Annotated in this window: 40 protein-coding genes; 16 read left to right on the forward strand and 24 right to left on the reverse strand. The window is 57.7% G+C overall.

Features of this window, described 5'->3' with window-relative positions:
* Positions 1 to 306 precede the first annotated feature (306 nt).
* The 5 genes from RMS95_RS11615 to hsdR are packed head-to-tail and all read right to left on the reverse strand — an operon-like array spanning position 307 to position 7,460.
* Positions 307 to 1,320, reverse strand: coding sequence for an Abi family protein (locus tag RMS95_RS11615; protein WP_310646339.1), 1,014 nt, complete (start codon positions 1,318 to 1,320; stop codon positions 307 to 309).
* A gap of 16 nt (positions 1,321 to 1,336) precedes the next feature.
* Positions 1,337 to 2,995, reverse strand: coding sequence for a restriction endonuclease subunit S (locus RMS95_RS11620; protein WP_310646341.1), 1,659 nt, complete (start codon positions 2,993 to 2,995; stop codon positions 1,337 to 1,339).
* On the reverse strand, positions 2,992 to 4,461 hold the full coding sequence (locus RMS95_RS11625; RefSeq protein ID WP_310646343.1) for a class I SAM-dependent DNA methyltransferase: 1,470 nt from the start codon (positions 4,459 to 4,461) through the stop codon (positions 2,992 to 2,994). Before RMS95_RS11625 ends, RMS95_RS11620 begins: the two co-directional genes overlap by 4 nt.
* Positions 4,462 to 4,489: 28 nt before the next feature.
* Complete coding sequence (locus tag RMS95_RS11630) at positions 4,490 to 5,071, reverse strand: SHOCT domain-containing protein (protein ID WP_310646345.1); 582 nt, start codon at positions 5,069 to 5,071, stop codon at positions 4,490 to 4,492.
* Positions 5,001 to 7,460, reverse strand: a complete 2,460-nt coding sequence (gene hsdR / locus RMS95_RS11635; RefSeq protein ID WP_310646347.1) for an EcoAI/FtnUII family type I restriction enzme subunit R — start codon at positions 7,458 to 7,460, stop codon at positions 5,001 to 5,003. Before hsdR ends, RMS95_RS11630 begins: the two co-directional genes overlap by 71 nt.
* A 144-nt stretch (positions 7,461 to 7,604) precedes the next feature.
* Between hsdR and RMS95_RS11640 the strand changes: the two genes are divergently transcribed.
* Entirely contained in the window at positions 7,605 to 8,039 is a 435-nt protein-coding gene (locus tag RMS95_RS11640) for a DUF4377 domain-containing protein (RefSeq protein WP_310646349.1), read from the forward strand.
* 3 nt (positions 8,040 to 8,042) lie between these two features.
* Here the strand turns inward: RMS95_RS11640 and RMS95_RS11645 are convergent, their stop codons facing one another.
* Positions 8,043 to 9,086, reverse strand: coding sequence for a homocysteine S-methyltransferase family protein (locus RMS95_RS11645; protein WP_310646350.1), 1,044 nt, complete (start codon positions 9,084 to 9,086; stop codon positions 8,043 to 8,045).
* 110 nt (positions 9,087 to 9,196) lie between these two features.
* On the opposite strand from RMS95_RS11645, the gene recQ reads away from it, so the two are divergent.
* Positions 9,197 to 11,086 carry a DNA helicase RecQ gene (recQ, locus tag RMS95_RS11650; protein WP_310646351.1) on the forward strand — a complete coding sequence of 630 codons (1,890 nt, stop codon included), beginning with the start codon at positions 9,197 to 9,199 and terminating at the stop codon, positions 11,084 to 11,086.
* A 19-nt stretch (positions 11,087 to 11,105) separates the two neighbouring features.
* On the opposite strand, the gene RMS95_RS11655 is transcribed toward recQ, so the two are convergent.
* From RMS95_RS11655 to RMS95_RS11700, 10 genes are all read right to left on the reverse strand, one after another.
* Positions 11,106 to 13,037, reverse strand: coding sequence for a helicase HerA domain-containing protein (locus RMS95_RS11655; RefSeq protein ID WP_310646352.1), 1,932 nt, complete (start codon positions 13,035 to 13,037; stop codon positions 11,106 to 11,108).
* A complete protein-coding gene (locus RMS95_RS11660) occupies positions 13,034 to 14,506 on the reverse strand; it encodes a hypothetical protein (protein WP_310646353.1) in 1,473 nt (490 codons plus the stop codon). Before RMS95_RS11660 ends, RMS95_RS11655 begins: the two co-directional genes overlap by 4 nt.
* Positions 14,503 to 15,573, reverse strand: a complete 1,071-nt coding sequence (locus RMS95_RS11665; RefSeq protein WP_310646355.1) for a hypothetical protein — start codon at positions 15,571 to 15,573, stop codon at positions 14,503 to 14,505. The genes RMS95_RS11660 and RMS95_RS11665 overlap by 4 nt, the downstream gene beginning before the upstream one ends.
* A 6-nt stretch (positions 15,574 to 15,579) precedes the next feature.
* Positions 15,580 to 17,268: an ATPase, T2SS/T4P/T4SS family gene (locus tag RMS95_RS11670; RefSeq protein ID WP_310646357.1), complete on the reverse strand. Its 1,689-nt coding sequence runs from the start codon at positions 17,266 to 17,268 to the stop codon at positions 15,580 to 15,582.
* Entirely contained in the window at positions 17,265 to 17,825 is a 561-nt protein-coding gene (locus RMS95_RS11675) for a hypothetical protein (RefSeq protein WP_310646359.1), read from the reverse strand. The genes RMS95_RS11670 and RMS95_RS11675 overlap by 4 nt, the downstream gene beginning before the upstream one ends.
* Complete coding sequence (locus RMS95_RS11680) at positions 17,809 to 19,194, reverse strand: type 4b pilus protein PilO2 (RefSeq protein WP_310646361.1); 1,386 nt, start codon at positions 19,192 to 19,194, stop codon at positions 17,809 to 17,811. The genes RMS95_RS11675 and RMS95_RS11680 overlap by 17 nt, the downstream gene beginning before the upstream one ends.
* Positions 19,195 to 19,207: 13 nt before the next feature.
* Positions 19,208 to 20,884: a hypothetical protein gene (locus RMS95_RS11685; protein ID WP_310646363.1), complete on the reverse strand. Its 1,677-nt coding sequence runs from the start codon at positions 20,882 to 20,884 to the stop codon at positions 19,208 to 19,210.
* Positions 20,868 to 21,374, reverse strand: a complete 507-nt coding sequence (locus RMS95_RS11690; RefSeq protein ID WP_310646365.1) for a toxin co-regulated pilus biosynthesis Q family protein — start codon at positions 21,372 to 21,374, stop codon at positions 20,868 to 20,870. Before RMS95_RS11690 ends, RMS95_RS11685 begins: the two co-directional genes overlap by 17 nt.
* A gap of 114 nt (positions 21,375 to 21,488) precedes the next feature.
* The gene (locus tag RMS95_RS11695; protein ID WP_310646367.1) at positions 21,489 to 22,103 is read right to left on the reverse strand and encodes a type II secretion system protein; all 615 of its coding nucleotides are present in this window, start codon (positions 22,101 to 22,103) and stop codon (positions 21,489 to 21,491) included.
* 138 nt (positions 22,104 to 22,241) lie between these two features.
* Positions 22,242 to 23,087: an A24 family peptidase gene (locus RMS95_RS11700; RefSeq protein ID WP_310646369.1), complete on the reverse strand. Its 846-nt coding sequence runs from the start codon at positions 23,085 to 23,087 to the stop codon at positions 22,242 to 22,244.
* Between the two features lie 99 nt (positions 23,088 to 23,186).
* On the opposite strand from RMS95_RS11700, the gene RMS95_RS11705 reads away from it, so the two are divergent.
* The 8 genes from RMS95_RS11705 to purT all read left to right on the forward strand — a co-directional run bounded on the left by RMS95_RS11705 (position 23,187) and on the right by purT (position 32,055).
* The gene (locus RMS95_RS11705) at positions 23,187 to 23,672 is read left to right on the forward strand and encodes a lytic transglycosylase domain-containing protein (protein WP_310646371.1); all 486 of its coding nucleotides are present in this window, start codon (positions 23,187 to 23,189) and stop codon (positions 23,670 to 23,672) included.
* Positions 23,673 to 23,709: 37 nt separating this feature from the next.
* Complete coding sequence (locus RMS95_RS11710; RefSeq protein ID WP_310646372.1) at positions 23,710 to 23,850, forward strand: hypothetical protein; 141 nt, start codon at positions 23,710 to 23,712, stop codon at positions 23,848 to 23,850.
* A 239-nt stretch (positions 23,851 to 24,089) separates the two neighbouring features.
* On the forward strand, positions 24,090 to 25,952 hold the full coding sequence (locus tag RMS95_RS11715) for a phosphoenolpyruvate carboxykinase (GTP) (RefSeq protein WP_310646374.1): 1,863 nt from the start codon (positions 24,090 to 24,092) through the stop codon (positions 25,950 to 25,952).
* A 153-nt stretch (positions 25,953 to 26,105) separates the two neighbouring features.
* Complete coding sequence (locus RMS95_RS11720) at positions 26,106 to 27,335, forward strand: ABC transporter substrate-binding protein (RefSeq protein ID WP_405023387.1); 1,230 nt, start codon at positions 26,106 to 26,108, stop codon at positions 27,333 to 27,335.
* A 69-nt stretch (positions 27,336 to 27,404) separates the two neighbouring features.
* Positions 27,405 to 29,363, forward strand: coding sequence for an ABC transporter permease (locus tag RMS95_RS11725; protein ID WP_310646376.1), 1,959 nt, complete (start codon positions 27,405 to 27,407; stop codon positions 29,361 to 29,363).
* A complete protein-coding gene (locus tag RMS95_RS11730; protein WP_310646378.1) occupies positions 29,360 to 30,145 on the forward strand; it encodes an ABC transporter ATP-binding protein in 786 nt (261 codons plus the stop codon). The genes RMS95_RS11725 and RMS95_RS11730 overlap by 4 nt, the downstream gene beginning before the upstream one ends.
* Positions 30,142 to 30,849 (forward strand): ABC transporter ATP-binding protein, encoded by a 708-nt coding sequence (locus RMS95_RS11735; protein WP_310646380.1) that lies wholly within the window; start codon positions 30,142 to 30,144, stop codon positions 30,847 to 30,849. Before RMS95_RS11730 ends, RMS95_RS11735 begins: the two co-directional genes overlap by 4 nt.
* 69 nt (positions 30,850 to 30,918) lie before the next feature.
* Complete coding sequence (gene purT / locus RMS95_RS11740; RefSeq protein ID WP_310646382.1) at positions 30,919 to 32,055, forward strand: formate-dependent phosphoribosylglycinamide formyltransferase; 1,137 nt, start codon at positions 30,919 to 30,921, stop codon at positions 32,053 to 32,055.
* Here the strand turns inward: purT and RMS95_RS11745 are convergent.
* Positions 32,052 to 33,617 (reverse strand): alkaline phosphatase D family protein, encoded by a 1,566-nt coding sequence (locus RMS95_RS11745; RefSeq protein WP_310646384.1) that lies wholly within the window; start codon positions 33,615 to 33,617, stop codon positions 32,052 to 32,054. The two genes, purT and RMS95_RS11745, sit on opposite strands and share 4 nt — an antisense overlap.
* A 72-nt stretch (positions 33,618 to 33,689) precedes the next feature.
* On the opposite strand from RMS95_RS11745, the gene RMS95_RS11750 reads away from it, so the two are divergent.
* Entirely contained in the window at positions 33,690 to 34,586 is an 897-nt protein-coding gene (locus RMS95_RS11750) for a DMT family transporter (protein ID WP_310646386.1), read from the forward strand.
* On the opposite strand, the gene RMS95_RS11755 is transcribed toward RMS95_RS11750, so the two are convergent.
* From RMS95_RS11755 to RMS95_RS11770, 4 genes are all read right to left on the reverse strand, one after another.
* Positions 34,583 to 35,983, reverse strand: coding sequence for a coniferyl aldehyde dehydrogenase (locus RMS95_RS11755; protein ID WP_310646388.1), 1,401 nt, complete (start codon positions 35,981 to 35,983; stop codon positions 34,583 to 34,585). The two genes, RMS95_RS11750 and RMS95_RS11755, sit on opposite strands and share 4 nt — an antisense overlap.
* Positions 35,983 to 37,002, reverse strand: coding sequence for a tripartite tricarboxylate transporter substrate binding protein (locus tag RMS95_RS11760; protein ID WP_310646390.1), 1,020 nt, complete (start codon positions 37,000 to 37,002; stop codon positions 35,983 to 35,985). The genes RMS95_RS11755 and RMS95_RS11760 overlap by 1 nt, the downstream gene beginning before the upstream one ends.
* Positions 37,003 to 37,125: 123 nt before the next feature.
* A complete protein-coding gene (locus tag RMS95_RS11765) occupies positions 37,126 to 38,322 on the reverse strand; it encodes an acyl-CoA dehydrogenase (RefSeq protein ID WP_104797906.1) in 1,197 nt (398 codons plus the stop codon).
* Positions 38,323 to 38,418: 96 nt separating this feature from the next.
* Positions 38,419 to 39,399 (reverse strand): LysR substrate-binding domain-containing protein, encoded by a 981-nt coding sequence (locus RMS95_RS11770; protein ID WP_310646393.1) that lies wholly within the window; start codon positions 39,397 to 39,399, stop codon positions 38,419 to 38,421.
* Positions 39,400 to 39,483: 84 nt separating this feature from the next.
* Between RMS95_RS11770 and RMS95_RS11775 the strand changes: the two genes are divergently transcribed.
* From RMS95_RS11775 to RMS95_RS11795, 5 genes are all read left to right on the forward strand, one after another.
* A complete protein-coding gene (locus RMS95_RS11775; RefSeq protein ID WP_310646395.1) occupies positions 39,484 to 41,643 on the forward strand; it encodes an indolepyruvate ferredoxin oxidoreductase subunit alpha in 2,160 nt (719 codons plus the stop codon).
* Between the two features lie 18 nt (positions 41,644 to 41,661).
* The gene (locus tag RMS95_RS11780) at positions 41,662 to 43,257 is read left to right on the forward strand and encodes an indolepyruvate oxidoreductase subunit beta family protein (RefSeq protein ID WP_310646397.1); all 1,596 of its coding nucleotides are present in this window, start codon (positions 41,662 to 41,664) and stop codon (positions 43,255 to 43,257) included.
* A gap of 118 nt (positions 43,258 to 43,375) precedes the next feature.
* A complete protein-coding gene (locus RMS95_RS11785) occupies positions 43,376 to 44,401 on the forward strand; it encodes a TRAP transporter substrate-binding protein (RefSeq protein ID WP_310646399.1) in 1,026 nt (341 codons plus the stop codon).
* A 7-nt stretch (positions 44,402 to 44,408) separates the two neighbouring features.
* Positions 44,409 to 44,939 carry a TRAP transporter small permease gene (locus tag RMS95_RS11790; protein ID WP_104797910.1) on the forward strand — a complete coding sequence of 177 codons (531 nt, stop codon included), beginning with the start codon at positions 44,409 to 44,411 and terminating at the stop codon, positions 44,937 to 44,939.
* Positions 44,940 to 44,942: 3 nt separating this feature from the next.
* Positions 44,943 to 46,247 (forward strand): TRAP transporter permease, encoded by a 1,305-nt coding sequence (locus tag RMS95_RS11795; protein WP_310646401.1) that lies wholly within the window; start codon positions 44,943 to 44,945, stop codon positions 46,245 to 46,247.
* A gap of 88 nt (positions 46,248 to 46,335) precedes the next feature.
* On the opposite strand, the gene RMS95_RS11800 is transcribed toward RMS95_RS11795, so the two are convergent.
* Genes RMS95_RS11800 through RMS95_RS11810 form a run of 3 tightly spaced genes read right to left on the reverse strand, consistent with a single transcriptional unit; the run spans position 46,336 to position 48,298 of the window.
* A complete protein-coding gene (locus RMS95_RS11800; protein ID WP_310646403.1) occupies positions 46,336 to 46,803 on the reverse strand; it encodes a DUF3237 domain-containing protein in 468 nt (155 codons plus the stop codon).
* Positions 46,804 to 46,826: 23 nt separating this feature from the next.
* On the reverse strand, positions 46,827 to 48,029 hold the full coding sequence (locus RMS95_RS11805; RefSeq protein WP_310646405.1) for an HlyD family type I secretion periplasmic adaptor subunit: 1,203 nt from the start codon (positions 48,027 to 48,029) through the stop codon (positions 46,827 to 46,829).
* Between the two features lie 11 nt (positions 48,030 to 48,040).
* Positions 48,041 to 48,298, reverse strand: a complete 258-nt coding sequence (locus RMS95_RS11810) for a hypothetical protein (protein ID WP_310646406.1) — start codon at positions 48,296 to 48,298, stop codon at positions 48,041 to 48,043.
* Positions 48,299 to 48,578: the final 280 nt, after the last annotated feature.

Below are 48,578 nucleotides of genomic sequence, written 5' to 3' on the forward strand. Positions count from 1 at the left end.
CCGTGACGGATGAGGAATTGACTATGATTGAAAACCGATTGAATCATCGCCCCAGAAAGCGACTAGGATTCAAGACACCTCACGAGGTATTCCATGCCTCGTTAAAGCGTGTTGCACTTCGTCCTTGAATCCGCCTGTATTTAACCCATGCGCGAGTTGTTATCCAGCGACACAGATAACAAATTTAAAGGTTTTAGAGAACCGGTTTCAAAAAATCTTGGGGGAGTTTGGTAGACTGTTCCCAACACGGCCCCCTTCGGCAAAACGCTTCGGCGTCAAGCTGCTTGGGGGTTTTTCTTTGGCCGCTCACCAAGCTCGCTGTTCCCACGAAGCATCGACACCCATGCCATGCAGCGTCAGGCCTACGTGGCGCAAGTCTGGAAAATCGCTTTGCAGCAAGGTCACCAAGCGCTGCCCCCAGCCTGACGATGGGTTGATCACCGTCATCAAATGCTGGCAAATGCACAGCAACACAAACGGGCGGGCACGCAAGCTTGCGTTTGGGTCACCCTGAAAACCATCCAGTGCTGGCACCTCACCCACAGCAGGCAATTTGGGCTGATCCACCACGTTACGGTTCCACAGGCGGCTGTGATGCGCACACACATTGCGCAAATAGTTCAAGCTGCGCAACCAACTGTCAAACACCCGGCCATCGCTCACGCCATAGGCGGCTGCAATGTTATCTTGCATCTCGGTGGTCAAGCCAGCAAACAAGGTCGACATGCAGCCGAAGTCCCACACCTCGCAAGCCACCCAAATAGGCAATGGCAAGCCGTATTTTTCTTTGTTGTGTTTGATGAACTCTTCGCGAGACCGGTTGATCAACTTCGCGTGCTTGACCAACCATTCGTGATGCTTGGTCAAACCCGAGTCGAGGCTGACGTCACTTGCAAAAGTGTTGTGAAAAATCGCTGGATTCATGTACGCGAAGCGATCTACCTTGCCTAAGCAATGTGACAAATCTACGCGCAAAGCAATCTCAATGCGCTCCAGCGCATCCATCGTGAGTAAGCGCAGTTTCTTGTCGAACACGTACAAGTCCACCGCATCTTGAAAGCGCGTGCCAGGTTTGAACTCATCCAAAACGGGACGCTCAATCACCACCTTTTTGGGCTTGCGCCTTGTCTTAGGGTCCAGAGGGGAAAACGGAACATCGCGCACCCGCATGTCATACCAATAACCACTGAGGCGGTAATAGCCAATGCGCTCCAGATAGTCGCGGGCTTTGGCAAGGTCGCTGATCGCCATGCCCCGTTCGACCAACTGCGCGAGTTGATCGTCCACACTCAACCAAGGTTTTTCGTTGCGTGAAGCCATGGTTGGGTTGCGCGCCTTAACCCGTCACCAAGGCATCGGCCAAATGCGACTGCATCGCTTGAGCAGCCTCTAGGCGTTGGCGCAAATCATCGCAAAGGCTGCGGAGTTCGTTGACGCGGGTGACGATGCGAGATTGTTCTACGCGAGGCGGTAGCGGTAAAAGCAATAAATCCCACTTGCCTTTGCTAATGATCGGCGTTGCCGATCCTGTCGCAGCGCTAAGAACAGCCTGTGTGAAATCAATTGAAGACATGGCATTCAGAACGTACTCACTGGACAACAACAGCGGATGAATGCTATTAATTTGTTGGTTGAATGCCGTTGGAAATGTAGCTGCAGCACATTTCCCAATAGAGCCACCTATGCAAACCATCAAGATGTCACCTGGTTCAACAACGGCTGACTCCAAAGTACCAAGTTCAGATATGAATTTTTCTGCCGACAGAATCTGACCATTTGGGGTAATTTGTCCAGGCCCGATAAATGGAAAATTTCCATCGAAATACTCTGGCTTGCTAGACGCGGGCGTTCCACCTGTTTGTGTAACCCCAAGGCTACCCAGCCTTACCCACTCCCACCCCTGCGGCAACTCAAACGGTTTTTCTTTGTCAGTGATGGGCGGCAGGGGTTTGTCGCGTTTGATCTTGCCTTGGGCGATGAGGTGGTCTTTTTCGGTGCGGATTTTTTGCAGGAGGACGTTGGCGGGTTCGTCGGTGGGGTCTTGGGGGACGAGGAGGCCGCGCACTGCCAGTTGAAGGATGGTTTGTTCAAGGGCATCCACGGCTTCGGGGCGGTCGAGCAGCACGTCGAAGTGGGTGGCGATGCGTTGCCAGTTGTTGACCAGTGCCTCGGGGGTGTCGCTTTGCAGCAGGCTGCTGAACAGGGTGCTGACGAGACGGGCGTGTTGTTCGGCTTCGAGCTGGCCTTGTGCTTCGAGGGCGTCGCAGAGTTGCATGAGCTCTTCGACGCGGGTGACGATGCGGGATTGTTCTGACTCAGGCGGTAATGCAACGACTTCTTTATAAACATCATTTCTATTTATGCCCGGTATGGCTGTGGCCTTGTCATGCTTACCTAGCTTCAACGATACAAATAAAAAATAACTGAACCGAAGATCAATACCGCTAGGTGGCGTTACGAAGTAACTTGTGTCAATTGGCCAGAATGCACTCAATGACATGTTGACCGCGCCAACCGAACCTTTTCTTCCAACAATCAATGATGGTGATTGAATAAGACTCTCGTTGTGGAAACCGACAATCCCATTGGAGCCATATACAGGTATGTCGCCATGAAGACGAGACTTCTCCGGCATTGCTGAACCATACTCAAGCTTAAAAACAGAGCCAAGTCGCACCCATTGCCAGCCATGTGGCAACTCAAACGGCTTTTCCTCGTCATCAATTTCAGCCAAGGCTTTGTCCCGCTTGATCTTGCCTTCGGCGATCAACCGGTCTTTCTCTGCCCTGATCTTCTTGAGCAGTTCACTCGCAGGCTCATCGCGCGGGTCTTGCGGCACCAGCTTGCCTTGCACGGCCAGCGTCAAGATGAGTTCGCGCAGGCGGGCCACGCCACCGGGAGCTTGGGCGATCAAGTCGAAATGCCGCACCAGTGGTGGCTGCAAATTCACCAGGTATTTGGCGCTGGGCTCTTGCGCCGTCAGCACTGCGCTCACGCTGGGGCTCCCAGCGATTGGGCGAGAATGCTTTTGAGTTGGTCGCGCAGGCTTTGCGCCTCGGTTTGCAGACGGGCGTATTCGGTCAACAGTTGCTCGGGGTCGTGGCTCACCACTTCGGCGGCGTGGGGGTTCTTTTGGTCGAGGTTGTAGTTGGCGGCCTTGATTTGATCAATGCTCACCTTCCACGCGCGTTCGTTTTCCACGCGGGCGGCAAAGCCATCGGCCTCGGTGCCCCACCAGGCTTTTTCGGCATCGAACTCTTCGATGCGGATGGGCTTGGTTTTGTTGTAGTTCTTCACCCCCGCTGGGTAGGGGTGCTCGTAGTACCAAACGTGTTCGGTGGGCTTGCCTTTGGTGAAAAACAGCAGGTTGGTTTTGATGCCAGTGTAGGGCGCAAACACGCCGTTGGGCAGGCGCACGATGGTGTGCAGGTTGCATTCGGCCAGCAGTTGTTCTTTGATGCGCGTCTTCACGCCTTCGCCAAACAGCGTACCGTCGGGCAGCACCAGTGCGGCGCGGCCGTTGGTTTTGAGAATGTGTTTGATGAGCACCAAAAACAAGTCCGCCGTTTCTTTGGTGCGCACATCGGCCGGAAAGCCTTGTTCGATGCCCGGCTCTTCAATGCCGCCAAAGGGCGGGTTGGTCAGGATGACATCCACGCGCTCGGCGGGGGTGTAGTCGCGCAGCGGGCGGGCCAGTGTGTTGCCGTGGGCAATGAGGCTGGGCATTTCGATGCCGTGCAGCATGAGGTTGGTCACGCACAGCATGTGGGGCATTTGTTTTTTCTCAACACCGCCAATGCTGTTTTGCAAAACGGCTTCGTCTGCCGTGTTGTGCACTTGCTTGCGCAGGTGCTCGATGGCGCACACCAAAAAGCCGCCCGTGCCGGTAGCCGGGTCCATCACGCGCTCGCCCAGCTGGGGGTTGACCATGTCGACCATGAACTGCGTCACGGCGCGGGGTGTGTAGAACTCGCCCGCGTTGCCCGCGCTTTGCAGGTCTTTGAGGATTTTTTCGTAGAGGTCGTTGAACTGGTGGCGCTCGGCTTGGCGGTTGAAGTCGATCGCGTTGAGTTTGTTGATAACCTGGCGCAGCAGCTGGCCGCTTTTCATGTAGTTGTAGGCGTCTTCAAACACGCCGCGCACCACATAGCCACGGGGGTTGCGCTGGGCGTCACCGCTCAGGCTTTTGAGGGTGGCAAAGAGTTGGTTGTTCACAAAGTCCAGCAGCGCGTCGCCGGTGATGCCTTCGGCATCAGCGGCCCAGTTGCGCCAGCGCATGGCTTCGGGGATGGGGCTTTTGTAGTCGTCGCGGGTCAGTTCCAGCTCTTCTTCGAGCGCGTCAAACACTTTGAGGAACAAGAGCCAGGTGAGCTGCGAGATGCGCTGCGCGTCGCCATCCACGCCGCTGTCTTGGCGCATGATGTCTTGGATGGATTTGATGACGGAGGAGAGGTTGGACATTCGGATTCTTTATTGACTCAAAACCGGCTTAGCGGTCCAAGACTTTTTTCTTTTCAGCAGCGAACTCGTCTTCGGTCAAGACACCTTTGACTTTCAAATCGTGCAGCTTGCTTAGCTCTTCGAATTTATCGACCGATGGAACAATTTTGCTTTCCGCTTCAATGACCGTTGGAGAAGTGTCGTCCGGCAAAGCCACCGGGCGTTCGGTCTTCGGTCCTTGCTTGATATTTTTGTAAACACCCAAGCCTGCTCCAACTACTGCACCAGCGACAGGTCCAACCAAGGGAATGGGTACGGCCACAGCCGCACCAATCGCTGCACCTGCCGCCGCGTCTTTGGCCATATCGGTCTTGAGTGCATCTTTTCCAAGACGACCTACCTCTGTTGCTGTCTTGCTTGCAGCATCGACCAAAAAGTCAGATGCACGTTTGATGTCTCCCGCATCAGGCCGCATATCTTTGGCAGATGTCACCAAGTCACCCGCTTTGGATTTGGCTTTATTGAAAAGATCTTTCATGGTCTTTGTGTACCCGTATTCGTTATGTTGATGTGTTGTACAGCTCGCGCTCCAGCGTTTGCAATGCACCCAGGTATTGAGGGCGGCCGCCAAAGCTTTTAATGAGTTCAACTGGGCTGCCAAAGTCTGTAAAGGGTTGCACCTTCAAAACTTCGTTGCTCTCGATTGTCGCAATACCTTCATCGGCATATTTGTCGATGAGGGCGTCCATCACTTTGCGAGCCACTGTGCCGTATTGGGTGAACACGTTGCGCTTTTTCACGCGGTTGGCGCGCTCGCGGCGAGTGAGGGTCGGCTGGTTGTAGGCGACGTGCAGCAGCAAATCAAATGGGTCTAAGTCTTGGCCCACCTCAGCAGCCAAGGCGTCGATGAATACGCCTTGTCGTTCTAGCTCTTCCATCAACACAGCTTTGCGTTCGGCGTGGTTCCACGCTTGCAAGAACTTGTCGAGCGAGTCGTATTGCTTCACTAGGTTGATGCGGGTGTAGTCGCGCAGGCTCTCGGTGATGAGCTTGCCGTCGGCGTTGAGGTATTGCACACGCTCGCGCGCGACAGAGACAGACACATTGCCGAGCACGTATTTTTTGGGCTCGCCTGTTTCTGTGCCGCCATTGCCACTGCCTGGGGCAAAAATGCCACCTTCTTCGTTTACGGGCGTACCGCTAGGAGGATTGCTAGGGAAAGGTGTGTCGCCCGGTTGCTCGGGCGGTGCGACGGGCTGGTCGGGCGTAGGCTCGTAAATTTGCACGGGCTCGCCGTCAAACTTGGGGTCAGCAAAGTTGTCAGTGGCGCGCTTGAAGTCGATGATGGTGAACCACGTTTTGCCCAAGTCTTCGCGCAAGCGCGTACCGCGACCAATGATTTGCTTGAACAAGGTCATGGACTTGATGTTTTGGTCCAGCACGATGAGCTTGCAAGTTTGCGCGTCTACCCCGGTGCTCATGAGCTTTGAGGTGGTGGCAATGACGGGGTAGGTTTTTTCGGGGTCGATGAAGTTGTCTAGCTCTAGCTTGCCTTCGGCGTTGTCGCCGGTAATTTGCACCACGTATTTGGGGTTGTCTTTGCAAATGTCGGCGTTGGCATTGCTCAGGGCTTGGCGCATGCGCGAGGCGTGGTCGATGTCTTCACAAAACACAATGGTTTTGGCGTAGCGGTCGGTCGCCTTGAGGTATTCAGTAATTTTGGCGGCCACAACTTCGTCGCGCTTTTCGAGCACGAGTTTGCGGTTCATGTCGCTGGCGTTGTAAACGCGGTCTTCCACCACATGGCCAAATTTGTCAGTCATGCCTTGGGTGGGGCGCCAGCCAAAGGTGTCTTTGTCTAAATCTACGCGCACCACTTTGTAGGGCGCGAGGTAACCGTCTTCTATGCCTTGCTTGAGGCTGTAGGTGTAAATGGGTTCGCCAAAGTAGTCGCTGTTTGAAACGTCTTTGGTTTCTTTGGGTGTGGCGGTCAGGCCCACATGGGCAGCGCTACCAAAGTAGCGCAAGATTTCGCGCCAAGCCGAGTCGTCGTCGGCGCTGCCGCGATGGCACTCGTCAATGACGATGAGGTCAAAGAAATCGGGCGAGAACTGTTTGTAAATGTTTCGCTCTTCTTCTGTGCCTGTGACAGCTTGGTAGAGCGACAAATAAATTTCGTAGCTTTTATCAACGAGTTTGGTGGTTTTGTTGACCGCTAGGTCTACGTCATCCACCGTCACTTTGCCTTGTGCATCCACGCGCTCCACGCCTTTGGCGTTGGGGCTGAGTTTGGCCATTGCGCCTTTGAACGGGCGGAAGTCATTGACCATGGTTTGGTCAATCAAGATGTTGCGGTCGGCCAAAAACAAAATGCGTTTTTTAGCGCCGCTTTTCCACAAGCGCCAAATGATTTGAAACGCGGTGTATGTCTTGCCCGTGCCAGTGGCCATGACGAGCATGGCGCGTTTTTGCCCTTGGGCAATGGCTTCAACCGTGCGGTTGATGGCGTTCATTTGGTAGTAGCGCGGGGTTTTGCTGGGCGCGTAGTCAAACTCGGTGACTTGGCGAACTTCGGGCGTCCAGCCTTTCCAAGCGCAATAGCGCTCCCATAAGTCTTGGGGTGAGGGAAACTCCTCAAGCGTGAGGTTTTTCTCCAGCACGCCATCGGCCAAGGTGGCGTCACGAAACACAAAGCCATCGCCGTTGCTGGCAAAGCTAAACGGCACGCCCAGCAAATCGGCATAGTTGATGGCTTGGGCCATGCCCGCACCCATGGCTTTGTTGTTGTCTTTGGCTTCAACTACCGCGATTGGAATGTTGGACTTGTAAAACAACGCATAGTCGGCGCGCAAAACCGTGCTTTGGTCGCGGTGTGATTTATTGCCCCGCACCGTGACGCGGCCTACACGCAGCGGATATTCGCGATAAATCTGGTCGTGAATGTTCCAGCCCGCACGCGCTATGGCGGGGCTAATGAACTTTTCGCAGATGTCGATTTCGGAGAGTTGTTTCTTATCCAAAAGGGTTCTCGCTAACTTATAGGCGGGAATAAGTAATGTTTGTATTTTTAATCATTTTGTCCACTTTTCGAACGAGTGTGACGTTAATCAAGCTAGCTTCGCTTTCAAACCCAATTTATGTTCACTCGTCTACTTTTGACATCTTTGCTTTTGATTTCCGCCCAAACCCAAGCCGGCATCTGCACCCGCGAATACGCCCCCGTGTGCGGCCAGTTACCGCAGCACACCCAAACGTTTTCAAACCGCTGCATGATGAAAGATGCGGGGGCCACTTGGCTGTCAGATGGTGAATGCCCGTCAAGCCGGGCTCAAGCAAAAGCCAAAAACATCACGCTCACCGTAGCGGGTCACGACGTGGCGTGCGTCGCTGCTGCACCCATGCGCTGCTTGCAAGTGAAAGAGGGCGGCGCAGAAAAATGGTCTGACTTTTACGGCCACATTGAGGGCTTCACCTTCACGCCAGGCATGCAATACAAATTATTGGTACGCGTGACGCCGATTGAAAACCCGCCAGCGGATAGCGCCGACAAACGCTATGTAATGGTGCGCATGTTGTCACGCGTTTTAATGCCGAATTAAAACTTACGTCGCTTCGCGGTAAAAAGGCCCTGCACTCAAAGCGCGTGCCATTTGGTCAGCCACCGCATTGCCAATGGCCGCGATGTGCTCAGGCGTGGTACCGCAGCAGCCACCCACGATGTTGACCAAGCCTTCCGCCGCAAACTCGTGCAGCAAGCGGCTTGTCACATCAGGCGTTTCGTCAAAGCCGGTGTCACTCATGGGGTTGGGCAAGCCAGCGTTGGGGTAGCAGCTGATGAACGTGTCGCCTGCGACCTTGTTAAGTTCTTGGATGTAAGGACGCATCAGCGTCGCGCCCAGGGCGCAGTTCAGGCCAATGGCCAGCGGCTGCGCGTGGCGCACGCTGTGCCAAAACGCCGTCACAGTTTGGCCGCTCAAGATACGGCCCGAGGCGTCGGTCACGGTACCGCTGATGATGAGCGGCAAGCGCTCACCCGAGGCTTCAAAGAATTCTTCAATCGCAAACAACGCCGCTTTGGCGTTGAGCGTGTCAAAAATGGTTTCGACCAACAACACGTCGGAACCACCTTCAACCAAAGCTTTGACTTGGTCGTAATACGCGGCGCGCAGTTCTTCAAAGTTGACATTGCGTGCGCCCGCGTCATTCACATCAGGGCTGATGCTGGCGGTTTTAGGCGTGGGGCCGACAGCGCCAGCCACAAAACGGGGTTTGTCGGGCGTGCTGTATTTGTCGCAGGCTTCGCGGGCAATGCGCGCTGAGGCCAGGTTCATCTCATAGGCCAAGTCGGCCATGTCATAGTCGGCCTGGGCGATGGTGGTGGCACCAAAGGTGTTGGTTTCAATCAGGTCAGCGCCAGCAGCGAGGTAACGCTCGTGAATGTCACGAATGACATCGGGGCGGGTGAGGCTGAGCAACTCGTTGTTGCCCTTCACGTCTTTGTGAAAGTCTTTGAAACGCTCGCCGCGGTATTGCGCCTCGGTCAACTTGAAACGCTGAATCATGGTGCCCATCGCACCGTCAAGGATGGCAATGCGTTTGGCCAAAATGGCGGGTAATTCTTTTGCGCGTGTGTAGGCTTGGGTCATGGGTCCATTGTAAGAAGCAGGGACAATAGCTGGCTCATGCCTTCGTTCGTCCCCACTTGCCCCCCCTCTCCACGTCTTGTCAGCTTAGTCTGCGCAAGCCGAAAGCTGCCGTGTCCACCCCTGTGAACCCCCAAGACATCCTGCGCGAGGTCTTCGGGTACGGCGCTTTTCGTGGTCCCCAAGAAGCCATCGTCAACCACGTGTGTGGCGGCGGCGATGCCTTGGTGCTCATGCCCACGGGCGGCGGCAAATCACTCTGCTATCAAATTCCGGCCATTGCGCGCCAGCGGGCGGGGCACGGCATCACCATCGTGGTGTCACCGCTTATTGCGCTCATGCACGACCAAGTGGGGGCGCTGCACGAAGCGGGGGTTGAAGCCGCCTTTTTAAATTCCAGCCTCAGTGGCGAAGAAGCCAATGCGGTGGAGCAACGCCTGCGACGCGGCGACATCACCCTGCTTTACGCCGCGCCCGAGCGCATCACCACGCCGCGCTTTTTGGCGCAGCTGGACATGCTGCACGAGCAAGGCCAGCTCAGTCTTTTTGCCATCGACGAAGCACACTGCGTGAGCCAATGGGGCCACGACTTCCGTCCCGAATACCGCGCGCTCACCGTGCTGCACGAGCGCTACGCAGGCGTGCCACGCATGGCACTCACGGCCACGGCCGATGCGCTCACGCGTGCCGACATCGTCGAACGCTTGCAGCTCGAAGACGCACAACAATTCGTCAGCAGCTTTGACCGCCCCAACATCCGCTACACCATCGTTGAAAAGAAAGACGCGTCCACCCAACTGCTGCGCTTCATCCAGCGTGAGCACACGGGGCCGGACTGGCAAGACAGCGGCATCGTCTATTGCCAATCGCGCAAGCGCGTGGAAGAAGTGGCCAACAACTTGTGCGAGGCGGGCATTGCCGCGCTGCCGTACCACGCGGGCTTGGATGGCGCGATTCGCCAAAAGCACCAAAACCGTTTCTTGCGTGAAGACGGTTTGGTGATGGTCGCCACCGTGGCGTTTGGCATGGGCATCGACAAACCCGATGTGCGCTTCGTGGCGCACTTGGACATGCCTAAAAACATCGAAGGCTATTACCAAGAAACCGGCCGTGGCGGCCGCGATGGCCAAGCTGCCCACGCCTGGATGGCCTACGGCTTGAACGATGTGGTGAACCAACGCCGCATGATCGACGAAAGCCCCGCAGGCGAAGAGTTCAAACAAGTCATGCGCGGCAAGCTCGATGCGTTGCTGGCCTTGGCCGAAGCCACGGATTGCAGACGTGTGCGCCTGCTCGGCTACTTTGACGAAACCTACAAAACTGCAGAAAGCGGGGCGCCCAAGTACACCTGTGGCAACTGCGACAACTGCCTCAACCCACCTGATATTTGGGATGGCACTGAGGCCGCACGCATGCTGTTGTCCACCATTTATCGGGTGAAGCAACAAAGCGGCATGTCATTCGGGGCTGGCCACATGATGGACATCTTGCGCGGCAAAGCCACCGAAAAAGTCAGCCAATACGGCCACCAAAGTCTGAGCACATTCGGCATCGGTGCGCATTTCAGCGAAGTGCAATTGCGCGGCGTGTTGCGCCAACTCATTGCCATCGGCGCTTTGGGCGTGGACGCGCAAGCCTTCAACACCTTGTATTTGACCGAGGCCTCACGCGGCGTGCTCAAAGGCGAAGTCACCGTGCGTTTGCGTGCCTCGGTGTCCACCCCCGCCGACCGCAAAGCCAAGCGAACCGCCAGCGGCGCGACCAAGGCGGCACCGATTGCACTCGATGACGAAGGCCAGAAACGCTACGAAGCGCTCAAGACCTGGCGCGGCGAAGTGGCGCGCTCGCACAACCTGCCCGCCTATGTGATTTTTCACGACGCCACCTTGGCGGCCATTGCACAAGCCGCACCGCACGATTTGGAAAGCCTGCAAGGCATTGCAGGCATTGGCGCTAAAAAGCTTGAAGCCTACGGCGAAGAAGTGTTGCGCGTGGTGGCTTAAAGCGAAGGCCTGACGTCACTCAAGGCGCATCCACAAACCGCGTCTGCCCGTTGTAGCGCCCCGCTTGCACAGGGATCAAATATCGGTTCGAGTACGCCAGCATGCGCATCAAACCCGGCGTGCGCATGCGCATGATGTCTTCCTCGCAACCTTTGAACGCCAGTTGCACAGAAGCCAATCTGGCCGCCTCGCGATCGCTGGACAAGTGACCAATGAAGAAGTTTTCAGTCTGCGCCAACAAGTCCTCATTCACTGTAGATGGCGACTGCGTGGAGTAAACGATGCCAATGTGAAACTTCGCCCCCTCTTTGGCAAAACGCGAATACACGTCGATCACGTTTGACGCGCTGGATGGAAAAATCATGTGCGCTTCTTCGAAATAAATTTGCACATACCGGTCGTTCAACGCGTTGTTCACAAATTTTTGCTCTTGGGCGTGAAACACCGCCACCGACAACGTTTTGGCAAAGTAACGAATGATCTTTTCATTCGCGCCCCCCAAATCCACGATCACCGTCTTGCCCACATGCAGCGCCTGCAAGATTTCGTCAATGAACCCATCGGCAATCGGCGCATGAAACGGCATGCAAGGACGCAACACGAACGGGCCATCTGACGTGTTGGGCGTCAAGAACCTGGCCATGATCATTTCGTCCAACTCAAACAAGAACACGCCATTGCGCGTCAAGCTTGGGTCGTTGCCGTAAGACAGCGCAAACTTCGCAATCACACGCATTTCGGCGCACATTTCTAAGAACGACTTTGGCGCCGCGGGTGCTGGCTGGGCGTTGATCGCTTGGTAGGCCGCCAACCGCAACGCTTGCGAAAAGCAAGGGTTAAACAGCGTTTTGAAGCCCATGTGATTCAAGATCTGAACCAAGCGCACCTCGTCGTGGTCAAACCCTGCCTCATGCAAGATCGTCCAGAACAACATGACTTTGCGCAGTACACGCAGCGCCATGTCTTCGCTCATGCGTGGGTCGCGTACCAACTCGGGCAAACGACAGTTCAGCAAGGTGCGCACATAGTCGGTGGCCACCGTCGACTCCGGCAACAACTCGCGCATGATCTCGAACGCTTTGTCCGTTTGCTCAAAGAAGTTAAAGCGCAGCAGCTTGCCGTCGGCATTGCCGCCTCGGTCCGTCAAGAAGTACACCAAACAACGGTCTCGGTAGGACGACGCAATGGAGCCACCGTCTTGTGGGTTGTCGTTGGCGTATTCGCCGTTCACATCAAAAATCAGCTGTCCAACCGAAGAGTCATGCGCAGTGATGTCCAGCATGCCCTGCACCAACAACTTCACCACGTTACTTTTACCCAGGCGGGTTTTACCAAACATGGCGGTGCGCTTGCCGCGCACATCGCCCATCGACAGGTAAATCGGCTGCGGCTGTTGCGTGTACGCATTGGTCTCGCTCTCTCGCAACACACCCAGGTTGATGCGCTGCCCGCGTGGCACCGTGCCATTGAGGATGATGGCCAACATCAGTTGACAAGGCATGAACGCGCAGTAGCGACTGGCATGCCCAAGACGCCCAGCATCGCCCGAAAAACGAAAGCCATTGGCGCCCGCAGCGTCCAGCAACAAGGTGCCCAACACCTCGAACGACAACACGCTCAGACTGAGTGCATCGCAACCCGGCGTCGCGGCCACCAAGCGGTTGCAATGGCGTAAGTGGTGCTCGCTCAATTCGAGCAGCGACTTCACATCCCGCAAGCGCAACACGATGAACTCAGCGCGACTGATGTCTTCCTCGCGAGGCGCTTGTAGCGCCTCCTGAAACGGCGTGCCTGGATTCGTGTGACGCACCATCACCACAAAACTACCGCGCGTCAACCCTTGCGTATCGGGCTGTGCATGCAGATTCGCTAACACCTCGACGTGGTCGTAGTGCGCGCTGATGACGGGGCCCAAATAATTCGTGGGCGCGAATGAAACGTGGTTAATCATGGGTTGATGCGGTAAAACCGGATAACAAAGTAGGCATATTCGGCATTAAATAATTGTGAGAAAAGACCAGCGCCCGTGTAGAACATGAATTTGTAATATCCAAAACCGTCCACCTCAAACCCGTAATTCGTCTGCACCACGCCATTCAAGCCGTTCGGTTGATCGACAGCACGAACCACCACAGGCTGCCATTCATCATTCTTCAGCGAGGTGATGAGCTCGACTGGGCCACCATTGCTGAATGAATACCCCACAGAGCACCCCGACTTCGGACAATGGGTGACGCTAAGCGCCATCCCTTGACCGCTGTTTTTATTCAACACAAACTCATAGTACTCAAGGCCATTCACCGTGCCCTTTGCGGATAAGGCGGCCCACTTGCCGGATTTGCACATCAAAATTGTGTCGCTGCCAAACGACACGTTTTCTTTGCTCGCGTCACATGCATCGCCTTCCACTCGGCTACCCAGTTTCAGGGCCTCGGCATTGACCATCTTGGCGCTCACAGTTTGCGCATTGACCGACTCCGCGGTCAGCTTACCCACGTCCGAAATGCTGTTGTTGGCAAAGCTCCAATCTGCAGTCGGCGGATTGCTGCCATCCACACGTGCGTGGTTGTTGGCGTAGGACGCACCGTAGCCATTGCGCACGGCCACAATGCCGGCCATCCCTATGTTGGTGGCGCTGCGCACAGGGTTGGGAATTTCAAAGTTCGCGCCCTTCAACTCGCCACCTTTGGTGATGTTGGACATGGCGGCATCGGCACCAATCTGGGTCCACGCTGCGCTGATGCGGTTGGCGTAGCCAAAATTAGTCGCGCTGCTGAAGGTATAGGGCTGGGTGTTGAAGACCAAGCTGGTCAAACTGGTGGTGGTCTGTGGGCCGCAAAGACCGGTTACCGCATCAGGCGCTTGCGGCGCACTCACCGAGGCCGGGTTAGCCGCGTGCGTTGCCAAGCACACACGGTCGATGTTGATGAATAAGCGCCCCTTCGCCTTGGTGTTCGATGCGACACCCGTACTTGCATTGGCCTCAGCCACCACAGAGTCCATGGGCAATGATGGCACGCCTGCAACCACGCCTGCTTTTTCAGGAGGCAAGTACCCCGCAGCAATCAATTCAGCCACGGTGGGTTGCATGCCATTGACCATGCTCACCGTGCTTGAAATTTGCAATCCACAAGCCATTGGCGTGAACGCTCCCGACGTACCCACCTTGAATGTCGTGGTGCTACAGCCCACATGCAGCTTCTCTAGCGCCGCATAGTGAGTGACCATGTAGTTCCCCACAGCGGTGTTGATGGCTGCATACTGCTGACCCACGACGCGGCCTTGTTCAGCTTTTGCGGTCAAGTTTTGAAGATACAGCCCATAGGCCACCATGGCCGTAAAAACTGCCATGGCGATCATGACCTCCATCAAGATGAAGCCTTGTACGCGGCGAATTGGGGTGGTGCGTCTCATACTCATGTGGGCTTGATTGCGCTTTGAATTTCCATGGTGGTTTGCATGAAGCCGAGCATCATGCCGCCCAAAATAAGACCGCCAACCACCAACATGATGGTGTTCACCTTGCCAGACGCGTCCTCCACCGTGCGCACAATTTTGTCAATCGATCCCACACCAATCTTCACAAAAGCAGTCACAGGATCGCGCCGCTTGGCAGCGTCTTCAATGCGGTCTTCGATCATTTGGGTCAACAGACCTGTGCGAAAAGCCGTGCCAAATTTGGCGGCACTCTGGTCTGACAAGCTGCGCAAAATTTCTCTCAAATGCCAGCGGAGCCAGGGACTGCTGTATTTCATGGCGCGCTCAATGGCTGAGCGCAGCGAGACGCCCGACTTGAGCAGCACGGACAGCGACACGATCAGCATTGAGCCCGTATACACGCGGTACATGCCGTAAGGCATGAAGCGGTCTAAGCGGCGGCGCACGGGCCCCTGCCAGCGCGGCAGCGAATAGGTAAAGGCCCCCACCAAAGCCACAAATCCCAACAAGGTGTGAAGGCCAAAGTGCAAGATGTACTCAGACACACTGTATAAAACACGACCCATATATGGCCACAACGCAGGGTCAAACAACTGGGCCACAATGGGTACGGCAAACAGGGCAAAGCCCGCCAACATCGCCGAAAAAACAGCCAACAACACCACGGGGTACACCACGGCCTTGCGAGCAGAGGCTTGCATCATGTCAATCTTCTCGACGGTCTCCGCCAAGAAAAACAAGCCCTTGGCCAACTCGGCATCACCGCCGCGTTGAATCGCATCCAACAAAATCAACTCAGTGGGCGACACGATGGGAATTAAAGCATCCGACAGCGAACCCACTTCGGTGGCCTGCAGCATCTCCAAGTACATCAAGGCGTCGCCACGGTTGCGTCGGCGTGCACGAGCTTCGTAGTCTTTCAGCGTAGAAAACAACGGCACTTTGTCGGCCAGCGACGACGCCAAGTCGTAATAAAACTCCGCACGACGCGCGCGCAAAGCATTGCGTGCACTGCGCAACAAGATCGCATCTATCCACGAATTCAGCATGCTGGTTTAGACCTTAGGCGCAAACAACTTGGGCAAGCCAAAGTTCATCTCAAAATAATACGGGTCAATCAATCCCCTCGACATGTCGTACAGCGCGTGGCCCCACGCCTCTTTGCCTGTCATATCAGCCTCGTTGAATTTGGCCGTGCGCTTGGCGCGCCACGCTTTACGGGCTTCGATGTCTTTGCCGTCCTTGAGCAGCAAGAACATGTCTTCGTCCGGCAAGATCACTTCCGCGCTCACCTTCACGCCCTTCACGCCCGCGTGTTTGCTATTGGAGTAATCAATGTTGGGCTTCAGGCATTCGTCGCAACCGCAATCGCTCGCACAATAAATGTCACGCACATCCAGACCAAAAATCGTTTGATACGGAATCAGCGCAGCGGGTGACATCACGTCCATCGCACGCACCTTGCAGGAAGGACAGTTGATGGGCGTCAACACTTGGTACACCAAGGCCGACAAAAACTCGGGGTTACACACGTTGTCGCGCAACAGCCCTAACGCCTTCGACGTCAAACGGTCCACCACGCCCAAGGCCGACGTGGCGTGAACGGTGGTCAAAATTTTGTGTCCCGTTTGAATCGCGCCCAAGGCCATCTCGGCCGAGAACTCATCGCGAATCTCGCCAAACATGCCCACGTCGGGGTCCATCCGCAAGAACGCCATCATGGCGCCTTTGAAGGGGTTCGCCGACTCATCGCCATTTACGCTGCGCTGAATCGACAAGTGCGATACGCCGTTGACGTGGTACTCCACCGGGTCTTCGATGGACACAATTTTTCGGTTGCCCTCTTGCGCCAGTTGCGTGAGCAAGGTGTTCAAAGTGGTGGTCTTTCCCGAGCCCGTGATGCCCGCAATGAAGATGCCGCCCCATGAGCTGCCCACCGCCGTTTGCAAGGCATCAATTTGTGACGGGGTGTAACCCAAGGTATCCAAGCTCAGCTTCTTTTTGTTGTCTTTGTTGGTGCGCAAAATCCGCATGATCACATCCATGCCTGACACGGCTGGATGGCTCTGAAAGCGCAGGTTCACCGTTTCTGACCCCAACGCAAAAGGAATCATGGCTTGCTGCGCCAGCGATTGGTTGAACACGCCTTCCGAACGCGAGCGCTCTTCGGCAATGATGTTGTAGACCGCCGAAATGCCGTCGAGCGCAATTTGGTAAGGCACGGCCGTCAGCTCGCGCATCAAACCATCCAAACGCACGCGCACCATGGCGCGGTTGCCGCGCAACTCAAAGTGCAAATCGGTGGCACCTAAGTTGATGCAACTGGCCAACACATCGCGAAACCAACCAATGGGTTGTGACTCGTTGACGATGTCACTGACCACTTCAGCGTCTTCTTCGATTTGACGCGCCGTTTCTTTGCTCACACGTCCCACGTCCCGCAGCAACACGTTCATCACCTCTTCGCTGCATGTGGCGTGGCCGCGTGGCAGGTAACCACGGGCTTTCAAACGCTCGCGTAGCGCAAACCACGCCACCTTGTTTTGCTCTTCTGGCATGCACAACAAAAAGTAACCTTTGTCTTGCAAACCCAACGCCACCAAGGTGCGCTCTTTTTCTTTGGGGACGGTGGTAACGGCCTCGTGTCCGTGCGTCAGCAAATTGCTGAAGGTCGGCACATCTTTGAAGTTGCTAATGAATTGCCCTGTCACAGTGCCTGGGGCGATGATGCTGGCGACACTCATGGCTGCATCGCAGGGCGCATCAATTCGGGGGGCAGTGGTGGGCGAGCACCCAAAACACCTGTAGCCGATCCGACAACTGGCGCGCCCATTAACAGGGGAGCCTCAAAATAGCCCTGTAATTGCGCGTGCGACGCAGGCGGGAAGACTTCCACCATGTGGACCTTTTTACTCATCTGCTGCCCCTTGGGTAGATACGCAAAATCGGCCGAGTTAGCACTCAAACGCACCAACATCCAAGGCCCCACGCGACGGTGGTTTCTCACCAAAGAAAGGGGGTACACCTTACCTTCGTAGACCACCTCGGCGGTCAGGTCACGGTCTAGGCCGGTGATGCTCCAAATTTTGGGCTGCACCACCTCGGTACGCGCAGGTTTGGGCAAAGGCACAGATTCACTGCTCGCACGCACGCCGGGGCGCAAGCCCAATTCGCCGGACTTGCTGGCACGGGCCAACTCAATCGCTTGCTCTAGGGTGGTACCTGTGCTTTGCGCGTAAGCGGCGCTCGCACAGAAGGTACAAAGCAGCCAAGTGGCCACGCATTTATTTAGCTTTTGCATAGTAGCTTCCTTCAATCTTGTATCGGAACTCGCGCGCGCCACTGAGCGCAATCTTCAAGTTCTCGGGCACGACGTAGTCGGGCATAGGCAGCTCGGGCAAGCTCCAAATGTCATGTTCAATGCTCCACGCGCCCTTGACGATGGGGCGCATCAATTCAGCCACGTTGCCCTGCCCGCCAAATAAACTTGTCTTGCCCAAACTCACATTCAAATTTTTCAGCAGCGAAAGATCTTGCAACTGGCTGCCCCACAGCTTTTGGACCTCTTGTTCAACGGGGAGGGTTTTAAGGTCAAGGCCTTTTTTGCTGTTGACCGCGACCGTATCGTTGAGTTTGTGTTGTGTGACCACTTCGGCCTTGACCAACTCGTTGTCGATCTTCAGGCCTGTTGTCGCCTTCAGGGCAGGTGGCAATTGGGTTTCAAAACTTTTGAACGTGCCCGATGAACGGACCCACACGATGTCGCACACCAACTGCTTGCATTCGAGGGTTTTGAAATTCCAGCCCCCGACGTTCAAAGGAACTTTGGCAAAAAATTGACGCCAAACCTGCACATTGCGGCTTCCAGGCTCGCCTGCGGTCTTGAGTGCAAAGGCCAAACTTTGCTCGTACATCAAGTTCGGATTTTGCGACGTGGCATTCAACGCATCTTGCTCCGCTTGACGCATGTCGAGGTACTGCTGAAAGCCGTACAAACATGTCGCGACAAACACCATCCCCACCAAGCCCATCAGCACGCGCAACTTGATGTTTGGAATACGCTTGAGCTTGGACTTCACGTCGGCTTTGTAGGCCACCTTGTTCAGCTCCAGCGGCTGAATGTCATCCACCCAGCTCACATTGCCGTAGCTGTGCACCAACTGCGAGGTGTTGATGTCGTTGAACTCGTGAATGATTTGCTGAATTTCCTCTTGAGTTCCCATAACGTCGTAGCCGGGAATGGGGGCGTACTCCATCAAGCCCACCAAGCCGCACTGCTCGCCGCTTTGAAAAACAAACAACTCGACCCCGCCTGCCGAAAAATGCTGCGCAAACACCAGCGCTGCGGCATGGGCATTTTTCACGTTCTTAGGCAACGCACCAAACAGGCCGACCGTGCTCTCGTACTCGTTGAGAACGTGGTGCGCATAGCCTTCGTTGAAGGCGATGTTTAGAATTTTTTTCCAACCCGTTTCTTCAGTCACAGGTGTCCACGCACCGCCAAACACCAAGTGCTTGCCATTCACCACCAGCGCTTGGCAAAGCGCTTGAGCGCCCGTCTCGTCAGAGGCTTGGTCATACCCGCTGGGCAAAGCCTCAGCCTTGCCACTGAGCTCTGCTGACACAGGCGCTTTCACCTGCCCTTTGAGCTTTTTCCATAAATTCAACATCACAACACCAAGCTCATTGCAGGCGCGGCGTGATCAAAATCACGGTGCTTTGCTTGCTGGTTTTGCCACGGCGGCTGCCGGGCACCACCCCGCGCACCATGTCGTTTTCGTCACGCAGATTGGTTTCGCGCTCAAAGCCCGACATCACCATCGTGTCGCCCGAGGCCACATTGATGCGCTGCATGGTGCTGTAGCTGTCCACGCTGGGTAACTGAATTCGGTTCAACGTTGCGCCCGAGCCGCTGGAAAAGTCTTTCAACTCGCGCAAAGCGCTGACTTGCAAGGTGCTTTCAATCAACACACGGTTGGAGTCCATGATGACGGGCATCAACACCATGCTGAATCCGGTGCTGACGGTGCCCGGCGTCAGCGTAGCTCCCGTGGCCACACCGGTCACGGCATTGTTGGCACCGGCTGTGACTTGCGCCAAATATGACTCGCTGCTTTGCACGCCCAAGGGGACGGGTTGGCGATTGGTCGTGGCCACCACAGTGGAGTAAGTCGAGGTGACGCGGCCGTATTGCTCCAGCGCATTCACCAAAGCTTTGACCGAGCCTCCGTCGTTGCGCGAAATCGCTGCGCCGACTGAGCCACCGGTGGAGCCACTGAACACCCCGACAGAGCCGGGGGCGTTCAAACTCAAAGCGCCACCCAGACCACGGCTCACCACGCTCCAGTCAATGCCGGTGGCGTGTTCTTGCTTTAGGTCCACTTGCAGCACTTCGACATCGAGCACGATTTGGCGCAGCATGGTGTCGTTTTGCTTGTCCAGAAACTTGGCCACGGTGTTCACGTTTTGCAATGCGTCGGTAACCGTCACAGTGCCGTTTTTGGGGTCCACCTGAATGCGACCGCGTGGCGACACCAAGTTTTTCAACGTGGCTTCCAACATGGGCCACACATCGCTTTCAGCTGTGGCTGTGGCGGTCATGCCACCGCCCATACTGACTGCACCTGAAGTTTTCAAACCACCGGCCAAAGCTTTGACAGACATGGAGCGCGTGACCACGCGCGAAAAGGTGATGCGCCCTTGCTGGTACTGCCACTGCACGCCTGCACGAACGGCGATGTAGTCCAACAAGCCCGTCGCGGTGCCGCTGTAGTTCAGCTCGAAGGTGCTACTCAGTTCTTTATCCGTGAACGCTGCTTGGTTGGCGCCAGCATCCGCTGCGCGTTGTTTGATGTCGTTGTTGTCTTGCATCGCCTTGCTGGCAGCTCCAGCTCCCGCGTTCAGTGCCACGTTGGCACCGCCCATGAGCATTCCGCCTGGCATAGCGCCGTTGGCGGCTCCACCTGGCGTGGCAATACCGGCAGCCTGTCCGGGGGCAAACATGGCAGCGTCGAGCAAGGCATCGGGCGTCAAAACCACGGGAATGTCGATCAGGCGCTGCACCATCTCGCCCACGCTACTTAAGCTGTGGCGGCCAGGCACGCGCATGGTCACTTTGCCCAAATGGGCGGGCAATTTGTCGATGCGCTCGTAAGGCACCGAGCGGGTGGTGAAGCGCGGCAAGCTTTCTTCGACCAAATAGGGGCTGGCCACTTGCTTTTTACGAATCAGCGTTTGGGCTACTTCGCCACGGGTTTGAATCTCCATTTGTTCGTTGGAGATTTTTTGATGCAGCTCTTGGGCGCAACCCGACAACAGGGCGAGGCTCAGTGCAATGGAAATCTTATTGAACGCCAGCATCTTGGTACCTTGAAATTCGCAGGGTCAATGTCGCGCTGTTGGCCTTGGCTTGCAGTGGGTAGTCGGTATTACCCAGCGATTGCATGACCGTGCCAACCGCCCTTAAGAATTCACCCTCTAGGTGCAAATTGGACTCGATGACAAAGTCACGCTCTGCCTCCCACACCAGTTGCCAGCCCGCGAGCTGTGCCCAGCGCTCCAAGGCACTGGACAAACGCTTTTCAGATTGCTCAATGCTCCAAACCTGACGCCCCCCCGTGCGGGTGGTGTTTGCTTCGAGCATCACGGGTTTGGCGCCCTGTATGGCGGCCCCGGCACGTTGTTGGGTAGTGAGGCCACTGTCCAAACTCAAGACGGCACGCGGGGAGCGAATCCACTCCACGTCGAGGGCCACACGCGTTGCAGAGATCGAGGGGTCTTGAGTTTGGGCAGTGGCAGCTGTGGCGAAGGCGCACAGGGCCAAGCAAAACCACCGGTTGAATTCAGACATGTTGGAGACTTTTTATCTTTTGCTGCCAGACACCCCAACTACACGCCGTTGCTGGAAACCTTGAATGAAAACAGGATCGGCGACGTAGAAAGGGGGTCAAGAAAATTTTTTGGATTACAAGGCGTACTGCACAAACACGTTTTTCTTCTTACCTGCGGCAGTAGCTGCGCAGCCTGTCGATAGCGTGGCACTGGTAGCTTTGCCACCCAAAGGTTTCACGTTTAGCAAGCCTGTCGTTGGCATTGCAGTTGTTGCAGCCGTGTAGGTTGCGACTTCGTCTGTGTCAATTTGCATTGCCGCGTTGTTCAGCGAAGCACCGAGTGATAAACAGGCGTTAGTTGACAAGTTGGTGATACCAATAAAGTAGCCAGTAGTTGTCGAACCGACGATGTAGTCACCGCCGAAGGGGTTTCGCAGCTTCCACACAGGCGCCGCAACTGTGCCCGTGTTGAGCACCACGTTTTCTGGCCACACCCCCATCGGTGCCACCGCTGCAACGGATGCCAAAAATAACTTATCCGACATCATGGTTGCGTACTTGGTGATGTTGGCAGTTGCGGCCGTCACTTGCTGCGCTGTGGTGTCAGCGTTGTTGTTGTCCAAAATTTTCTGCACACCAAACAAGGCGGACATGATTAAGACCGAAATGATGGCGATGGCGATCGACAGTTCGATCAAGGTGTAACCCGCTTGCTTACCGATTTGTTTGATTTGTGAATTAATCTTCATTTTTGATACCTTTTATGTTAATTTGATGCACATCGTTTTGATGTGTTGTGTACTATACAGTCAAAAATACTATTTAGTACTACTATTTAACAAAATTAACACTAAATTTGCATTTAATGTTTCATTTGTTGTTGTTTTTTAAACCAACAAAGCTTTTGTCAATTCAAAACCTAGGGTGTTGAGCCACAACACGGCCAGCGCGGCAAGCACCAAGTAGGGCCCAAAGGGCATGCGTTGGTCGGCGGAGCCTCGCCCTGTGAGATGCATCACCAGAGCTACCAGCACCGTGCCCACACTGGCGCCCAGCACCAGCAAGGGCAGCGCACCCACCCCTAACCAAGCCCCCATGGCGGCGAACAACTTGAAGTCGCCCGCGCCCATGCCCGCTTGGCCTCGGATCTTTTCAAACAAGTAAGCCACGAGCCACAAACTCATGTAACCCGCAATGGCGCCCCAAAACGCTGGGGAAAAGGGCTGCGCGGTCCAACCCAAGACGGCAGCGATCAACCCCGCCCACAACAAAGGCTGGGTGAGTTGGTCGGGCAAGAGCTGGGTGTCGACGTCAATGAAGGCGAGCGCGATGAGGGTGGTGACAAAGCAGGCCCACAAGACAGCTACCCAGCTCGGCCCCCAATGCATTGCGCACAAACCCCAAGCGGCCATCACGGCCAACTCCACCAAGGGATAGCGCCAAGACACAGGGTGCTGGCAATGGGCACAGCGGCCACGCAACAGCAAAAAGCTCAAAACTGGCACCAAATCGCGGGCGCGCAGAGTGGTGCCGCAATGCGGGCATTGCGAGCGAGTTTGCCAACTCATGAGTGGGGTCGCTTCTTCGTGGGGGACTGTCACTTCTAGATAGGCAGCGCAGTCGACTCGCCATTCCCGCTGCAACTGCTTGGGCAGGCGGTAGATCACCACATTCAAGAAGCTGCCCAACTGAAGGCCCAAGATGGCGAAGACAAAGATCAGAAAGCTATTCATACAAGTAAATCCTCAGGTTTCATATTTCAGGTAATTTTGACATTAAAAACTACATTGTCGTGATAAAGTACTACTAAATAAACTAATTTGGATTCAATCATGACTGTTAAATGGTTACTCTCCTTGACTCTTTTGGTTTTGACACCTGCCACTTGGGCCACCAACGCACCGTCGTGCTTGCAGTCAGCGGCGGAGTTTCACGGTGTGAACCCCCATTTGCTGCTGGCGGTGCTGCAAGTCGAGTCGGGGCTCAATCCACGCGCCGTGGGCAAAAACACGAATGGCACGGTGGACCTGGGCATTGGCCAGATCAACTCCATGCATTTGCCCGAGTTACAGCGCTACGGCGTGACCGAAAAGCATTTGTTAGACGCGTGCAAAGGCGCTTATGTGTCGGCGTGGTTTTTGAAGCGTGGGCTCGAGCGCCACGGCTACACCTGGTTTGGGGCCGCCGCCTACCACTCAGTGACGCCTGTACACAACTTGCGCTACCAAGGTTTGCTGAAAAATCAGCTTGCGCGCCAAGGTATTTCCCTCAACCCAGCACTGACGGTCTCGACCACGACAGTGGCGAGCATGAATTAGCATAAAATTTCAGCAATTAATTTTTGAGGAGCTGAACATGTCAAACCCCCACAACAACACCCACACCGGCGAACAAGACGTGGTGGAAGCCATCGTTCCACTCATGCCCATCGTGTTGCCTGCGGCTGGCGCCGTGCTGATTTTCTTGTTGGCTTTTATCGCTGTGTTCATGGCCTAAGCCTTCGTGATGCGCACTGATTTGTGACGCACCGCCCCAAAAAAGCGCCCTCACAGGCGCTTTTTTGTTGCCTTTTTGTCTCATCTTGTCCTGTTTATGACCCTTTGAAAGGCTGTGTAAGGGGTTAGATTCTTAAAATAGTCGACCCCCCGTGTCACACCACGGCAATGCATTGAGGTCAGAGCCTCGCGCCAACAAAGCTGGGCTCTGATCTCAATTTTTTGACTTAGGAGCTTTTGATGAACGTAAATGCACCCGCATATGTAAAGAACCCCAAGCTGGTCGCTTGGGTTGCCGAAATGGCAACCTTGTGCAAACCAGACACCGTCTACTGGTGTGATGGCAGCCAAGAAGAATACGACCGCTTGTGCCAGCAATTGGTCGATGCCGGTACTTTCAAGAAGTTAAATCCCGCCAAGCGCCCCAACTCATTCTTGGCGTGCTCGGACCCCTCCGACGTCGCTCGCGTGGAAGACCGCACGTACATCTGTTCTGAAAAGAAAGAAAACGCTGGCCCCACCAACAACTGGATGGCCCCCGCCGAGATGCGCGCCACCTTGAACCCTTTGTTTGACGGCTGTATGAAAGGCCGCACCATGTATGTGGTGCCGTTCAGCATGGGCCCCATGGGTTCGCACATTGCGCACGTGGGCATTGAGTTGTCGGACAGCGCCTACGTGGCGGTGAACCAACGCATTATGACCCGCATGGGCAAAGCCGTATTTGACGTGATCGGCACCGACGGCGCGTTTGTGCCTTGCGTGCACACCGTGGGCGCACCTTTGGCAGCTGGCCAAGCGGACGTGAAGTGGCCTTGTAGCAAAACCAAATACATCGTGCACTTCCCTGAGACACGCGAAATTTGGTCTTACGGCTCCGGCTACGGCGGCAACGCGTTGTTGGGCAAGAAGTGCTTTGCCTTGCGCATTGCGTCGAACATGGGCCGTGCGGCCTCGGAGGGGCCCTCCGGTAACCCAGGTTGGTTGGCCGAGCACATGCTCATCTTGGGCGTGACCAACCCCCAAGGCAAGAAGTACCACGTGGCAGCCGCCTTCCCCAGCGCTTGCGGCAAAACCAACTTCTCGATGTTGGTACCACCCGAAGGCTTCGACGGCTGGAAAGTCACCACCATCGGTGACGACATCGCTTGGATCAAGCCGCACTCAGACGGCAAGTTGTACGCCATCAACCCAGAAGCGGGTTACTTTGGCGTGGCCCCCGGCACCAACTTCCACACCAACCCCAACTGCATGGCCAGCTTGGACAAGAACGTCATTTTCACCAACGTCGCACTGACCGACGACGGCGACGTGTGGTGGGAAGGCATGGAGAAAGACACCGGCTCATTGCCTGACCACTTGATCGACTGGCAAGGCAAAGACTGGACCCCAGCCATCGCCAAAGAGACCGGCGCCAAAGCCGCCCACCCCAACGCCCGCTTCACCGTGGCCGCCACCAACAACCCCGCGCTGGACAGCCAGTGGGACGACGCCAACGGTGTGGCCATCGACGCCTTCATCTTCGGTGGCCGCCGCTCCACCACGGTGCCTTTGGTCACCGAAGCACGCAGCTGGACCGAAGGCGTTTACATGGCCGCGACCATGGGCTCTGAGACCACCGCTGCGGCCGCTGGCCAACAAGGCGTGGTGCGCCGCGACCCATTCGCCATGTTGCCGTTCATGGGCTACAACATGAGCGACTACTTCCAACACTGGCTCGACATGGGCGACAAGCTGGCAACCTCGGGCGCCAAGCTGCCCTCGATCTACTGCGTGAACTGGTTCCGCAAAGGCGAAGACGGCAAGTTTGTGTGGCCTGGCTACGGCGAAAACATGCGCGTCTTGAAGTGGATGATTGACCGCATCGAAGGCCAAGCCCAAGGCGCTGAAAACGTGTTCGGCGTGAGCCCTACCTACGAAGAAATCAACTGGACTGGGTTGAACTTCACGGCCGACCAATTCAAGACCGTCACCAGCATCGACAAAGCGGCTTGGGTCGACGAGTTGAAGTTGCACGAAGAGTTGTTCACCCAACTGGCTTACCACTTGCCCGTTGAGATGACCGCGACCAAAGTTGCCTTGGCTGCACGCTTGGAAGCGTAACCACGCCAGCCCAGCGCCAGCTGGGTCTTGAATGTGAGAAACCCCGCATTGCGGGGTTTTTCTTTAAGCGCCCTGGCATTTCGTATGCAAATGCTCAGATCGTTTGCAAGACAATTCACTCCTGTTATTTCTAGGCGTGTGCAACTTTTGCGCATGCCTACTTTGAAAGGCCACACCGTGAACATCACACTTGCCGCCACCTTGCGCACCGCCGCCCTGCTCCTCAGCGTGGCCACCCTGCCCGCCTTCGCTCAGAACGTCATCAAAATTGGTGAGATCAACAGCTACAAAGCACAGCCCGCGTTTCTTGACCCTTATAAAAAGGGCATGGAGCTGGCCGTGGAAGAGATCAACGCCGCCGGTGGCGTGAACGGCAAACAACTGCAACTCATCACACGTGACGACAACGCCTCGCCCGGCGACGCCGTGCGTGCCGCCGAAGAGCTGCTGAGCCGCGAAAAGGTGGATGTGCTGTCGGGCGCTTTCCTCTCGCACATTGGTTTGGCGCTGGGCGACTTTGCCAAGCAACGCAAAGTGTTCTTCCTCGCGGGCGAACCTCTGACCGACAAAATGGTCTGGCAAAACGGCAACCGCTACACCTACCGCCTGCGCGCCAGCACCTACATGCAAGTGGCCATGCTGGTGCCCGAAGCCGCCAAGCTCAAGAAGAAACGCTGGGCTGTGGTGTACCCCAATTACGAGTACGGCCAATCGGCGGCAGCCACTTTCAAACAACTGCTGAAAGCGGCCCAACCTGATGTGGAGTTTGTGGCCGAACAAGCCCCAGCCTTGGGCAAAGTCGATGCAGGCTCGGTCGCGCAAGCCTTGGCCGATGCCAAACCCGACGCCATCTTCAACGTGCTGTTTGCCACCGACCTCGCCAAATTTGTGCGCGAAGGCAACACGCGCGGTTTGTTCCAAGGCCGTGAGGTGGTGAGCTTGCTGACCGGCGAGCCCGAGTATTTGGAGCCGCTCAAAGACGAAACGCCCAACGGCTGGATCGTCACCGGCTACCCTTGGTACGGCGTGCAAACGCCTGAGCACAAAGCCTTCTTCTTGGCCTACCACCGCAAGTACAACGACCACCCCCGCTTGGGTTCGGTCGTGGGCTACAGCATGATCCAAGCCTTGGCAGCAGGCATCACCAAGGCCAAGAGCACCGAGAGCGAAAAGCTGGTCACCGCCTTCAGCGGCCTGAGCTTTAGCACGCCCTACGGCAAGGTGATGTTCCGCAAACAAGACAACCAGTCGACCATGGGCGCGTTTTTGGGTCGCACCAAAAACGACGGTGGCAAAGGGGTGTTGGTAGACTACCGCTACATCGACGGCGCGACCGTGCAGCCCAGCGATGACGTTGTGAAAAAACTCCGGCCAAGCCATTAAACGGCTGTCAATTCCCCAACACAACGCCCGCCTTTTGCGGGCGTTTTAATTTGAGCCCTCAAACGCCACATGGACATCGCTAGCTTTTTGGTGCAGGCCCTCAACGGGCTGGCAAGCGCGTCGTCTTTGTTTTTGGTGGCGGCAGGCTTGTCGCTGATTTTTGGCGTGACGCGCATCGTCAACTTTGCGCACGGCTCGTTCTTCATGCTGGGGGTGTACGTGGCTTACTCGCTGGTGTCACACGCAACGCCTGCCGTGACTTCAGCAGTGGGCCTTGTGCTTGGCGATGCGGCCAGCCCAACCACCGCTTACTTTTTACTATTGCTGTGTGCGGCCCTGCTCACCGGCGTGTTGGGTGCGCTGGTCGAAGTGCTGGTGCTGCGACGCATTTACCAAGCCCCCGAGTTGTTTCAGTTGCTCGCCACGTTTGCGTTGGCATTGGTCATTCAAGACGGTACGCTGTGGCTCTGGGGCGCCGAAGATTTGCTGGGCCCACGCGCACCCAACCTGAGCGGCGCAGTGGATATTTTAGGCCGCCGCTTTCCCACCTACGATTTGTTTTTGATCGCCACCGGCCCGCTCGTGCTGGCTGTGTTGTGGTGGTGCTTGCAGCGCACACGCTTTGGCGTGTTGGTGCGCGCCGCCACGCAAGACCGCGAGATGTTGGGCGCGCTGGGCGTCAACCCAAGCCATTTGTTCACCGCTGTGTTTGCACTGGGCTGTGCTTTGGCGGGCTTGGGCGGTGCGCTGCAACTGCCCCGCGAGCCCGCGCACTTGGGGTTGGACATGGCCACGATTGGCGACGCGTTTGTGGTGGTGGTCGTGGGCGGCATGGGCTCGATTCCGGGCGCGTTTGTGGCAGCGTTGTTGATTGCCGAAATCAAAGCGCTGTGCATTGCCGTGGGTACGGTGAACGTGTTCGGCGTGTCGTTTGCGTTTTCAAAACTCACACTGGTCGCCGAGTTTTTGGTGATGGCTGCGGTATTGATGGTGCGGCCTTGGGGTTTGCTGGGCAAACCGCAAAGCACGCCTCGCGTCAACACCGAACAAGAAACGCCATTCGCCTTGGGCAGCGCACGCACGCAACGCGTCTGGCTGCTGCTCGATGCGGCATTGTTGGCGTTGCCGCTGTTCACCACAGACGGGTCTTACACCTTGGTGTTGGGCATTGATTTGTTGGTCGCCGCTTTGTTTGCGGCCAGCTTGCACTTCATCATGGGCCCTGCGGGCATGCACTCGTTTGGCCACGCGGCTTACTTTGGCGTGGGCGCGTATGCGGCGGCGTTGTTGGTGTTGCGTGCGGGCGTGCCGACCGAAGCGGCGTTGTTGTTGGCGCCGCTGGTCAGCGCCTGCGTGGCAGCACCCATCGCATGGTTTGCGGTGCGCTTGTCGGGCGTGTACTTGGCCATGCTCACCTTGGCGTTTGCACAAATTGTGTGGTCCATCTGCTTCCAATGGGACGACTTCACGGGCGGCAGCAACGGCCTCACCGGCGTGTGGCCCAGCGAGGGGTTGCAAGACAAAGCCACGTATTACTGGCTCACCCTCGCCTTGGTGAGCGCCAGCGTTTATGCCTTGCGCCGCATGTTGATGTCGCCTCTGGGCTATGCACTGCGTGCCAGCCGCGACTCAGTGGGCCGCGCCGAAGCCATGGGCTTGAACGTGGCGCGTGTGCAGTGGCTGGGCTTTGTGGTGGCCGCTGGTTTTGCGGGTTTGGCAGGGGCCTTGTTTGTCTTCTCGAAAGGCAGCATTTCGCCCGATGTGTTGGGCGTCAGCAAGTCGGTCGATGGCTTGGTCATGGTGCTCTTGGGCGGCGTGCACACGCTGGTCGGCCCGCTGGTCGGTGCGGTGACCTTCACCGCGCTGCAAGACAGCTTGGCGCGCAGCACCGACTATTGGCGTGCCGTGCTGGGCGGCAGCATGCTGCTGATGGTGCTGGTGTTTCCGCAAGGCATTGCGGGGTCGGTGCAGGCGCTGTGGCTGCGCGTGAGCAGTGCACTCGGTTCAGAGAAGAGAGGTGCGGCATGAACCCACACCACAGCACCGCCCTTTTAAGTGTGCAACACCTGCACAAAGCCTTTGGCGGCAACCAAGCGGTCAACGATGTGTCGTTCAATTTGCGAGCGGGCGAGCTGCTCGCACTCATCGGGCCGAACGGCGCAGGCAAATCGACCACCTTCAACTTGGTCAACGGCCAACTCGCGCCTGACAGTGGCAGCATCACTTTGGACGGCGTGTCGCTGCTGGGCCGTCAGCCGCATGACTTGTGGCGCATGGGCGTGAGCCGCACCTTTCAAATCGCACAAACTTTTGGTTCGCTCACCGTGGCCGAGAACGTGCAAATGGCACTGCTCTCTGCCGATGGCCATAGCTTGGCGCCTTGGCAACGCGCCACGCGCTATCGAAGCGACGAGGCCCTAGCCTTGCTGGCCCAAGTGCATTTGGACGACCAAGCATCGCGCCCCTGCAACGCCCTCGCCTACGGCGATGTCAAACGCTTGGAACTGGCGATGGCGCTGGCCAACCAACCCCGTCTGTTGCTGATGGACGAACCCACCGCAGGCATGGCCCCCGACGAGCGACACGCCCTGATGGAACTCACCCGCCGCTTGGTGACCGAACGCGGCGTGGCCGTGCTCTTCACCGAGCACAGCATGGACGTGGTGTTTGAGCACGCCGACCGCGTGTTGGTGATGGCGCGTGGGGCACTGATTGCCGAAGGCACGCCCGCGCAAATTCAAGCGAACCCGCAGGTACAAGCCGTGTACTTTGGCAGCGGCAAGACCTTTGGCAACGCTGCAACACCATGAAACACCTGTCCACCCCCATCGCATCCACCACACCGACGCCGCTGCTTGATGTGCAAGGCCTCAACGCTTGGTACGGCGCAGCGCAAGTCGTGTTCGATGCGCAGCTGCATATCCAGCGCGGCGAAGTGGTGGCACTGATCGGACGCAACGGCGCGGGTAAATCCAGCACCCTCAAAGCCATCATGGGCCTCATGCCGCGTCGCACAGGCCGCGTGATGTTTGCGGACCGAGACATCTCGAAGACGGCGCCTTACCAAGCCGCACGATGGGGGCTGGGCTATGTGCCCGAAGACCGCCGCATCTTCACCGATTTGACCGTGCTGGAAAACCTCACCATTGGCATACAACCCGCCCGCTGCTGGGCCGATGGCAGCCCCGCGCCGCAATGGTCACTGGACCAAGTGTTTGCCCTCTTCCCCAACCTCGCGGACATGCAACAGCGCTCCGCGAGCCACATGAGCGGTGGCGAGCAGCAAATGCTCACCGTGGCACGCACCCTCATGGGCAACCCGCTCATGGTGCTGCTCGACGAACCGTCTGAGGGCGTGGCCCCCGTGATCGTGGAACAAATGGGTGAGATGATCTTGGCGCTCAAAGCCCAAGGCGTGAGCGTGCTGCTGTCGGAACAAAACACCCACTTCGCCGATTGGGTGAGCGACCGCAGCTACGCGCTGGATCGCGGTGTGATCGTCACAGCGACGTAATTTGTATACGCCGTACGTAGGCGTAGCGGCAACAATTCCGCATCGGCACTACAACGCGCGGAACTATTCATGAAAAAAATCTTACTTTTAGGCTCAGGTGAACTGGGCAAAGAATTCGTCATCAGCGCCAAGCGCTTGGGCTGCTACGTCGTCGCCTGCGACAGCTATGCAGGCGCACCCGCCATGCAAGTGGCTGACGAATCGTGTGTGTTCAGCATGTTGGATGAGGCGCCCTTGCGTGCCGCCATCGCACAACACAAGCCCGACTTGATCGTGCCCGAGATCGAAGCCATCCGCACCGAGGTGTTGTTGGAGGTCGAGAAAGAAGGCTTTGAAGTCATCCCCAGCGCGAGGGCGGCTAACCTCACCATGAACCGCGACCGCATCCGCGACGTGGCCGTGGGGTTGGGCGTGCGCACCGCCAAGTTCAACTACGCCGAGTCGGCTGACGAACTGTTGGCACAGGCCAATGCCATTGGCTTTCCGGTGGTCATCAAACCCGTGATGAGCTCATCGGGCAAAGGCCAAAGCGTGGCCAAAACCGCCGCCGACATTCAAACCAGTTGGGATTACGCCTGCGCGGGCATGCGCGGTGACCGCAAGAAAGTGATCGTCGAAGAGTTCATCAACTTCGAATTTGAAATCACCCTGCTCACCATCCGCCAACGCAAGGGCCCCACGCTGTTTTGCGAGCCCATCGGCCATGTGCAAGAACGCGGCGACTACCAATACAGCTGGCAACCCCAGCCCATGCTGCCGAGCTACCTCAAAGCCGCGCACGACATGGCCGACAAAGTGACGGCCGACTTGGGCGGTGCAGGCTTGTTTGGCGTGGAGTTTTTTGTGACAAAAGACGAAGTGATCTTCAGCGAACTCAGCCCACGTCCGCACGACACAGGCATGGTCACCATGATCAGCCAAAACCTGAGCGAGTTTGATCTGCATGCGCGCGCCATTTTGGGTTTGCCCATTGCCAACATCGTGTGCACCGAAGGCGCCAGCGCCGTGGTGCTGGCCACCCAAGACGGCAGCAACCCCACCTACACCGGTGTGGCCGAGGCCTTGAGCGAGCCCGATGTGGACGTGCGCATCTTTGGCAAACCCACCACGCGTCCGTACCGTCGCATGGCGGTGGCATTGGCTAAGAATGCCAACGCCTTGGCACGCGCACGGGCAGCCGCAGCCAAAATTTCGGTGGTGGTTTAAACCGGCGTGGGCCCCGCCTTGCCGCTGCGCACCACGTAGCTCGCCTGCGTCTTCAACCCTGCCTCTTTGCCCGCAGGAAACGCGGTACTCCTGAAATCGCAACGCACGCTGCTTGGCGTGACCGTGATCAAGCTGTAACCCCGCTCATCGGCGCGAGCGTGCAGCAAATCGGGGTTGTTGGCTTTGATGACGCCCAACACGTTGTCGCCCATGCCACGTGAGGTGATGGAGGTGGTCACAAATTCGCTGGCCACGATGGGCGATTGCGGGTCGTTAGGCACCAAGCGCAGGTTCGACGCCACGTTCATGTGCACATCACCACCCAAGGTGACCACGTTGTTCAGCTTGTGGTCGACCACACTTTGTAAGAGGCGTTGGCGCGCAGGGCCGTAGCCGTCCCACGCGTCGTTGTAGGTAGCCCGACCCACGGGTGCGGGGATGCTGGTGGGGGCAATCAAGGTGGCCTGCGCCAGCAAGCGCCATGTGCGTTTCGAGGCGGCCAGCCCCAAGTCCAACCAACGCTCTTGCTCGGTGCCAAGCATGCTGCGCTTGGGGTCATCCAGCTCGTCGCACTGCGTCACCATGCGGCCACCGCCACGCACGGGGTCTCGGCAGGCTTGGGGGCTGCGGTACTGGCGGCAATCGAGGGTCCAAATGTCCGCCAACTTGCCCCAGTTGAATTGCTCGTACAAACGCATCGACGCTTGCTGCGGGCTTTGCGGGTCGGGTCCGATCAACACCGGTTGGTGCTCAAAGTAGGCTTGATAGGCCGCGGCGCGGCGCAACAAAAACTGTTGCGGGTCGGTGTAGTTGCGGTCTTGGTCGTTGGCATAGTCGTTGACCACTTCATGGTCGTCCCACATCAACACCCATGGGTGGGCGGCATGCGCGGCTTGCAAATGCGGGTCACGCTTGTATTGGGCGTAGCGCTCGCGGTATTGCGCCAAAGTTTTGGGTTCGCCGCTGCTGTGTTGGCGCACGGCGTATTGCGGGTTGGTGCTCTCGTAGATGTAGTCGCCTACAAACAGCACAAAGTCCAGCGACTGCTGGGCAATTTCTTGGTGCGCAATGTATTGGCCGTGCTCGTAATGCTGACACGAGGCCAAAGCCATGCGCAGTTGCTGCACATCGGCGTTGGCGGCAGGCGCGGTGCGGGCATGGCCCACGGTGCTCAAGGCATCGCCTTGGCTGAAGCGGTACCAATAGTCGGTGGCGGGCTGCAGGTTTTGCAGAGGCACATGCACGCTGTGGCCTCGGTTGGCGTCGGTCACCACGTCTATCTTTTGCACGCGGCGTTTGAGGGCCGCATCGGCAAACACCGTCACTTGCACACGCAGGGCATCGGGCCCGCTGGATGCACGGTCTTCCTCAGCGATCAGCAAGCGCGTCCACAGCACCAAGCTGTCGGGGCGGGGGCGTCCGCTGGCCACGCCCAATGCAAACGGGTTGCTGCGCCAGCGACGCACCTGCTCACTCGGCTGGGCCGTGGCGGTGAGCCAAGGGGCCATGGCCAACGCGATGGCGCTGCGTTGCAGTTGAAGGTTAAAGTCGCGACGGTTCATGAAAAGTAGGGCTTGTCAGCGTGAAAACAGATCCGGCATGTTAAGTTCAAAGCTGAACCTTGAAGGACCCCCATGACCCAACGTCGCGATCATTTGGATGCCCTGGCCACGGCGCTGCTCGTGGCGTGTTGCCTGTTTTGGGGCTTTCAGCAAGTGCTGGTCAAAGCCACGCTGCCCGAAGTGCCGCCGGTGCTGCAAGCCGCCATTCGCTTCATGGGCGCTACCGCCTTGTTGTGGGGCTGGTGCCACCACCGAGGGGTGGCGCTGTTTGAGCGCGATGGCACCTTGGGTGCGGGGTTGCTGGCGGGCTTGCTGTTTGGCGCGGAGTTTGTGTGCATTTACGTGGGCTTGCAGCACACCACCGCCTCGCGTTTGACCCTGTTTTTGTACACCTCGCCTTTTTGGGTGGCGGTGCTGCTGCCTCTGTTTGTGCCCACCGAGCGCATGCGCGCCGTGCAATGGCTGGGCTTGGCACTGGCGTTTGCGGCGGTGGCGTTTGCCTTGCAAGACGGCTTATACGCCAACGGCGCCACAGGCGCCATTGGCTTGGGGGACGGCTTGGCTTTGGCCTCTGGCGCACTGTGGGCTTTGACCACGGTGGTCATTCGCGCCACGCGACTGGCCAGCATCAGCCCAGAAAAACTGTTGTATTACCAAGTGACCATGAGTGCGGTGTTGCTGCCCTTTGTGTCTGCGGCATTGGGCGAGGTATGGCAATTCAACGTGAGCGCGTTTGCGTGGGGCTCACTCATCATCCAAACCGTGGCGGGTGCGTTCGCCAGTTACTTGGTGTGGATGTGGCTGCTGCGGCACTACCCCGCCACGCGTTTGGGCTCGTTCGTGTTTTTGACGCCCGTGTTTGCCATGGTGTTTGGCGCGCTGTGGTTGGGCGAAACGGTATCCACCCACACCCTCGCCGCGCTGGTGGCCGTGGCGGCAGGGATTATGTTGGTGAACAAAAAAGCTTAACGGCTCAAAAAGTCGAGGTATTTGCTGGCGAACTTGCCGTAGGGTGGCCACAAAAACTTAACCGCACTGAACGCGGCCTGCTTGAAGATAGGGCGCATTTTCGAGAAGGTCACAAAGCCCTCGTAGCCGTGGTAATGGCCCATGCCACTCTCACCCACGCCACCAAACGGCAAGTCGTGCTGTGCCACATGAAACAACGCATCGTTCACGCTGACACCGCCCGACATGACACGGTCCAACAACTCGGCCACCACTTTTTTGTTGTGGCTGAAGGGGTAAAACGCCAAGGGTCGTGGGCCGCTGTTGATGGCGCGAATGGGCTCTTCCAACGAGGCATAGCCAATGACAGGCAACACGGGGCCAAAGATTTCTCGGGTGTGCAACGCTGTGTCTGCGGGCAAGTTGAGCACCAAATGCGGGGCGATCTTGCGTGTTTGCGCATCCCATTTTTTGCCAGGGATCAGCTGCACCAACTCTGCCCCTTGCGCCTGCGCCTCCTCCATGGCTTGGGTGATGCGGGCAAACGCCGTGTCGTCGATGATGGCCGTCAGGTCAGGGCTGTCGATGGAGGGGTAGCGTTGGGTGACGATGGTTTTGGCCAAGGCCACAAACTCCGTCACCGCCGTGTTGGGCAAGTACACATGGTCGACCGTGGTGCAAATCTGACCGGCATTGAAACACTTCACAAACAGCAAGCGTTCGGCCGCGGTGCGCAGCGAAAAATCGTCACACACCAACGCGGGCGATTTACCGCCCAATTCCAAGGTGACGGGGCACAGGTTCTGCGCGGCGGCCGCCATCACGGCGCGACCCGTTTGACCCGACCCCGTGAACATCAAGTGGTCGAACTTGAGCTTTGAAAACGCAATGCCCACGCCGCCGGTTTCGTCAAAAAAGGCCAGCTTCTCGGGCGGGAAGTACGCCGGAATTTTCTCGATCAACAGCTGGGCCAAATGGCGTGAGTTCTCCGACATCTTCACCATCGCACGGTTGCCCGCAGCGAAGATGGCGATCAGCCCCAAAAAGCTCAAGTTGATCGGGAAGTTCCACGGCACGATGACGCCCACCACACCCAAGGGCTGCGGCACCACCGTGTTGCGTGCACCCAAAAAGTTGCGAAAGTCCACAGCGCGGCGCTGCGGCTTCATCCACTTTTTCAAGTGCTTGAGGGTGTGGTCCACCCCGTCAAGCACGGGGAAGATTTCAGCAAACAAGGTTTCGTGTGTAGAGCGATGGCCGTAATCGGCCGAGATCGCCGCCACGATGGCGTCGCGGTTCTCGCGCACAAAGGCCTGCAACTTTTTCAAATCGCTTTTGCGTTCGTCAAAGCTGGGTACGGGGTGCGCCAGATAGGCGGCGCGCTGCAGCGCTAGGGTGTCAGATAAATCGTTGGTCATCACGCTTTTTTCGCCAAGCCCAAACGTTCCACCGTCGCCTTTTCAGCCTCGAACGTGCGCACCGCGTACTTGGTGTAGTCCTCGCTGTTCATGTAAATCACGGGCTGGTAAAACTTGTCCAAGGTCTCGATGACTTTTGGGTCGTCCAAGGTTTTCTTGAACGCATCGTTGAGCACGCGCACCACGGCAGGGTCCATGCCCTTGGGGCCGCCGATGCCAAAGGGCGATTCAGAAATGGTGTCCCAACCACTTTCTTTGACGGTGGCCACGTCTGGAAATGCTTTGGTGCGTTTGCTGCCCAAAGTCGCCAACAAACGCAGTCGCCCCTCTTTGACCAAGGGGATGATCTCGGTCGTGCTGCTGGCCATGCGCAGGTGCCCACCCAAGATGGCTTGCATGATTTCGGCGGCGCCCTTGTAGGGAATCGGATTCAACTCGATGCCCGCTTTTTGGCTGAAATCTTCAATCGCCAAATGCGGGGTGGTGCCTGTGCCGGTGTGGCCGTACTCGAGCTTGCCTGGGTTGGCTTTGGCGTAAGCCACCATTTCTTTCAGCGTCTTGAACGGAGCATCCAGCGACGCGGCGATGCAGAAGGTGTAACCCGTCAAGCACGCAATGTGCGTGATGTCTTTGATCGGGTCGTAGTTGGTTTTTTGCATGTGCGGCTGACGGTAAATGCCCAAAGGCAATTGCGTCAGCGTGTAACCATCGGGGCGCGCACCCAGCATGGCCGCTGCGCCCAACGCGCCGCCTGCGCCGGGTTTGTTTTCGCAAATCACCGACACGCCCAAGATACGACTGGCGCTCTCCGCAAACGCACGCAACACCGCATCGCTGGGGCCTGCAGGCGTCCAAGGCACGATGAGGGTGATGGGTTTGTTGGGGAACTTGTCTTGCGCCAGTGCCGCGCTGCTGATGAACGCTGGGGCTGCAAAACTGGCCAAAGAGCCCGCGAGGCCTTGCAGGGTTTGGCGACGTGTCAGATCAAGCGAGGCTTTGGGTTGGGATGCGTCAGTCAAAGTGTGGCTCCAGAAAATCTCTAAAGCCACACATTAATCGATTTGAAGCGGGACGCGCCTAGTGACAACACCCATCCCACCGCATTTGGGTCACGTGAGCGTCAACCCGCGTGAACACCCCACTCAGTTGGAGAAAGCGGCAATGCCTGTTTGCGCACGACCCAAGATGAGCGCGTGGATGTCGTGCGTGCCTTCGTAGGTGTTGACCACTTCGAGGTTCACCAAATGGCGGGCCACACCGAACTCATCGCTGATGCCGTTGCCGCCCATCATGTCGCGGGCCATGCGGGCAATGTCCAAGGCCTTACCGCAAGAGTTGCGCTTCAAGATGGAAGTGATCTCCACACTGGCGGTGCCTTCGTCTTTCATGCGGCCCAAGCGCAAGCAACCTTGCAGGCCCAAGGCGATTTCGGTTTGCATGTCGGCCAACTTCTTTTGAATGAGTTGGTTGGCGGCGAGAGGGCGACCAAACTGTTGGCGGTCCAGCGTGTACTGGCGGGCACGGTGCCAGCAGTCTTCGGCAGCCCCCAATGCGCCCCACGCAATGCCGTAACGGGCGCTGTTCAAACAGGTGAACGGGCCTTTCAAACCTTGCACTTCGGGGAAGGCGTTGTCTTCGGGCACAAACACGCCGTCCATCACGATCTCGCCGGTGATGGAGGCACGCAAGCCCACTTTGCCGTGGATGGCGGGGGCGCTCAAGCCCTTCATGCCTTTTTCCAAAATGAAACCGCGGATGGGGCCCACTTGGCCGCCTTCGCTCACTTCTTTGGCCCACACGACAAACACGTCGGCGATGGGGCTGTTGGAAATCCACATCTTGTTGCCCTTGAGCATGTAGCCACCCGCCACCTTTTGGGCGCGTGTGGCCATGCTGGCGGGGTCAGAGCCGTGGTCGGGTTCGGTCAGGCCGAAGCAACCGATCCACTCGCCGGTGGCGAGCTTGGGCAAGAAGCGGTGCTTTTGCTCTTCGGTGCCAAACTCGTTGATGGGCACCATCACGAGTGAGGACTGCACGCTCATCATGGAGCGGTAGCCCGAGTCGACACGCTCGACCTCGCGGGCAATCAGGCCGTAGGCCACGTAGTTCAGGCCTGGGCCTCCGTACTCGGTGGGGATGGTGGGGCCCAACAAGCCCAACTCGCCCATCTCGCGGAAGATCTCGATGTCTGTCTTTTCATTGCGAAACGCGTTCAGCACACGCGGCTGCAACTTGTCTTGGCAATAGGCGGCCGCGGCTTCGCGGATCATGCGCTCTTCGTCGGTCAGTTGCTGATCGAGCAAAAACGGGTCTTGCCAGTTGAATGCGGCGTGGGCCATGAAAGAAGCTCCTAAAGGTCAATTGCAATGAGCTTGGATGTTAATGCGCCCATGCGCTCACCGCCTTGGCAGGCCAACAACCCGTCGTCGCCAAGGCTACACCGTCCGTTCATCGGGCGGCATGGCCTCAAACAAGGTGGTGACGAGTTCACGCAGCCAGCGGTTGGCAGGGTCGCTTTCAAAGCGTGCGCTCCAGTGCAGCGAGACGGTGAAATCCCGCAGCGGCAAGGTGGGCTCGACCAACACGTAGTCGCCACTTTGCGCAAAACCTTGGGCGATGTTGCGGGGCATGAGCACGGCCAAGTCGGTGTTGCGCACGATGTCGGGCAGCGCCAAAAAGTGGGCGGCCGTGAGGCGCAGTCGGTCTTCGAGCTGCAGCAGTTGCAAGATGTGCAAGGTTTCGGCGTGCGAGCGCACGGCCGCATAGTCGAGTTGGCGCAAACGCGAGAGGGGGGTGGTGGACGTGCTGGGATTGCCAAGCGCTTGTGGCGTCATGGGCGCCACCGTCGCACTAGGCAACGCCTCTGGCGCACTCAGCCACGGGTGGTCTTTGCGCAACAGGACGATGTAGCGGTCTTGCAGCAAGGCGTGTTGGCGTGTGCCTTGCACGGTGGGCAAAAAGCCAATCGCCACATCCAAGCGCCCGCTGTTGAGGGCGGCGGCAATGTCGTCGTGCGCCAGCGGGGCCGACTCCACCCGAATCCCCGGCGCTTGACGGCGCACCGCCGAGATCAGCGCGGGTAAAAACCGCGCTTCGCCAATGTCGCTCAGGTGCAGGCGAAACGTCTGAATGGAGGCGCTAGGGTCAAACGACGACGATTCGTTCAGCGCGATTTCCAACGTGGTCAACGCCGACGCCACGGCTGCGGACAAGCGATCGGCCTTGGCTGTGGGCTGCACACCGCCGGGCGCGCGGGTGAACAGCGGGTCTTGGATGAGCAAGCGCAAACGCGTCAAACCTTGGCTGGCGGACGGCTGCGTCAGGCCCAATATCTGCGCGGCACGGCTCACGCTGCGGGTGCGGTACACCGCATCGAACAGGCGCAACAGGTTGAGGTCAACGTCTTTGATATGCATAAAACTAATAGTACTTAGTCGACTCATTGTATTGATGAATGAACCAAGCCCACCCACACTGCGCTGCACAACAGGAGACAAACCGTGGAAGTTTCATTCAGCCAAGAAGTGGAAATGCTGCGCATGGGCGCGGGCGAAACGTTTCACGGCGAGGGCATTTTGGCCATCACCAAGGCCTTGCTGCAATCGGGCGTGGCCTACGTGGGCGGCTACCAAGGGGCCCCCGTGTCGCACTTGCTCGACGTGATGGTGCAAGGCAAAGACTACATGCAAGAGCTGGGCGTGCACGTCGAGGCGTGCGCCAACGAAGCCTCGGCGGCGGCCATGTTGGGCGCTTCCATCCATTACCCCTTGCGCGGTGCAGTGACGTGGAAGTCCATCGTGGGCACCAACGTGGCAGCGGATGCGCTGAGCAATTTGTCATCCCCCGGCGTCAAAGGTGGCGTGCTGGTGGTCGTGGGCGAAGACTACGGCGAAGGCGCTTCGGTCATCCAAGAACGCACCCACGCCTACGCCTTGAAGTCAGGCATGTTGCTGCTTGACCCACGCCCTGATTTGAGCCGCATGGTGGACATGGTGGAGCATGGGTTTCGCCTGTCCGAAGCCTCCAACATGCCCGCCTTGATGGAGCTGCGCATTCGCGCCTGCCACGTGCGCGGCAGTTTTGTGGCGAAGGACAACCAAGCGCCCGCCATCTCGGCCCTGCACGCCATGCGCGAACCGGCCAAGTTTGACTACAGCCGACTCGCCCACCCGCCCGTCACCTTTGGCCATGAAAAGCTCAAGCACCAAGAACGCATTCCGGCGGCACGCGCCTACATCGAAGCGCATGGCCTGAACGAACACTTTGACGGCGAACACGCCGACCTTGGCATCATCGTGCAAGGCGGTCTGTACAACACACTGATTCGCGCCTTGCAACAGTTCGGTTTAGCCGATGCATTTGGCGACACCAAAATTCCCTTGCTGGTCCTCAACGTGACCTGCCCCTTGGTGCCCGAACAGATGGCCAACTTCTGCATCGGCAAACGCGGCGTGTTGGTGATGGAAGAAGGCCAGCCCGAATACATCGAACAAGAAATTGCCACCCTGCTGCGTCGCCGCGATGTGCAAACACCTTTGCACGGCAAAGACTGGTTGCCTCAAGGCGGCGAGTACACCGCCGAGGCCATGGCGCAAGGTTTGTTGCAATTTGTGAACCGATATTTAGCGCCCGACACCACGGCGATCAGCCAATGGCTACAAGGCAACCGCGACCGTCGCGCCGCCGTCACGCAGACGTTGCAAGACAAAGGTCAAACCCTGCCCGCACGCCCCCCCGGGTTTTGCGTGGGCTGCCCCGAGCGGCCTGTGTTCTCAGCCATCAAACTCGCGCAGCAAGACATTGGCGCAGTGCATGTGGCCGCCGACATTGGCTGCCATGCGCTGGGCACCTTCGAGCCCTTCTCCACCGGCCACACGATTTTGGGCTACGGCATGAGCTTGGCCAGCCGCGCGGGTGTGTCGCCGTCCATGCAGCGACGGGTGTTATCCATCATGGGAGACGGCGGGTTTTGGCACAACGGCTTGTTGACCGGCGTGCAAAGCGCGCTGTTCAACGGCGACGACGCGGTACTGCTGATTTTCAAAAACGGCTACACCTCGGCCACGGGCACGCAAGACATCATCTCCACCCCCGATGACGCGGCCAAACTCGCCGCCGCCGACAAGTGGCAAAGCTTGGCGCACACCAACCAAACCATCGAGCGCACGCTTCAAGGCTTGGGCGTGAAGTGGATGCGCACGGTGCACACCTACGAAGTCGCGAAAGTCCGCGAGACCTTGGTCGACGCCTTCACCTCCGACTTTCAAGGCCTCAAGGTCATCATCGCCGAGGGCGAATGCCAACTGGAGCGCCAGCGCCGCATCAAGCCGTGGATTGCCAGCCTGCTCAAAAAAGGCGAGCGCGTGCAGCGCGTGAAATACGGCGTGGACGAAGACGTGTGCAACGGCGATCACGCCTGCATTCGTTTGTCGGGCTGCCCCACACTGACCCTCAAAGACAACCCCGATCCGCTCAAAGTCGACCCCGTGGCCACCGTGATCGACGGCTGCGTGGGCTGCGGCTTGTGTGGCGAAAACGCCCATGCGGCCACGCTGTGCCCTTCGTTCTACCGTGCAGAGGTGGTGCAAAACGCGTCGCTGTGGGAACGCTTCATCGCCTCAGTGCGCGGCCAAGTGGTGCGCGTGCTTCAACCGGCTTAGCCCCCTTCAAGACTTGCCATGACCCAACCCATTTCTATTTTGTTGTGCGCCTTAGGCGGCGAAGGCGGCGGCGTGCTGGCCGATTGGCTGATCGAGGCGGCACGTCACGCGGGCTACCCCGCACAAGCCACCTCCATCCCCGGCGTGGCACAGCGCACAGGCGCCACCACCTATTACCTCGAAGTGTTTCCCACGCACAGCCGCGAACTGAGCGGACGCAAACCTGTGTTTGGCCTCAACCCCTTGCCAGGCCGACTCGATTTGTTGGTGTCGTCCGAACTGCTGGAAACCGCACGACAAATCGGCAACGGCCTGAGCTCGGCCGACCGCACCTTGCTCATCAGCGCAGGCAACCGCGCCTTGACCACGCAAGAAAAAATGCAAATGGGCGATGGGCGTTTGGACGATGCGGCCTTGGTGCAACTGCTGCAACAACACAGCCGCGCCAGCCATGTGCTGGACATGGCCAGCCTGACCCGCGAGGCGGGCACGGTGGTGAGTGCGGTGATGCTGGGCAGCATTGCGGCCAGCGGCGTGCTGCCGTTGCAACGTGCCGACTACGAAGCCGCCATTGCCGACGGCACGCCCGCCGACGCACTCAACGCCAGCCAACGCGCCAGCTTGCGTGGCTTTGGCTTGGCCTGGGACGCGGTGCACAACCAAAAAACACAGTCGCGTTATGTCGATGCGGTGCTGGCCCCACAGCCAAAAGCCACACCCGACACCCCCACCTTGCCCGCCCAGATTGCGGCGCAATTTCCTGAGGCGCTGCACGAGGTGCTGGCCTTGGGCGTGGACCGACTCATGGACTACCAAGGCCAACGCTATGTGGACTTGTACGTGCAGCGCTTGCGCACCGTGCTGGCCACCGAGCCGCTCGGTCACAGCCCAGTCACCCAAGAAACCGCCCGCTGGCTGGCCTTGTGGATGGCGTTTGACGACATCGTGCGCGTGGCCGACTTGAAGAGCCGCGCCAGCCGCTGGGCCCGTGTGCGCGGCGAAGTCAAAGCCAAAGACGACGATGTGGTGAAGCTGTTTGACCACTTCAAGCCCGGCATTCCCGAGTTTGCAGCGCTGCTGCCCAAGCCCCTGGCCTTGCGGCTCACGCGTTGGGACAACGCCCGCGTCGTGCGTGGCCTGCAGCCTTTGGCATTCCCCATCAAAGTGGGCACGCACAGCGTGTTCGGCATGGTCATGCTGCGCTTGTTGGCCAGCCTCACATGGCTGCGTGTACGCGGCCACCGCTACGCCGAAGAACAAGCTTTGATCGACGAATGGCTGCACGCCGTCACCCACGCCAGCGCCCAAAGCGCGGCACTGGGTCTGTCACTGGCCCAATGTGGCCGTCTGATCAAAGGCTACGGCGGCACCCACGACCGCGGACGCGACAACCTGCTGCACATCTTGCGGCACTTGGCTCAGGGCGCCAGTTTTGACAGCCCCGCCGAGCGCGCACACGCCATTGACCAAGCTCGCGAAGCCGCCTTGCGCGACGAAGCGGGCATCGCCCTTGACCAAATGCTGCGCGCCCACGGGGCCCCCGCACGCGAGGTCAAAGCGCAACCCATCCGTTGGATGCCACGCCCCAGCGCAAGCCCCATGAAACCTCGGTGACAGGGGGAAACACCTGTATTCAGCCGCACTCAAAACGATTACAACTTATAACTTTAACGCTGTGTCTGCAGCGCTGGTATTTGCCTAACTTTCGTCCACTCTTTTCTGCGAGGAACCCATGCAAGTCAAACTCTCACGCACACTGGTCGCTACAGCCATCGCCGCACTCACTTTCGGTGCAGCCCAAGCGCAAGACAAACCCGTCATGGTCAAAATGGCCAGCTGGGTGCCTGCACAACATGCGCTCAACCCCGCGTTGCAAGCCTGGGGCGAAAGCCTGAAGGCCGCATCGGGCGGCACCATCAGCGCCACCTTGTTCCCCTCCGAGCAGTTGGGCAAAGCGTTTGACCATTACGACATGGCACGCGACGGCATTTCTGATTTCTCGTACGTCAACCCCGGCTACCAACCTGGGCGCTTCCCCATCTTTGCAGCGGCGTCGTTGCCTTTCATGGTGAACAACGCCAAGGCGGGCTCGGCCGCCATTGACGCGTGGTACCGCAACTACGCAGCCAAAGAAATGAAAGACGTGCACTTTTGCTTCGCCTTCGCCCACGACCCTGGCGCCTTTCACTCACGCAAGAAAATTGTGTTGCCCACCGACATCAAGGGCATGAAGGTGCGTCCTGCCACCTCCACCGTGGGTCAAGTCATCACCATGCTGGGCGGCACCAACGTGCAAGCCTCGGCACCTGAGTCGCGCGACATGCTGGAACGCGGCGTGGCCGAGGCCATCACCTTCCCATGGGGCTCGTTGACCTTGTTTGGCATCGACAAAGTGGTGAAGTACCACATGGATGTGCCGTTTTACGTGACCCCGTTTGTGTGGGTAATGAACAAGGACAAATACGCCGCCTTGTCGGTCAACCAAAAGAAAGCCGTTGACAGCCATTGCACCAGCGAGTGGGCTGAAAAGGTCGGCAGCGCTTGGGCCGACTTTGAAATCTCCGGCCACACCAAACTGTTGGCCGATCCCAACCGCGAGGTCTACAAGCTCACGCCTGACCAACTCAATGCGTGGAAGCAAGCCGTGGCGCCAGCCGAAGTGCAATGGGCCGCAGACGTGAAGAAAAAAGGCGAAGACCCTGTGGCGGTGATGAACGCCTTCAAGCAATCGCTGGCCAAGTACAAGTCGGGCATGTGAGCGCAGCATGAGCACTGAATCTGCGCCTCGCAAAAATCCATTCGATCGCATCATCGATGGCATCGAATGGATGGCTGCGCTCTTTGTCGGCATCGTCGCAGCCAACATCTTCATCTCGGTGTTGCTGCGCAAATTCTTCGACACCTCCATTCCCGACAGCTACGACTTCGGTCGTTTGTTGTTGGGCATTTTGATTTTCTGGGGCATTGCCGCCACCAGTTATCGCGGTAGCCACATCACGGTGGATTTGCTGTGGACGGGCGCCAGCCCACGCATGCGCCGATTCATCGACGTGTTCGCCACGCTGGTGTTGCTGTTTGTGGTGACGGTGCAAACCATCATGCTGTTCGACAAGGTCAGCATGACCTACATCGACAACGTGTTGACCTACGACCTGAACTTGCCCACATGGCCTTTCTTCGCCGTGGCGTGGATGGGTGATGTGTGCGCGGTGTTGTTGATTGGCATCCGGACTTGGCGACTGATCTTCCAGCCCGAGGCTTTGGAAGACCACCCTGAAATGAAAACAAGCGAATAAAAAATGGAACTAAGTACCGATGCCGTCGCCATCATTGGCTTTGTCGTGTTGTTCGTGCTGATGCTTTTGCGCGTGCCCGTGGGCATGGCCATGGGCTTGGTAGGCGTGGTTGGCTACAGCTACATCGCGGGCACCGGCCCCGCGCTCAAGCTGATTGGCCAAACCTCCATGCGCACTGTGACGGACTACACCTTTGGGGTGATCCCGATGTTCATGCTGATGGGCGCTTTTGTGTCGGTCTCAGGCGTGAGCCGCGAGCTGTTCCGCGCAGCCAATGCCTTCATCGGCCATTTGCGCGGCGGTTTGGGCGTGGCCACCGTGTTGGCTTGCGGTGGCTTTGCAGCCATTTGCGGCTCATCGGTGGCGACAGCCGCCACCTTCTCTGCTGTGGCTTACCCTGAAATGCGCCGCTTTGGCTATCCGCAATCTTTCTCCACAGGCGTCATCGCCGCGGGTGGCACCTTGGGCGCCATGCTGCCGCCGTCCACCGTGTTGGCGGTCTACGCCATCTTGACGCAACAAGACATTGGCAAGCTCTTCATGGCGGGCATCGTGCCCGGCTTGTTGGCGATGAGCATGTACGTCATCACCATCATGCTGATCGTGTACTTTCGCCCCGACTGGTTACCTGCGGGTGAGCGCAAGTCGTTCCGCGAACGCGTGAGTGGCTTGAAGGATGTGTGGGCGCCCTTGGTGTTGTTCTTGTTCGTCATCGGCGGTTTGTATGGCGGCTTCTTCACCCCCACCGAAGCGGGCGGCGTGGGCGCCAGTGGTGCGTTCTTGCTGGGCGTGCTGCGTGGCAAACTGGACCGCGCAGGCATTCGCGAGGCGCTGCTGTCGGCCACGCGCACTTCGGCCGCGGTGTTCACTGTGTTGATTGGTGCGCTGCTGTTTGGCTACTTCTTGACCATCACCCAAACGCCGCAAAAGCTCACCGAGTTCTTGACCAGTTTGGGCGTAGGCCGCTACGGCGTGCTGGCCATGATCATGGTGATGTACTTGGTGCTGGGCTGTTTGATGGACGCCATGGCCATGATCATCTTGACCGTGCCCATCATCTACCCCGTCATCTTGCAACTGGGCTTCGACCCGATTTGGTTCGGCATCATCATCGTGATGACGGTGGAACTGGGGCTGATTCACCCGCCGGTGGGGATGAACGTCTTCGTCATCAAGAGCGTGGTGAAAGACGTGAGCTTCATGACCATCTTCAAAGGCGTGATCCCATTCGTCATCACCGACATCTTGCGCCTCATCATCTTGATCGCCTTCCCGATCATTGCGCTGTGGTTGCCGAACCGCTTGTGATGCAACGGTGACGCATGCAAAAGAGGCCTTGGTTTTCCAAGGCCTCTTTTTTTAGTGTGCTGTATCGGTTGACGTGAGCAATGGGGGTTTAACAAACTTTGTAAAAACTCAAATGCACCGCGTCGGGTAAGCGCAAACCCACGCCAATGAACTGGTGCTCGGCCAACCAAGCCCATTGCGGGTGGGTCGCTTCAAACTTGGGCTGGCAGCGAAAGTAAACGCGCGCGGGGTCCACGGGTTCACCACGCCGAATCTTGGCGGAGTCTTCGGCAGATGCCACGCGCAACGCGGTGTTTTGCACAAACACACGGCTGCCGTCTTGCAGCTCCAGCACGTAACGTGCATCTAAATGCGCCTGCGTGCCATCGCCCACGATCAACTGAAAATCGGCCCCGCCCGGCACGATGCGGCCCTGCATCTGCGGCCCTGTCACCGTGCCACCCGTGATGGGGATCATGCGGCGCATGCCCATCGCGGTTTGGCCGACTTCAACAGGTGCATCAATCGTGACGGCGAGGTCACACAGGTGTTCGAGCGTGGGGGCAGGTAAGGTCATTGGCGCATGTTAAGCCTGAAGCATCAACGCTCGCGCAACGCTTGCGACACGTTTTGCAACGGACGGAACAGGTACTCCAACACGGTTTTTTGGCCCGTACGGATTTCCACGGTCGCGGTCATGCCGGGGGTGGGTTCAAGCTTCAAACCTTTGCGCACACGGTTGGGGTCTTTGATGCGCACCAAGATGCGGTAGAAACCTTCTTCCATGTCGGCGGGATTGGCGCCGGGTTTGCGCTGTTGACGGTCGTCTTTGAGGGTGTCGGGGCTCAAGTGCTCCAACTCACCGTCTAAGCCGCCGTATTTGTTGAAGTCATACGAGCTCAACTTCACGACTGCTTTTTGACCGACTTTCAAAAACGCCACTTCGGACGGTTTGACGTAGGCTTCAACCAACATTTCGTCTTCGGTGGGCACAATTTCCAAGATGGGCTGGCCCGCTTGAATCACACCTCCTACGGTGGTGACTTGCACGTTTTTCACCACGCCCTTCATGGGCGACTTCACGGTGGTGTGCAAGAACGCGTCTTGTCGCGCCGATGCGTTTTCTTTGGTCTGCGACAACTCAGACGACACGCGGGTCAACTCGTTGTTGGCGTCGGTGAGGTAGCGGTTTTTACGCTCCGCACGTTGGCCCATCAATTCGGCTTGTTGGCGCTTCAAGCGCAACAGCTCCACCTCGGACATCACGCCACCTTGCACCAAAGGCGCAGTCATGGTGATTTCACGCGTGATGGCCGACAACGAAGAGTCGAGCGCCACCAACGACTCGGCCAGCGCCAACTTGCGCGCTTCATAGGCCTGCGTTTCTTGCAACACCAATTGCTTTTCAGCGTGCAGTTGTGGGGGGAACGTCAGCGGGGTGTTGTTGGCCTCCGCACGCAAACGCGCCGCGATGGCCAACAATGACAGGTACTTTTCGTTCGCTTCACGGTAACCCGCGCCAGAACGTGCATCGTCCATTTGCAAGAGCACTTGGTCTTTCTCGACCACATCGCCCTCGCGCACCAGCATTTCGCGCAGAACGCCTGAGTCCAAGCTTTGAATCACTTGTTCGCGGCTGGAGGGAATGACCTTGCCTTGGCCGCGTGTGATTTCATCCAAACTGAAAAAACCTGCCCAAGTCAACGCCACCACCAGCGTGGCGCCGGTGGCCCAGACCAAGATACGACTGGCTTCGCGCTCGTCGTCTTCGACGGTGCTGATACCAAATTGTTTGCTTCTCATCTCAAAACTCCTTAGCGTTGCGCGGCTGCCGTTTTCACGTCAATGCCCCGCGACAACTTGTCAATCATTTCTTGTTTGGGGCCGATGGCCACGCATTGGCCCGCCTCAATCACACCGATCAAATCGGCCCATTCCAGCAACTGCGGGCGGTGGGTCGACATCAACAACGTGCGACCCTTGAGCCATTCGCCCAACACGGCGATGACGTGAGCTTCTGTGTTTTGGTCCATGTTGGCCGTGGGCTCGACGGTGGGTTCATCAGGTAACAAGATAGCTATGGACCTCGTAAGTGCCTTACAAGCGGTTTTGACTGCATTACTTCGGTAACTTACGAGGCACTTTGGGTCAACTTTGCGTTGTGTCCGTGAGTAACTGCACCTTTCGTTGTCTGTTAGTGGTAATTAATTTGCAAGGCGGATTCAAGGACGAAGTGCAACAAAGATGAACTGGTTATAGGTGGCTGAGGATGCGAGAGCATCATGGCCGCTTTAACCGCCAAATCGAAATTGCCCAATGTACAAGCACCTCAGCCGAGAAGAACGATACCAA

Source organism: Limnohabitans sp. (genome assembly GCF_031539175.1).
In the GTDB taxonomy this organism is placed as follows: Bacteria; Pseudomonadota; Gammaproteobacteria; order Burkholderiales; family Burkholderiaceae_C; genus Limnohabitans.

Bases quoted from the DNA above. Each gene is read 5' to 3' on its own strand.
- RMS95_RS11745 (WP_310646384.1), bottom strand. From the start codon at position 33,617: ATGAACCGTCGCGACTTTAACCTTCAACTGCAACGCAGCGCCATCGCG.
- RMS95_RS11755 (WP_310646388.1), bottom strand. From the start codon at position 35,983: ATGACCAACGATTTATCTGACACCCTAGCGCTGCAGCGCGCCGCCTAT.
- RMS95_RS11735 (WP_310646380.1), top strand. From the start codon at position 30,142: ATGAAACACCTGTCCACCCCCATCGCATCCACCACACCGACGCCGCTG.
- RMS95_RS11800 (WP_310646403.1), bottom strand. From the start codon at position 46,803: ATGACCTTACCTGCCCCCACGCTCGAACACCTGTGTGACCTCGCCGTC.
- purT (WP_310646382.1), top strand. From the start codon at position 30,919: ATGAAAAAAATCTTACTTTTAGGCTCAGGTGAACTGGGCAAAGAATTC.
- RMS95_RS11705 (WP_310646371.1), top strand. From the start codon at position 23,187: ATGACTGTTAAATGGTTACTCTCCTTGACTCTTTTGGTTTTGACACCT.
- RMS95_RS11750 (WP_310646386.1), top strand. From the start codon at position 33,690: ATGACCCAACGTCGCGATCATTTGGATGCCCTGGCCACGGCGCTGCTC.
- RMS95_RS11785 (WP_310646399.1), top strand. From the start codon at position 43,376: ATGCAAGTCAAACTCTCACGCACACTGGTCGCTACAGCCATCGCCGCA.
- RMS95_RS11805 (WP_310646405.1), bottom strand. From the start codon at position 48,029: ATGAGAAGCAAACAATTTGGTATCAGCACCGTCGAAGACGACGAGCGC.
- RMS95_RS11765 (WP_104797906.1), bottom strand. From the start codon at position 38,322: ATGGCCCACGCCGCATTCAACTGGCAAGACCCGTTTTTGCTCGATCAG.
- RMS95_RS11725 (WP_310646376.1), top strand. From the start codon at position 27,405: ATGGACATCGCTAGCTTTTTGGTGCAGGCCCTCAACGGGCTGGCAAGC.
- RMS95_RS11730 (WP_310646378.1), top strand. From the start codon at position 29,360: ATGAACCCACACCACAGCACCGCCCTTTTAAGTGTGCAACACCTGCAC.
- RMS95_RS11770 (WP_310646393.1), bottom strand. From the start codon at position 39,399: ATGCATATCAAAGACGTTGACCTCAACCTGTTGCGCCTGTTCGATGCG.
- RMS95_RS11660 (WP_310646353.1), bottom strand. From the start codon at position 14,506: ATGAGTATGAGACGCACCACCCCAATTCGCCGCGTACAAGGCTTCATC.
- RMS95_RS11655 (WP_310646352.1), bottom strand. From the start codon at position 13,037: ATGATTAACCACGTTTCATTCGCGCCCACGAATTATTTGGGCCCCGTC.
- RMS95_RS11680 (WP_310646361.1), bottom strand. From the start codon at position 19,194: ATGTTGAATTTATGGAAAAAGCTCAAAGGGCAGGTGAAAGCGCCTGTG.
- RMS95_RS11685 (WP_310646363.1), bottom strand. From the start codon at position 20,884: ATGCTGGCGTTCAATAAGATTTCCATTGCACTGAGCCTCGCCCTGTTG.
- RMS95_RS11625 (WP_310646343.1), bottom strand. From the start codon at position 4,461: ATGTCCAACCTCTCCTCCGTCATCAAATCCATCCAAGACATCATGCGC.
- RMS95_RS11700 (WP_310646369.1), bottom strand. From the start codon at position 23,087: ATGAATAGCTTTCTGATCTTTGTCTTCGCCATCTTGGGCCTTCAGTTG.
- RMS95_RS11675 (WP_310646359.1), bottom strand. From the start codon at position 17,825: ATGCAAAAGCTAAATAAATGCGTGGCCACTTGGCTGCTTTGTACCTTC.
- RMS95_RS11670 (WP_310646357.1), bottom strand. From the start codon at position 17,268: ATGAGTGTCGCCAGCATCATCGCCCCAGGCACTGTGACAGGGCAATTC.
- RMS95_RS11715 (WP_310646374.1), top strand. From the start codon at position 24,090: ATGAACGTAAATGCACCCGCATATGTAAAGAACCCCAAGCTGGTCGCT.
- RMS95_RS11695 (WP_310646367.1), bottom strand. From the start codon at position 22,103: ATGAAGATTAATTCACAAATCAAACAAATCGGTAAGCAAGCGGGTTAC.
- RMS95_RS11780 (WP_310646397.1), top strand. From the start codon at position 41,662: ATGACCCAACCCATTTCTATTTTGTTGTGCGCCTTAGGCGGCGAAGGC.
- RMS95_RS11710 (WP_310646372.1), top strand. From the start codon at position 23,710: ATGTCAAACCCCCACAACAACACCCACACCGGCGAACAAGACGTGGTG.
- RMS95_RS11665 (WP_310646355.1), bottom strand. From the start codon at position 15,573: ATGCTGAATTCGTGGATAGATGCGATCTTGTTGCGCAGTGCACGCAAT.
- RMS95_RS11690 (WP_310646365.1), bottom strand. From the start codon at position 21,374: ATGTCTGAATTCAACCGGTGGTTTTGCTTGGCCCTGTGCGCCTTCGCC.
- RMS95_RS11790 (WP_104797910.1), top strand. From the start codon at position 44,409: ATGAGCACTGAATCTGCGCCTCGCAAAAATCCATTCGATCGCATCATC.
- RMS95_RS11645 (WP_310646350.1), bottom strand. From the start codon at position 9,086: ATGACCCAAGCCTACACACGCGCAAAAGAATTACCCGCCATTTTGGCC.
- RMS95_RS11795 (WP_310646401.1), top strand. From the start codon at position 44,943: ATGGAACTAAGTACCGATGCCGTCGCCATCATTGGCTTTGTCGTGTTG.
- RMS95_RS11720 (WP_405023387.1), top strand. From the start codon at position 26,106: ATGCCTACTTTGAAAGGCCACACCGTGAACATCACACTTGCCGCCACC.
- RMS95_RS11615 (WP_310646339.1), bottom strand. From the start codon at position 1,320: ATGGCTTCACGCAACGAAAAACCTTGGTTGAGTGTGGACGATCAACTC.